The following is a 44,002-nucleotide window of genomic DNA, read 5'->3' on the forward strand; positions in this document are numbered from 1 at the left end:
TTTAATGATAAGGCGGCCACCGCGATCTACACTTATGCGATCGTCGGCAGCGTCAGATGTGTATAAGAGACAGCCGTAACCCGGTGGCGGGCCGTAGCCCGGATAGCCAGGCGGCGGCGCGCTCAACGTGTTCCGCGGTGTTTACGGACGGGCCCGTCGTTCGTCATGGGCTCCATCCTGTCGGTGGTCCGGGCATTTCTCAATCATGGCCAGGCGGTCGGCGCGTAGCGTCTCTGGCATGGCCGAACTCAAATCCCGGCTGCGGGCCGACCTGACCGATGCGATGAAGAGCAAGGACAAGCTGCGCACGGCGACCCTGCGCCTACTGCTCGCCGCGATCCAAACCGAGGAAGTCTCCGGCAAACAGGCCAAAGCCCTCTCCGACGACGAAGTCATCAAGGTGCTGGCGAGGGAGTCGCGCAAGCGTGCCGAGTCGGCGGAGATCTACACCCAGAACGGCCGCGGGGAGCTCGCCGCCAACGAGCACGCCGAGGCGCGGATCATCGACGAATACCTGCCGACGCCGTTCACCGAGGCCGAGGTGGCCGACGTCGCGGACACCGCCATCGCCCAGGTCGCCGAGGAGATCGGCGAGCGGCCGAGCATGAAGCAGATGGGGCTGGTGATGAAGGCGGCCACCGCGATCGCGGCGGGCAAGGCCGACGGCGCCCGGTTGTCGGCGGCGGTCAAGGAGCGGCTGTAGCGACCACCACCCGGGTGCCGTCCGAGGCCCGCCTGGTGACGCGCCGGGCGTCGAGCTGTTCCAACAACGGCACGGCGACCCGGCGGGTGGTGTCGAGCGCGCGGCGCGCGTCGCTGACGGTGAACGGCTGGGGCAGCGTCGCGAGCACGGCCGCCGCCCGGTCCAGCGCGCCGGACCCGAGCACGACGCCGTCGGCGATCCGGGTCAACCGCCCGGCGCGCACCGCGGCGGCCAGCTCCCGGGGCCCGAGCTTGAGCTCGGCCAGTTCGTCGGCCTCCGGTGCCCGAAAGGGCCCGGCGGCCAGCCACTCCTCGATGGTGCGCACCGCCTTGTCGACGCGGGCCGGCAGGGCCGCCCCCGGCGAACGGACCAACCCGTCGACCACCTGAAGTCCGGTGCCCTCCAGCAGCGTGGGCAGTAATTCAGCGGCGGGCAGGCCGGCGCGCTGCCGCAACGTCTCGAGCGGCATTCCCGCCGCGATGTCGTGGTCCTGGGTCCAGCCCCGCACCGCGGCGGTCGCGCACTCGCGCCGCGCGGCCCACCACTGCGGCTCCACCACCCAGTCGCCCACCCGTAGCCCCGAAGGCGGCAGGCCCATCGCGCGCAGCTCGTCGGCCCGGGCGTAATCGGGCGGACGGACGCGGCCGGTTGCCAGCTCCGCGCCACGATCCCTGGCCGCGCCGCGGCGACGCAGCGCCGGCGGCCGGACGTCGAGCACCTCGATTCCCGCCGGGATCCGGTGCTCCCCGGGATCGCGCAGCAGCCCGATGTCCGAAACCCGCAGCGGCAGGGGCTTCGCCAGCCGCAGCCGGGCCGCCGCCTCACCCAGCTGCCGCACCTGCACGGGCACGGCCGCGGACCCGATGTGCAGTACCAGCTGGCGGTGCAGCGCGTCCGCCGAGCGCAGCGCGACGTCGATCTCCGAGGTGTCCAGCCACACGCCCGGCGTCCGAACGGTGTCGCCGCGGCCGATGTCCCGGCGGTCCACGCCGCGCAGGTTCAGCGCCACGCGCGCCACCGCACCGACCGCCGACTCGTCGCGGCTCAGCGATTGCAGCCCGCGGACCGTGACGCGCCGGCCGGCGTGTTCCAGCTCGTCGCCCACCCGAATCGTGCCGGCCGCCAGGGTGCCGGTCACCACCGTTCCCGCGCCCCGGACGGTGAAGCTCCGGTCCACCCATAGCCGCACGTCGGCACCCGCGTCCGGAACCGGCAGCCGGTCGGTCAGCGCCAGCAGTTCCGCGCGCACCCGCTCGAGGTCGGTGCCGATCGCGACGGCAGCCCCGGCCAGCGAGGTTGCGGCGAACCGTTCGCGCGCCTGCTCGATCGCCGGACCGGGATCGGCGAGGTCGGCCTTGCTGATCACCAGCAGCCCTTGGCGGACACCGAGGGCGTTCAGCGCCCCGAGGTGTTCGTCGGACTGCGGCATCCAGCCCTCGGTCGCGGCGACGACGAACATGACGGCGGGGACCGGGCCCACCCCGGCGAGCATGTTGGCCACGAACCGTTCGTGGCCCGGCACGTCGACGAACGCCAGCCGGCGCCCGCCGAGCTCGGTCCACGCGAAGCCGAGGTCGATGGTCAGACCCCGGCGCCGCTCCTCGGCCAGCCGGTCCGGCCACATGCCGGTGAGCCGGTGCAGCAGGGTGGACTTGCCGTGGTCGACGTGCCCGGCGGTGGCTATGACGAACATGCGAGCACCGCCGCCGCCAGCCGCGCGTCGTCCTCGGGAGCGACCGTGCGCAGGTCGAGCAGGCACCGGCCCGCCTCGAGCCGGCCGACGACTGGCGGGCTGGCGGCGCGCAGCGCGGCGGCGTAGGACTCGGGCAGGCTCACCGCGGCGCTGGGCAGCTGGACGTCCGGCGCCCCGCCGCCGCCGACGGCCGCGATGCAATCCACCACCTCGGCGCCCGGCAGCGTGGCGGCCAGCGACTCGGCGCGCGACCGCAGCTCCGCCACGTCGGCGATCAGCGCGTCGGCCACCGGGGTTGGCGGGCCGGTCAGGGTCGCTTCCAGGGCGGCGAGGGTGAGTTTGTCCACCCGCAGCGCGCGCGCCGCCGGGTGCCGGCGCAGCCGCTCGATCAGCTCGGCGTCGCCCAGCAGCAGGCCGGCCTGGGGGCCGCCGAGCAGCTTGTCGCCGCTCGCGGTGACCAGGTCGGCGCCATCGCGCAGGGTCGTCGTGGCGTCGGGCTCGTCGGGCAGCAGGGGGTGCGGGGAGAGCAGGCCGGAGCCGATGTCGACCACCAGGGGCACGCCGAGTTTCGCCAACTCCGCCACGCCGACCGCCGAGGTGAACCCGGTGACGTGGAAGTTGGACGGATGGACCTTCAGGATGAAACCGGTCTGCGGCCCGATCGCCCCGGCGTAGTCGCGCAGGCTGGTGCGGTTGGTGGTGCCGACCTCGCGCAGCCGGGATCCGGTGGAGGCCAGCAGCTCGGGGATGCGGAACCCGTCCCCGATCTCGACGAGCTCGCCGCGGCTGAGCACGATCTCCTTGCCCGCGGCGAGCGTCAGGGCCGTCAGCAGCAGCGCGGCGGCGTTGTTGTTGACCACGTGCACGGCGCCTGCGGTGGGCACCGCCCGGGCCAGCGCGGCCAGCGCCCCCCGGCCCCGGCGGCCGCGGCGGCCCGTCGCCAGGTCCAGCTCCACGTCCGTGGTCCCCGCCGCGGCGACCACGGCGTCGACGGCGGCCCGCGACAGCGGCGCCCGGCCCAGATTGGTGTGCACCACGACGCCGGTGGCGTTGATGACCGGCCGCAGGCTCGACGCGGTGGCCGGAAGTGCGGCGACGGCGTGCTCGGCGACGCGCTCGGGTTCGATCTCCCCCGCGCGCGCCCGCTGCTGCGCATCGGCGATCACGGACTTCACCAGATCGCGGCCCAGCACCCGCTGGGCTTCGGCCAGGCGCGGATCGGCGAGCAGCGTGTCGGTGCGCGGCACCCGGCGGCGCGGGTCGGTCATGTCAGGCTCGAAGAAGTATGGCGGAGGCGGACGGGAATCGAACCCGCCAGCGGCAGCGTCTGCCGTTCGACGGTTTTGAAGACCGCGCCGGTCACCAGACCGGACACGCCTCCTCGAACCATAGGGACAAGTATGGACGCGTGACCTATCGACTGACCCAGTACGCCCACGGCGGCGGCTGCGCCTGCAAGATCCCGCCCGGCGAGCTGGAGGATGTGGTCCGCGGGCTGGGGGCGAGCGCGCCGCGCGACCCGGTCGGTGAGTTGCTGGTCGGCCTGGACCATGGCGACGACGCCGCGGTGGTGCGCATCGAGGGTGGCGCGGCGCTGATCGCGACGACGGACTTCTTCACCCCGGTGGTCGACGACGCCTACGACTGGGGCCGCATCGCCGCCACCAACGCGCTGTCCGACGTATACGCGATGGGCGGGCGTCCGGTGGTGGCGGTCAATCTGCTGGGCTGGCCGCGCGACGTGCTGCCGTTCGAGCTGGCGGCCGAGACGCTGCGGGGCGGGCTCGACGTGTGCGGCCTGGTCGGCTGCCACCTCGCCGGCGGCCACAGCGTCGACGACCCGGAGCCGAAATACGGGCTGGCCGTCACCGGGATCGGCGACCCGAACCGGTTGCTGCGCAACGACTCCGGCAAGCCCGGCATGCCGCTGTCGCTGACCAAGCCGCTGGGGGTCGGCGTGCTGAACAGCAGGCACAAGGCCACCGGCGAGCGCTTCGAGCAGGCGATCGAGGCGATGACCACGTTGAACGCCGACGCGGCCGCGGCGGCGCTGGCCGCCGGTGTCGAATGCGCCACGGACGTAACGGGTTTCGGGCTACTCGGGCACCTGCACAAGCTGGCACGGGCCAGCGGCGTGACGGCGATGATCGACGCCGCGGCGGTGCCCTACCTGGAGGGCGCGCGGGAGGCGCTGGCGGCCGGCTACGTCAGCGGGGGCACGCGGCGCAACCTCGACTGGGTGGCCCCGCACGTCGACCTGTCCGCGGTCGACGCGGAGGAGGCGCTTTTGCTCGCCGACGCGCAGACCTCGGGCGGGCTGCTGATCGCCGGCGAGATCCCGGGCGCGCCCGTGATCGGGGAGCTGGTGCCGCGCGGCGAGCACACCATCGTGGTGCGGTGAGCGGGCGGGGTTTCGGGCGCGCGCACTAGGCTCAGGGGCATGGCCCCAAAAAACACGATGCGCAAGCTTTTCCTGGAGTGGCCCGTCGTGCGTCAGCTGCGTTCACCGGACAAGCTCGGCCGCGGGTCGGCCGTGACCTCGAAGCGCACCCGCGCCGTCACGCCGCGCACGACGACGGCCGACCGCGTGGTGCAGAGCATCTGCCCGTATTGCGCGGTCGGTTGCGGCCAGCGCGTCTACGTCAAGGACGAGCGGGTGGTGCAGATCGAGGGCGACCCCGACTCGCCGATCTCGCGAGGCCGCTTGTGCCCCAAGGGCGCTGCCAGCGAGCAGCTGGTGAACTCGCCGGGCCGGCAGCTGCAGGTGCTCTATCGTCCGCCGCGGGCGACCGAATGGCAGCCCCTCGAGCTGGACACCGCGATCGACATGATCGCTGACCGGTTCGTCGAATCTCGCCGCCACACCTGGCAGGACATCGACAAGAAGGGCAACCTGCTGCGCCGCACCATGGGCATCGCCGCGCTTGGCGGGGCGACGCTGGACAATGAAGAGAACTATCTCATCAAGAAGCTCTTCACCGCCGCGGGCGCCATTCAGATCGAGAACCAAGCCCGCATTTGACACTCCGCAACGGTTCCCGGTCTGGGAGCCTCCTTCGGGCGCGGCGGCGCCACCCAAACACTGCAGGACATGGCCAACGCCGATTGCATCGTCATCCAGGGCTCCAACATGGCCGAGTGCCACCCGGTCGGATTCCAGTGGGTCGAGGAGGCCCGGGCCCGCGGCGCGCGGGTGATCCACGTCGACCCGCGCTTTACCCGCACCTCGGCGGTGTCGGACAAACACATCCCGATCCGGGCCGGTTCGGACGTGGTGTTGCTCGGCGCGCTGATCAACCACGTCTTGACCAATGATCTGTGGTTCTCCGAGTACGTCGTCGCCTACACCAACGCAGCCACCCTGATCAACGAAAAGTTCAGGGACACCGAGGATCTGAACGGTCTGTTCTCCGGCTTCGACCCCGAGACCGGGCAGTACGACACGTCGACGTGGGCCTACGACGAGGAGGGGAACGGCCAGATCGAGTCCCCGGGTGGCGGCCATACACACGGGGCGTCGGCCGCGCAGAGCGCGGCGGGCCACGAGCACGGCAGCGGCGGTCCGCCGCTCGAGCACGCCCGCGTCAAACGCGATGAGACCCTGCAGCACCCGCGCACGGTGTTCCAAATCCTCAAGCGCCACTACGCCCGCTACACGCCGGAAATGGTCACGGACGTCTGCGGCATCAGCCGCGCCGATTTCGACTACCTGGCCCGCTCAATCGTCGAGAACTCCGGGCGCGAGCGCACCACGTGCTTCGCGTACGCCGTCGGGTGGACGCAGCACACCCTGGGCGCCCAATTCATCCGCACCGCAACCATTTTGCAGCTCCTACTGGGCAACGTCGGCCGCCCCGGCAGCGGCATCATGGCGCTGCGCGGCCACGCCACCATCCAGGGCTCCACCGACATCCCGACCCTGTTCAACCTGCTGCCCGGCTACCTGGCGATGCCCAAGGCGGGCACGCACGACACCCTGGCCGACTATCTCGACGCGGTGGGATCGAAGAAGCAGAAGGGCTTTTGGGCCAACTCCGACGCCTACGCGATCAGCCTGCTCAAGGCGTGGTGGGGGGAGGCGGCCACCGAGGACAACGACTGGGCCTACGACTACCTGCCGCGGCTGTCCGGCCCGCACGGCACGTATCAGACCGTCGTGGGCATGCTGTCCGACGAGGTTGAGGGCTACTTCCTGCTGGGCCAGAACCCCGCGGTCGGGTCGGCGCACGGCCGGATGCAACGCATGGGCATGTCCCACCTCAAGTGGCTGGTGGTGCGCGACCTCAACCTCATCGAGTCGGCCACCTGGTGGAAGGACGGGCCCGAAATCGCCTCGGGCGAACTGAAAACGGAGGACATCGAGACCGAGGTGTTCTTCTTGCCCGCTGCCACGCACGTGGAGAAGGCGGGATCGTTCACCCAGACCCAGCGCCTGGTGCAGTGGCGGCACAAGGCCGTCGAGCCGCCGGGCCAGTGCCAGAGCGAGTTGCAGTTCTTCTTCGAACTCGGCAAGCGGATCAGGCAGCGGTTGGCCGGGTCGACCGATGAGCGCGACCGGCCCCTGCTGGACCTGACGTGGGACTACCCGACCGACGAGCGCGGCGAGCCCGACGGCGAAGCCGTATTGGCCGAGATCAACGGGTATTACGCCGCCGACCGCGCTCCGCTGTCGTCGTACACCGAGTTGCGCGCCGACGGGTCGACCGCCGCCGGTTGCTGGATCTACACCGGCGTGTACGCGAACGCCACCAACCAGGCCGCGCGCCGCGTCCCGCACGGCGGTGAGTCGCCGAGCCAGCAGGAGTGGGGCTGGGCGTGGCCGGCCGACCGGAGAATTCTCTACAACCGCGCGTCGGCCGACCCGGACGGCAAGCCGTGGAGCGAACGCAAGCGCTACGTGTGGTGGGACTCGGACCAGCAACGGTGGGTCGGCTACGACGTGCCCGACTTCGTCGCCGACCGGGCGCCGGGCAGTAGGCCCGACCCGGACGTCGGCGGTCCCGACGCGCTCGCCGGCGACGACCCGTTCATCATGCAGGCCGACGGCAAGGGCTGGCTGTTCGCGCCGAAGGGGCTTCTCGACGGGCCGTTACCCACGCACTACGAACCGCAGGAGTCGCCGGTCGCCAACGCGCTGTATCCCCAGCAGCGAAACCCCGGACGAATCACCTTCCCGCGCAAGGACAATCTGAGCGCGCCGAGCGCCGGAGAGCCGGGGGCCGACGTGTACCCGTACGTGTTCACCACCTACCGGCTCACCGAGCATCACACCGCCGGTGGGATGAGCCGCTGGCTGCCCTACCTGTCGGAGCTGCAACCGGAGATGTTCTGCGAGGTGTCCCCGGAGTTGGCCGCCGAACGCGGACTCGAACCGTACGGTTGGGCCACCATCGTCTCGCCGCGCGCGGCGATCGAAGCCCGGGTGCTGGTCACCAAACGTGTTGCCCCGCTGGTGATCAACGGCCACACCGTGCACCAGATCGGCCTGCCGTACCACTGGGGTGTGGGCAGCGACGCCGTGGTCAGCGGGGACGCGGCCAACGACCTGCTCGGCGTGACACTCGACCCCAACGTGCAGATCCAGGAGTCGAAGGCCGGCTCGTGCGACATCCGCCCGGGCCGCCGGCCACAGGGCGAGGACCTGTTGCGCCTGATCGCCGAATATCAGTCCCGCTCGGGGGCCACCACCGAGACCGGCAATGTGCGGATCAGCGACGGCGTCTGGGAAGGGGGAGCCGATGGGTCAGCTGAGCGGACCGACCGACCCGACGAGTGACGCCGGCTGGGTCGAACCCAAGCCGCGCAAGGGATTCTTCACCGACACCTCGATCTGCATCGGCTGCAAGGCCTGCGAGGTCGCGTGCAAGGAGTGGAACCGCAATCCCCGCGATGGTGACCTGGAGCTGCTGGGTTCGTCCTACGACAACACCGGCGCGCTGGGCGCCAGCACCTGGCGGCACGTGGCGTTCATCGAGCAGGGGCGCGACCGGATCGACCAGGCGCGCGAATCGGGTCGCGCCCTAACCGAATTGGGCATGCCGACGCTTCCCGGCAACGCGCCGCGCCCAGACATCACGCCGCCGGACACCCCCGAATTCCGCTGGCTGATGTCGTCGGACGTGTGTAAGCACTGCACCCACGCCGGCTGCCTGGACGTCTGCCCGACGGGCGCGTTGTTCCGCACCGAGTTCGGCACCGTCGTCGTGCAGGACGACGTCTGCAATGGGTGCGGCACCTGCGTGGCCGGGTGCCCGTTCGGCGTGGTGGAGCGTCGTAGCGACGGCACGTACGCGACGCCCACCAAAAGCCCCGAGCGTCCCGATCGTCCCGCCGAGAAGTTCGTCACCGGGGTCGCCCAGAAGTGCACGCTGTGCTACGACCGCCTCGTCGAAGACCAGATCCCGGCGTGTGCGCAAACCTGCCCGACCACGTCGATCAAGTTCGGTGACCACGACGACCTGGTGGTCAACGCCCGGGAACGAGTCGCCGCGCTGCACGCCCAGGGTTTGACGGAGGCCCGCCTCTACGGCGCCAACGAACACGACGGCGTGGGCGGCACCGGCTCGATCTTCCTGCTGCTCGACGAGCCGGAGGTCTACGGCCTGCCGCCCGACCCGCGCGTGTGCACGGCGGACCTGCCCCAGATGTTCAAACGAGCGGGCATGGCCGCGGCGGGGATGTTCGCCGCCGCGGCGGTGGCGTTCTGGAAGGGTAGATGAAAAGCCCATGAGCACTTCGGAATACGACAGCCTGCGGCCGCCGGAGCCCGCGGGCGGCAAGCGCCGCAGGGGCAGGCGGGCGGGCCGCCGGGGCGGCGGCGACGGTGCGCGCGAGATGCCGATGGTCCCGGATGTCGAGTTCAGCTCGTACTACGGGCGCCCGGTCGTCAAGCCGGCGCCCTGGGGACATGAGGTTGCGGCGTACCTGTTCCTGGGTGGCGTCGCGGGCGGGTCCGGCCTGCTCGCGGCCGGGGCCCAGCTCACCGGGCGAGACACATTGCGCCGCAACGCCAGGCTGTCCGCGTTGATCGCGGTGATGCTGGGCGCGGTCGCCCTGGTCAAAGACCTGGGCCGGCCCGAGCGTTTCGTCAACATGCTGCGCACGGTCAAGCTGACCTCGCCGATGAGCATCGGCTCGTGGATCCTCAGCTTCTTCAGCGCCGGCATCGGGGTGGCCGCGGTGTCCGAGGTCGACCGGATGACCGGTGAGCGAATCCCGTTGGGGCCGTTGCGCCCCGTTCTGCGCGCCGTGGAGGGACCCGCCGGGTTGGAAGCCGCGGTCTTCGCGCCGCCACTTGCGGTCTACACGGCGGTGCTGCTCACCGATACCGCGACCCCGACGTGGAATGCCGCGTACCGAGACCTGCCGTTCGTGTTCGTGAGTTCGGCGAGCCTGGCCGCATCGGGATTGGCGATGATCACCACCCCGGTCGCCGAGGCGGGGCCCGCTCGCAGGCTGGCCGTCATCGGCGCGACCGCTGACCTGATCTCCGCCAGGTTCACCGAATATCGGATGGACCCGGTGACCAGGGAACCGCTGCACGAAGGCAGGCCCGGCCGGCTGCTGGCCTGGAGCGAACGGCTGGCCGCCGCGGGCGGTCTGGGCGCACTGCTCGGCGGACGACATCGCGGCGTCGCCGCCCTGTCCGGCCTGGCGCTGCTGACGGCGTCGGCAATGCTGCGGTTCGGCTTCTTCGAGGCGGGGCTGGAGTCGGCCCGCGATCCCCGCTACACGATCGAACCCCAGAAGCGCCGGCTTGAGGCGCGCCGGGCCGCCGGGGCCGCCGGCGACTCGATCACCACCGCGGGCTGAGCACTGGCGCGGTTTGCGCCAGGCGGACCGGGGTAAGCATAGGAACATGACGAATTTTGGCTACACTCTGATGACCGAGCAGAGTGGACCCAATGACCTTGTACGGCAAGCTGTTTCAGCCGAAGAGCGGGGTTTCGACTTCGAGGTGTGCAGTGACCACTTCTCGCCCTGGCTGACCACGCAGGGGCATGCGCCCAATGCCTGGACCGTGCTGGGCGCGGTGGCGCACGCCACCGAACGGGTCGACCTCTACACGTACGTGACGTGCCCCACGATGCGCTACCACCCGGCGATCGTCGCTCAGCAGGCCGCGACCGTGCAGATCCTGTCCGACGGCCGGTTCACCCTGGGCCTGGGCACCGGCGAGAACCTCAACGAGCACGTGATCGGCAAGGGCTGGCCGACCGTGGAACGTCGCCAGGACATGCTGCGCGAAGCCATCAAGATCATCCGCGAGCTGTTCGGTGGCCAGCTGGTGAACTTCACCGGCGACTACTTCCAGGTGGACTCCGCGCGCCTGTGGGACGTGCCCGAGGTCCCGGTCGGCATCGCGGTGGCGATGGGCGGCACCAAGGCCGTCGACAAATTCGCCCGGCTGGCAGACCACTTCGTCGCGGTGGAGCCCGACGGGGAGCTCGTCGACGCCTGGCACGCCGCGCGTCAGGCCGCCAACCTGGCGGGCGGCGGACGCGTGGTCGGCCAGATCCCGGTGTGCTGGGACCCCGACCGCGAGACCGCGATAAAACGCGCCCACGAGCAGTTCCGCTGGTTCGCCGGCGGCTGGAAGGTCAACGCCGACCTGCCGACGCCGGCGGGTTTCGCCGGCGCGACCCAATTCGTCCGGCCCGAAGACGTCGCCGATTCCATCCCCTGCGGCCCCGACCTCGACGCGATCGTGGAGGCCGTCCGGCCCTATTGGGAGGCGGGGTTCACCGACGTGGCGTTGGTCCAGGTCGGCGGCGACTCGCAGGACCTCTTCCTGAAAGAAGCAGCCGAACCTTTGCTTGCCGCGCTGCGTAAAGCGGCAGGTTGATCTAGACGTTTGGGCAGTAGCTGCCCGGGTATCCGGCTTCAATCGTGCGCACCGGTGAGTACGGGCGATGCGGCGCGCGAACACCGGCTGGCAGCGCCGACTACCCGAAGATCCGCAAAGGGGCTGTCTTGCAGCACCTTTGCCCCGATTCGCGTTCGCCGTTAGGCAAGGAGAGTTGACGATGGGCGATCGATCCGCCACCACCTCCGCTCTGGTCAAGGCACTCAGCGGCGCCAGCTTCGGGCTGGGTTTGAGCGAGCTGATCGCCCCGGGAAAAGTTGCTGCCGTTGCGGGAGTCGACGACACCCCCCGGTCACGAAAGGTCATCCGCGCGCTGGGCGCGCGTGAATGCGGCCACGGCGCCGCGCTGCTGGGCGGCCCCGACAAGCTGGTGTGGACCCGGGTGGCCGGCGACGTCCTGGACATGGCGCTGTTGATGGCCGGGGTGGCCGCGCGCGGCCCGGGACGGCGGCGGCAGGGCACGGTGTCGGCCGTGCTGCTCACCGGCATAGCGGGCCTCGACCTCTACACGGCACTGCGCACTGTCAACGGCGGCGGCCGGCACGTGAACGGCGCCCGGCACCGCACGCTGCGCGCGGCGGTCACCGTGCGGCGCTCGCCCGAGGAGGTGTACCGGTTCTGGCGTGATCTGGAAAACCTGCCGAGCTTCATGCACCACCTGCAAGCGGTCACCCCCGGCGCCGACGGACAGTCGCACTGGGTCGCCAACGCCCCGGCCGGACAGTCGGTGCAGTGGGACGCGCAGATCACCGAGGACGACACCAACCGGCGGATCGCATGGCAGTCGCTGCCGGGCTCGGCGATCGAGAACGGCGGCAGCGTCGAATTCACGCCCACCGCCACCGGCGACGGCACCGAAGTTCGCGTCAGGATCGGCTACCACATCCCCGGCGGGCTGTTCGCGAAGGCGGCGGCAAGCCTGTTCGGCGAGTCCCCCGAACAACAAGTCAACGACGACCTCCGGCGCTTCAAGCAGATTCTTGAAACCGGCCAGGTGCTGCGTTCGGACGGGTCTCCCGAAGGGACGGCGGCGGCCCGGCAGCTGCACCAGCAGCCCGCTCAACCGAACGAAGGAGCCAGCGTATGAAAGCCACCGTCTGGGCGGGCCGCAACAGCGTCCAGGTGGAGTCCGTTCCGGACCCCAAGATCCTCAACGACCGCGACGCCATCGTGCGCATCACCTCGACGGCGATCTGCGGTTCCGATCTGCACCTCTACGACGGCTACATCCCCACCGTGAAGCACGGCGACGTGCTCGGGCACGAGTTTATGGGCGAGGTGGTCGAAGTCGGCAAGGCGGTCAACAACCTGGCCATCGGTGATCGGGTGGTGGTGCCGTTTCCGATCGCGTGCGGGGCGTGCTCCGCCTGCCGGCGTGACCTGTATTCGCTGTGCGAGAACTCCAATCCGAACGCCGGGATCGCCGAGAAATTCATGGGTCATTCCCCGGCGGGACTGTTCGGTTACTCGCACATGCTCGGCGGCTTCGCCGGTGGTCAAGCCGAATACGCGCGGGTGCCGTTCGCCGATGTGGGCCCGCTCAAGATCGAAGACGACCTGACCGACGAGCAGGTCCTGTTCCTGTCCGACATCCTCCCGACCGGTTACATGGGTGCGGAGATGTGCAACATCACCCCCGGTGACGTGGTCGCGGTGTGGGGTGCGGGCCCGGTCGGCCTGTTCGCGATCATGAGCGCGTTCCTGCTCGGGGCGTCGAAAGTCATTGCCGTCGACCGTGTTCCGTATCGACTCGAACTGGCGAAGCAGATCGGCGCCACGCCGGTCAACTTCGCCGAAACGTCGGTCCTCGAGGAGCTTCGGGACATCACCGCCGGCCGGGGGCCCGACCATTGCATCGACGCCGTCGGCATGGAAGCGCGCAGTGGGTCCGCCCCGGTGGATGCCTATGACCGCGTCAAGCAGGCGGCGCGCCTGGAAACCGAACGCCCGCATGCCATCCGGGAAGCGGCGATGAGTTGCCGCAACGGCGGCACTCTTTCGATCGTCGGGGTGTACGGCGGCCTGATGGACAAATTCCCGATCGGGGCCGTCATGAACCGATCGCTGACCATCAAGACCGGTCAGTGTCACGTGCATCGCTATATGCGCCCGCTGCTGGACCGGATTCGCAACGGCGACATCGACCCGACCATTGTCGTGAGCCACCACCTGAGCCTCGACCAGGCGCCCCACGGCTACGAGATCTTCAAGAACAAAGAGGACCGCTGCACCAAAGTCATCCTCAATCCGACGTAATCCAAAGGGTGAAGGGGAATAGCCATGGCAAATGAATTGGAAGGCAAGAAAGTCGCGATTCTCGCCGCGGACGGCGTGGAGAAGGTGGAATTCGAGCAACCTCGTGCGGCACTCGAAGAGGCCGGCGCACAGGTCGAGCTGCTTTCGCTGAAGACCGGAGAAATTCAGGCTCGCAATCACGACCTCGAACCGGCCGGAACCTTCAAAGTCGACCGTGCGGTGTCGGACGCGTCGGTAGCCGAATTCGACGGCCTGGTACTTCCGGGTGGCACCGTGAATCCGGACAAGCTGCGGATGGACGCCACCGCAGTCTCCTTCGTGCGCGACTTCGTCGGCTCCGGAAAGCCGGTCGCGGCGATCTGCCACGGCCCCTGGACGCTGCTGGAAGCCGGTGTGGCAGAGGGCCGCACGCTGACGTCTTACCCGTCCATTCGCACCGATCTGCGCAATGCCGGCGCAAACGTGGTGGACGAGGAGGTCGTCGTCGACGGCAATTTGATCACCAGTCGCTCACCGAAGGACCTGCCGGCGTTTTGCGCGACCATTGTCAAGCAATTCGCCCATGCGCCTGCGAGTTAGCCGAAAAATGCCTTTAACCACTCCGTTTGAACCCATCGGTTTGCGGGCATTACACAGGCCAAGCAGTGATCGCCGCGGCGATCTGTCGAAAGGCCAAAGTTGACCACAACATATCCAGGACCCGCTGTCTCGGCTGCTTCGAACGTGTATCAGCCCCAGGACGATTCCCGATTACTGGTGAATGAGATGCGAGAAAGCGCGCTCATTCCGGGCCGGCGCGTTCTCGACTTGTGTACGGGCAGCGGATTCGTGGCGATCGCGGCCGCCGAGATGGGTGGCGCCGACGTGACGGCCTTCGACATCTGCCCGCACGCCGTGGGTTGCTCTCGCGACAACGCGGCCACCGTCGGCGTGAATGTCGATGTGCGCAAGGGCACTTGGAGCGATGCGCTCGACTGCGCGCCGTTCGACGTCGTCGTGTCCAACCCGCCGTACGTGCCGACACCGCCGAACGGTGACACGGAGCACATCGGCCCCGGCGCCGGCCCGTCGTGGGCCTGGAACGCCGGCCCTGATGGCCGGATGGTGTTGGACCCGCTGTGCGAAGCGGCGCCGAAGTTGCTGTGCGACGGGGGATCCCTGCTTCTCGTGCACTCGGCACTCGCCGGTGTCCGGCAATCGCTGGATTCCCTGAAGTGGGCCGGCATGGACGCCAAAGTCATTGCGTCGAAATGGATACCGTTCGGCCCCGTGATGACGGCGCGGGCGAGGTGGCTCGAGAGCGTCGGCCTGATACCCCGCGGACGCCGGGAAGAGGAGCTGATCGTGATCCGGGCGGACAAGCGGTGACTACCACCCGGGTCCAGGTGGTTGCCGGCGGGCCGGTGCTGGTGTCCGGCCCGGTGCGCATCGAGATGCCGAACGGGGAGGTCGTCGAGTCCGACCGGTTCATGGTGGCGATCTGCACCTGCCGGCGCAGCGAGAAGTATCCCTTATGCGACACCAGCCATCGCAGATGCCGGAACCTGGCCCGCCGGACGTCTAGTCCAGCGCCCTCCGCAACGACGACCGACCCTGCTGCCACGACGCCATAACCGCGTCGGCCAAACGGTCTTCGACCGCCGCGTGCGCGCGGATCCCGAACACGATGTCGCGATCGAGGTGCGGCTCCCGCTCGACGAGATCCCCGACCACGTCTATGCGCACCACGTGCTCGTGCACGGCGTCGGCCTCGACGTGCTCGGCGTAGAACTCGACGCACGCCGTTGGTGCCCCCATCCGCTGCAGGGCCTGCACCATTCGCCGGGATCCCGGCGGGGAGGTGATCTCCGTCGAAGCGAAGTGCCCGATCGCCGCGCCACGCAACTCGCGGTGCAGCCCGAACAGCGACATCAGGTTCACCGCCGCCAAAGCTTCGGCGTGAACTGCGTCCACGTAGGCCAGATACGTCGTGTCCAGATTCGCGGCCGCCATCAGATCGGCGAAAAGCTGCTGGTGCAGCCGGGGACCCTGGCCCGCGCCATACTCGTCGAATTCGATTGCCACGAAAGCCGCTTTCGCGACACCCATCAGCCGCGGGATCGCCCACGCGTGCGGATCGCCCTCTTTGAGGTGATACACGGACCGGTGGACGAAGTACTCGCGCATCTGTTGCCACGTTCCGGTGTCGCGCAGGTAATACGATGGACCCGTGCCGTCGACCGGTTCGACCGAGATGGCGTCCATTTCGGCGGCGGCGGTCTGATCCGATGCGATGGGCCCGACGTCGCGGCGCACGCCGGCCAGGAAAACGCGTTCGAGCTCGCCGCGCAGTGCCAGCAGTGCCGGATTCCATTCCCAGCCGGGGTCGACGCCCGCGAAGCCGCGGTAGTGCAGCTCGTAGCACATGCACAGCGCCAGCTGCAGATCCAGGCCGTAGGGATCCGAATCGCGCACGGACGCGCCGATGCGGGTCAGGTGGTCATGTGACGGCGGTCCGGTCAGCGCGCGTCGGACTGCGGTCGACAGCGGCCCGTGTGCCGCCGGCAGGGCGGGTTCGGTGATGATCGATGCGCGGGTCACGCCCACGACTACCCGCAATCCAGGGGCCACAAACGGTGCGGCGCCACCCCTACCCACCCTCGGCCGGCAGCCGGAAGATGATGTCGGCCGTCGTCCCGGCGGGGGTGCAGTCGAGTGCGAGCGCGGTGCTGAGCGCCCGCATCAGCACCAGGCCCCGCCCACCGTTGCCGGGGTTGACCTGCGGTGGCTTCCACGAGCCCTGGTCGCTGATCCGGGCGAGGATTTCGCCGTCGGCGAGTTCGACGTCGAGCAGCATCGTGCCCAGCGGTTGTCCGGAGTATGCGTGCTCGACGCAGTTCGTGCAGGCCTCGTTGACGACCAGCACGATGTCGGCGGCCAGTTCGTCCGGCACGTCCGCGGTGCGCAGCCATTCGGCCAACCGATGCCGGATGCCAACCAACCGCCCTGCGCTGGCTTCACTTTCGATCCGAAGCGGGGACTGCTGGTGCCGGTAGATCACCATCGCCACATCGTCGTCATACCCCGCCGCGGGCGCCAGCTCACTCAGGACCGCATCGGCGACCGAGTCCAACGGCAACGTCGTCGTCTTCGCCAGCACCGCTGCGGCGCGGTCCATCCCGTCATCGATGGACTCGTGTTTGCGCTCGACCAGCCCGTCGGTGAACAGCATCAGGGTGGAGCGGGGCGGCAGCACGCGGCTGGTCTGCGGGCGGGGGTCGGGGCGGCGGACCGCGAGCGGCACCGACGCGGCATCGGTCAACATCAGCGTCGTCCCCGGCTCGGACCCGACGAGCACGGCGGGCATGTGGCCGGCGTTGCTGTATTGCAGGACACCGGATTCGGTGTCGAGGATCGCCAGGAAAACGGTGGTGCAGTATGCGTTCGGGATGAGCGAGGCCGCCGAGTCGAGTTGCTCGAGCAGCAACGCGGGCTCTGCCCCGTTGATCAACAGCGCCCGCGCCGAGCTGCGTAGCTGGCCCATGACCGCCGCGGCCGGCAGCCCGCGACCCACGCAGTCACCGACGACGATGCCGATGCGATGGTCGCCGATCGGCAGCACGTCATACCAGTCGCCGCCGATTTCCAGGGGCGGGACCGCGGGCTCGTAGCGCACGGCGAAGCCCGGGGGCGGCTGCATCGTCGGCAGTAGGGCGCGCTGCAGGGTCAGCGATGTCTCGCGGGCGCTTTCGAATTGGCGGACGTGTTGCATGGCCAGGCTCAGGTGGCCGATGAGGACGGTCACCAGCAGCCGGTCTTCGGCACTGATCCAGCGCGGCGAGCGCAGCTCCAACCACAACGCCAGGTCGCCCGCGCCGGAGAGCACCGCCACCAATCCGTGTGCCTTGCCGGGATTGTCGGGTCGCTCAACCGTTTTGGCGGTCAGCGGCAGCTGGTGACGCGCGACCTCGAAGGTATGACGCAACCACGGATCCAGCTTGCGCCAGGACGTTTTGGACGTCTCGCCCGCCACTTGGACGGTCGGTTCGCCGTCGCCGGTCGGCCAGGAGATCGCGACCACCCGTTGTACGTCGATAGCCGTGCTGCACTCGTCGAGAGTGATGGACAGCAGCTCGTCAACGCTTTTGGCCACCGCCACCGCAGTCGCCAACCGCAGCACCGCGCTTTCCCTCGCGGCGAAGGCCCTTTCGGCGGTGATGTCACGGATCGTCCCCACGAAGACGCCTTGTTCGCTGCCGCTGCCCTGCACCGCGTTGATGCTCACCGTCACCCAAACCAGGTGCCCGTCGCGGTGCCGAATCGGTGTCTCGTAGGTGGTGGTGCCGATGCTCTGGACCAGCGCTTGCTGTTGGCGGGCGCCCTGTTGGTCGACCAACCACGGGTGCGGCCACCGGTAGGGCAGGCCCTCGGCGGGATAGCCGAGTATTTCGATCAGGGCGTTGTTCATGTCGATCACGGAGCCCTCGTGATCGGCGACGAAGAAGCCCTCCTGCAACGAATTGACCAGCGCGGTGCGGAATCTGTCGCGGTCGGCCAGTCCCTCGGCGCGGGCGCGCTCGCGCGCGAAGCGCCTGGTGCCGTCCAGGAAGCCGCGGGTGGCGATGTCGAGCGGGACCAGCAGCTGCAACAGGAATTCCAGCGCGATCGGCGCGTCTATCTGGATGTCCTTGGCCAGAACGAGGATCAGCTGGACGTGCCGCTCGATGATCGCGAGCAGGCTGACTTCCTCCTGCAGGGCTCGGCGGCCGAGCTCATATGCGGCCGCCAGGCTGTCCTCGTCACGCGCCTCCATGTAGGTGCGCAGCGCCGCGGCGTACTGGGCGTGGAACTCGTCGCTATCACTCATGTCGAGACGCCCCGATGACGAGCGGTCAGCACCATGGCATCGTCGGTTTCCTTGGCATCCTTACCGAGTAATTCCTCGGCGATGACGACTGCGGTGGCCGAGAAGTCGATGTGGTCAAGGTAGTTTTCGGCGATCCCGTCGGTGCTTATCACGAGTAGGTCTCCCGGACGGATCGAAATAACCTGCGCCGGTCTGATTTCCGGTATGCGATAGCCGACGATTCCCGCGGTAAGCCGTGCGCTGGATCGGATTTGGACGCCGGTCGGGGACTTGGCCACCACGTCGGCGGTGACGTTGCCGACGCCCGTCCAGGTCAGCGTGTTAGCGGCGAAGTCCACCCGTGCCAACGTCATCGCCACCCCTCTGGTGCCCTCCAGCACACGATGGCAAAGCTGGATCAATACTTCGAGCCGCTCCGAACTGGAGCGTTTGACCGCTTCGATGGCGCGCAGCGCAGCGGCTGCGGCATCCGGACCGTGGCCGAGGCCGTCCACCACGCCGAACAGCGCAGCTTCGCGGCCGATGTCGACTGCGAGGCCTCGATCGCCCGAGACATACTCGCTGGGCAGTGGGCGGCCCGCCCTTGCCCACTCGATCGGACCGAACCGGCCGTTGTCACGCACGGGGAGGGACCCATTTCCACATCTCGACGACCGTCCCCCGGCCGAGCGCGGACTCCACGAACAACTTGTCCATCAGCCGGCGGGAGCCCGGTAGGCCCATCCCCAACCCGCGGCCGGTCGAATACCCGTCTTCCATCGCCCGCTCGATGTCCAAGATGCCCGGTCCCTGATCCTCGGCGCGCACCACCAGAGCCTTGCGGCCCTCCCGGTCGGCCACGAAGACCCGGACGCTGCCGCGGCCGGCGTAGCTGGTGATGTTTCGCGCGATCTCGGAGATCGCCGTCGCGATCATTGTGACGTCTGTGAGGGAGAATCCCAGATCGAGTGCGAGTTGGTGTCCGGCTTTGCGAGCTTCGACGATGTCGTCGGAATTGTCGATGGCGACGACGATATCAGTCGCCACCATCGCGCCCGATCGTCGGCTTCCGCTGCGTCAGTTGACGATTCAGCAGGGCGAGGCCTTCTTCGAGGTCCAGCGCCGTATTCATGTCGTCGAACGCCAAACCCAGCTGGACCATCGCGAAGGCCACTTCCGGCTGCAGGCCGACGATCACCGTGTCAGCGCCGCGCAGCCGCGTCATGTGCGCAATGGTCCGCAGCGACCGGGCCGCGAACGAGTCCATCACGTCGATGGCGGTGACGTCGACGATGATGCCCTGCGCGCGGAACCGGCTGACCCGCTCCATGAGGTCATAGCGGAGCCGCTCGGCGTCGGAGTCGCTGAGCGCGGCCTGGACCGAGGCGATGAGGATCGCACCCTGTTTCAGGATCGGTACGGGCATGGCGCGCTCGTGTTCCTCGTAGCTATCCTGGCTGCTCGCCGGTGCGAGTGACCTCGTAGCCCAGCAGGCGCTCGGCTTCCTCGATGCCGCCCTGCAGGTCGCCGACGGCGTTCATCTTCGACAGGTCCAGCCCGATGGTCACCAGCGTCAGGGCGATTTCGGAGGACAGGCCGGTGATGATGACGCTGGCGCCCATCAGACCCGACGCGTCGACCGTCTGCACCAGGTGGTTGGCCACCGTGGAGTCGATGGTCGGCACACCGGTGATGTCGATGACCACCACTTTCGCGCGGTTCGCGCGGATGGCTCTCAGCAGTTGCTCGGTGACCTGTCGGGCGCGCTGAGAATCGAGCACACCGATGATCGGCAGAATCAGCAGCTGTTCGCGCACCTGCAGCACCGGCGTCGACAGCTCGCGGATGGCTTCCTGCTGCTGGCGGATGATGCGCTCGCGTTCCTGCACGAAGCTGACCGCCACGGTGTTGGCGATGCGGTTGGCCGCGGGTTCGTAGGCATCCAGAACCCGATTTAGCATCTCGAATTCGGTCTGGTACTTCTCGAACAACGAGCGCGCCAGCACGTCACGCAGCAACAACACGATGCCGACGACCTCGTCCGTTTCCACGCCCCGCGGAATGATGCGCTCGGATAGGTCGCGCGCGTAGGCCTGCAGCGCCTCGACGCTACCGGTCTCGAGCACCTCCACGTAGTTGTCGTAGACGGCAGTCGCCTCGGAGAACAGCTCCTCCGGCGTCATCGCGGTGAGCAGTTCGGCCTCGGTGATCCTGCGTGCCCACTCCTCGCGCAGCACGGTGCGGTTCTGCCGCAGGTGCTGGACGAGCTGTGGCAGCAGGCCCTCGCTGGAAATGCTGACCGCCTGCGCGGTGGCGCCCCCGCCGCTGAACTCCGCCGGCGAATCTGACATATTGCCTCCCGAGTGCCGGTCCGCGCCCCGCTGTGTGCAGGCTCGATTTTGCGAGACTAGCCTGGGTTGTCGCGGGGCAGGTGTTGAGGGCATATTCTTCTCGCAGTTCGCAACGCAGGCTAGGCTTGCACCACACCTGACGCCCAGGACAAAGGATCGCCATTGTCAGCTCCTGATTCGATTACCACGTTGGTTGAGGACCACGATGGGGTGTCCGTGGTCAGTGTCAGCGGCGAAATCGATCTGGTCACGGCGCCGGCCCTGGAACAGGCCATCGGCGCGGTTGTCGCGGAGAGCCCCTCGGCACTGGTCATCGATCTCTCCGCGGTGGAATTCCTCGGTTCGGTGGGCCTGAAGATCCTGGCGGCGACGTACGAGAAGCTGGGCCAGGCGACGGGGTTCGGGGTGGTCGCGCGCGGCCCGGCGACCAGGCGGCCGATTCACCTGACCGGGCTGGACAAGACGTTCCCGTTGTACCCGACGCTGGACGACGCGTTGACCGCGGTGCGGGACGACAACATCAGCCGGTAGTCGTCGCTGCGCGCGGTTGCGCAACAACGTTTTTGGTGAATTGCCAACGTCCATTGCGATATATGGCTACCAAATTGGCGGCCGCGGAAATCAATTCACTTTGCGAAAGCGGATAACGAATTCTCGCGACCATCCTGCGTGAAACGGCGCTGGCGCATGCGACAGGTGCGATGATCACGCCTATGGACGTCGACAATCCTCAAGACGACCAGCGATGGGATAGCCACGAGCGTGGCGAAACCGAAATCCAACGGCTGGACCGCAATTGGAACAGCCTGCTGCAGGAGCTGCGCGTCGTGCAGACGGGCGTGCAGCTGCTCACCGGTTTCCTGCTGACCCTGCCGTTCCAGCAACGTTTCGACGTTCTCGCCCCGCTCCTGCGCGACGCCTATCTCGCGACTGTGGGGTGCTCGGTGGGCGCGACAGTGCTGCTGATCGCCCCGGTGGGCATGCACCGGATGCTCTTCCGGCGCCATCGTCTCCAGGTGCTGGTGTCGGCCGCGCACCGCTGCGCGTACGCCGGGCTGGCGCTGCTCGGCCTCGCCCTGACCGGGGTGACGATCATCGTGTTCGCCGCGGTGGCCGGACGCAGCCCGGCACTGATCGCGGGAGCGTGTGCGCTGACGCTGTTTACGTTCTTCTGGTGGCTGCTACCGATTCTGCTCCGCACCCGCGGCATGTAGCGCGAGTTCGGAGATGCGGGTCGAGTCCAGGTGCTCGAGCAGGTCTTGTGGATCGGCGAAGATCGGTGCCGAGCCCGCCGCCTGCAGCTCCTCGCGCGCAATGCCGCCGCTGAGCAGCCCGATGCAGGGCAATCCGGCGCCCGCCGCGGCATGTGCGTCCCACACCGCGTCCCCGACGAACACGGCATGGTCGGCATCCACCCCGGCCCGCTCCAGCGCGACCTGCACGATGCCGGGTTCGGGCTTGGCGGTGTCGACGTCGCGCGAGGACGTCGTTTCGGAGATGACGTCGTCGCAGTCGAGGACCTTGCGCAAGATCTCCAGCTCGTCGTCGGGTGCCGAGGTGGCCAGCACCACCTGCAGCCCCAGCTCGGCGACGCGGCGCAGCAGCGCGCGGGCACCCGGTAGCGGCGTGAGCAGCGGGGTGCTCTCCCGGTAGTAACGGCTGTGCCCGTCGCTCAGCCGCTCCCGGACCTCGTCCGGGGCGTCGTTGGAGAGCGTTCGCACCAGCGTGGAGCCGTCCATGCCGATGCACCGGTGGATCTGCCAGGCGGTGACGGGCAGGCCCTCGTCGTCGAAGGCGCGCAGCCACGCGTGGACGTGAAGATAGTTGGAGTCGACCAGGCTTCCGTCGACATCGAAGAGAACGGCGGGTTTCATCTGCGCGGCATACCCAGGCCGGGGCCGGCTGACACCGGGGTGCCGCGTCGTTTGCGTTCGGGGACGGCGGGTAGCCGCCAAGCGTGATCCGCAAATCGGCCACGGCTCCTTAACCGCCGGGTCGGGCGGCGGCCCAGCCGGCGAACCGCATGCCGCACGAATCACCCTGATACACAGACTTTCTCATGAGCACCGACGGGTGCGCGACGCCGAACTTGCGTGGCACGCCGCGAATTCCGATGAGCCCGCCCCGCCGCCGACCATTTGACCGCTGTGAGCTAACGAACACCGGCCGGCGCGAATCCGCCCGCCGAGACGTTTAATCGCGGCGATGACCGGGTAAAAGCCGATCATGGTCGCGCCCGTTTCGTTACGAGCAGCAAACTACTCGGTCGAGTACGAGCGCGATTTCCCCCTGCTCGGCCTCGCGGCCGTGGCGGTCTGGGCCGTCAGTCTGGCAGTCGGGCTGTTCGAGCTGCTGTTTGGGCACGAAGGGGCGGCGATCGTCGCGCTGACCGTGTCGGTCGTCGCGCCGTGGCTGGGCCTGGCCCTCGCGCATTACCCCACGATTGCCAGGCGGCTGAGGCGGCTCACTGGCCGGCGGCGTGACATTTTCGGGCCGGTCGGTGTAACTCGCGCCTGAATGGGGTACAGCCTGCGCCACGGGTGAGTACAGGAAAGTGCGTCAACCCGGCTCATCAGCAGGAAGGAACTGCCATGGCGACCGCAAGCGACTATGACGCACGCCGGGTCTCCGACTCCGAAACTCAGGACAAGTCCCCGATACGCGAGCTAGCCCCGACGTTGCAGGGATCCGCCACCACGGTGGTCGATGAGGACCCCAACGATGTGCACTTCTTCGAGCTTCCCGGCGCCGACCTGTCCGGCGAGGAACTGTCGGTGACGGTCATTCCCCAGCGGTCCGACGAGTTCATGTGCTCGAGCTGTTTTCTGGTGCAGCACCGCAGCCGGTTGCACAGCTCGAACGGGGGCAGGTCCGTCTGCGCCGACTGCGCCTAGTGCCGCAATGGTCGGGGCTGAATCGTTGGCGCACAACCGGTTCAGGCCTGCGCCCACTCTCGGTGACACACGGCGCAACGCCGGGTGACCATCGCCCAGTCCGGTTCGTTCTTGACGGGCTCGCGGATCAGGTGCGTGGATAAGTCGCCACAGCCGGGGCAGGCACAGATGGCGCGGTAGGGCTCGACGGGCTGGTCTTGCATCAGCCGCAGGTTTTCCGCCCGAGAGAACGGCACGATCGCCAACGACTCGGGGCGGGGAGCGGGGTGCGGATTGTCGAACCACAACAGGCCGCAGGTCACGGTCGCCACCGCCGTGAAGACGGCCAGGATCATCGTCGGGATGTCCCACGGCCAGTTCGGAGGGATGGGCGTCAGCACGAGAACCACCAGCACGGCGGAGATCACGCCGCCGATGATGGTGCCGGGTTTGGCGAATCGGTAGCCCCCGACGTTCAGCGCTTCCCACGCCTGGATCTCCTGCTGTCGCCGGGTGATCTCCGCCAGGGTGGGGTGGCCGGGGCTGTGGACCGGCGCCGGGGAATCAGCAAATCCGGTGACCTGTGGGCCGACCCCGCGTGGCTCGCCCTGCTCGGGCGGCGGGCTTACCAGCGCCATGCGGGCAGAGCTTAACGGCAAAGCCGCAACGCCGCAGTGTCAAACTCGGCGTTCGGCTGTCACGCCAGCTAATACAACTGAGTCGGGGTGGCGGGATTCGAACCCACGGCCTCTTCGTCCCGAACGAAGCGCGCTACCAAGCTGCGCCACACCCCGCTTGAAGCTCCGACAGCCTATCGCACCGGCCCATCGGCTGGCCAAACCGCGGCGTGGCGGCTCATTGCCAGAGGCAGGAGCGCTCGAACTGCGCCAGTACCTCGGCGGGACCGCTCGGATCAAGTCCCTGCGCGCTGACCCACTCGTCGCTGAAGTAGGTGTCGTGGTAGCGGTCGCCGCTGTCGGCGAGCAGCGTGACCACCGAACCGCTGCGCCGCTGGGCGACCAGCTCGGCGAGCAAGCCGAAGGCGCCCCAGAGGTTGGTACCTGTCGACGGCCCCACGCGGCGCCCCAGAACGGCGCTGACGTGCCGGGCGGCGGCGACCGACGCCGCGTCGGGCACCGACACCATGCGGTCGACCACGCCGGGCAAAAACGACGGCTCGACCCGCGGCCGGCCGATGCCCTCGATCCGAGACGAGGTGGGCATCACGACGTCGTAGCGGTCGTCGGCGTAGGCGGGAAAGAACGCGGAGTTTTCCGGGTCGACGACGCACAGCCGGGTCGCGTGCCGGCGGTAGCGGATGTAGCGGCCGATCGTCGCGCTGGTGCCGCCAGTGCCCGCGCCCACCACGATCCACTCCGGGATGGGATGCGTCTCGTCGCCCATCTGCTCGAAGATCGACTCGGCGATGTTGTTGTTGCCCCGCCAGTCGGTGGCGCGTTCGGCGTTGGTGAACTGGTCCAGGTAATGCCCGCCGGTGTCGCGGGCGACGCGCTCGGCCTCGGCGTACACCTCAGCAGAGTTCTGCACGAAATGGCAACGGCCGCCCTGGGCTTCGATCAGTGCCACCTTGGCCGAGCTGGTGGACGCCGGCATCACGGCGACGAACGGCAGGCCCAGCAGGGCCGCGAAATACGCCTCCGACACCGCCGTCGAACCCGACGACGCCTCGACCACGGTGGTGCCCTCGTCGATCCAGCCGTTGCAGAGCGCGTACAGGAACAAGGAGCGGGCCAGCCGGTGCTTGAGGCTGCCCGTGATGTGCGTGGTCTCGTCTTTGAGGTACAGCGCCACCTGAGCGCCGGGACCGTCCCCGGCCCACGCCGACGGCAGCGGGTAGCGCAACAGGTGCGTGTCGGCGCTGCGGCGCGCGTCGGCCTGGATCAGCCGGACCGCGTTGTCCGTCCAGCACCGCGAGCGGCTGCGGACCGCGATCCGGGTCCGCTCGGTCAACGCACCGAAACTGTTGGCTGCGAACGGCTTAGGTCGCTGGCCGAATCGCGGCCGCCCATCGGGGTGGCGATCAACGTCAGCAGGGTGGCCTCGGGCCGGCAGCAGAAACGCACCGGCGCGAACGGTGAGGTGCCGATGCCGGCGGAGACGTGCAACTGCATGTTCGCGCCCCACCGGGACGGTCCCTTCGCCCGGGTCCGGTCCAGGCCACAGTTGGTCACCAGGGCGCCGTAGAGCGGCAGGCAGACCTGGCCGCCGTGGGTGTGTCCGGCCATCACCAGTTGGTAGCCGTCGGCGGCGAAGCGGTCCAGCACCCGCGGCTCCGGGGAATGGGTCAGCCCGAGTCGCAGGTTCGCGGCCGGGCTGGCCGGGCCCGCGATCGTCTCGTAGCGGTCGCGGTCGATGTGCGGGTCGTCGACTCCGGCGGCGGCGACGTGCAGGCCGGCCACCTCGAACTCGCGCCGCGTATGGGTGAGGTCGAGCCAGCCGCGCTCGGTGAAGGCCGCCCGCAGGTCCTGCCAGGGCAGCGGCTCACCGCGAACCCGGTGCGACGGGTTGGTCAGATAGTTCAGAGGGTTCTTCAGGCGCGGGCCGAAGTAGTCGTTGCTGCCGAACACGAAGACACCCGGCCGCGACAGCAGATCCCCGAGGGCCTGCACCACCGCGGGCACCGCCTTGGGGTGGGCCAGGTTGTCGCCGGTGTTGACCACCAGGTCGGGTTCCCAGTTGCTCAGCTCGCGCAGCCAAGCCTGTTTGCGGCGCTGGTTGGGCAGCATGTGCAGATCGCTGATATGCAGCACCCGCAGGGGCGTGGAACCGGGCGCCAGGACGGGCATGGTTATCTCGCGCAGGACGAAGGCGTTGCGCTCGACGACGGCGGCGTAACCGATGCCGGCGACAGCCGAACCGAGTGCGGCGGCACCGGTGCGAATCAGCGTGGGCAAAACATCAGCCATGCTGGCAGCCTACTGCCGGTTGCGCTTTGGCAACGCATACCTTGCGCCGCGGCACCAAAGATGGCGGCCTACGGAGGCGGCTGCCCCGGCGCGGGGGGCGGCGGCGCCAGCAGCGGAATGGTGATCGGGGGCAGACCCGGGATCTCCACCACTTGTGACCCGACGGGCGGCGGCCCGCCTTCGGGCGGCGGCGGAGGAGCCGGCGGGATGCCGTTGCTGACCTGGACGGTGATGATCGACCCCGGGATCGTTGCGCCGCTCGGCGTGGTTCCGACCACCTCGCCCTGCTTCGCGGTGCTGTTGACGAAGTTGTTCTGGTCGGCGACCTGGAAGCCCGCCTCCTTGAGTCGCGACCGGGCCGCGTCGATGTCCAGGCCGGCGACGCTCGGCACCCGCGACCCGGGCGACCCGTCGACGTACCGGGGATCGGTGGGCGGCAACTGCACCGGCCCGAAATTGGTGGCGATCGGCTTCATGGCCGTGAACCAGGTGCGGGCCGGCTCGTTACCGCCGTACAGGTCGCCCTCGCCGCAATGGCGCAGCGGCGACGAACATAGGTCCGTCGGCGTCGTGGAGTCGTCGTAGATGTAGTTGGCCGCCGCGTAGTGGTTGGTGAATCCCACGAAGCCGGAGGAGCGGTGCGCCTCGGTGGTGCCCGTCTTACCGGACACCGGCAGCGTCCAGCCCGCCGCACCGGCGGAGCCGGAGGCCGTGCCGCCGCCCACCGCGTCCTTGCTCATCGCATTGGCCATGGTGTTCGCCAGGCCTTCGGGAACCACCTGGTCGCAGGTCTCGGTGGTCACCGCGACCTCGTTGCCGTGCCGGTCGATCAGCTTGTCGATGGGGTTCGGCGGGCACCACGTGCCGCCGGAGGCCAGCGTGGCGGCGACGTTGGACAGCTCCAGCGCGTTCACCTCGATGGGGCCCAGGGTGAACGAGCCGATGTTCTGCCGTTTGACGAAGTCCGCCAGGCTCTCGTTGCTGTCGGGGTTGTAGTCGCGGGCGGTGCCGGGATCGGCGTAGGAGCGCAGGCCCAGCTTGATCGCCATGTCCACCGTGCGGGTCACCCCGACCTGCTGAATCAGCTTGGCGAACGCGGTGTTCGGCGAGGTGGCCAGCGCCTCGGTCACGTTCATCGACCCGCGGTAGTTGCCGGCGTTGACCACGCACCAGGTGTCCTTGGGACAGCCCTTGGCCCCGCCGCTACCCATGCCCTTGGCCTGGAATCGGCTCGGCACGTCGAGCGTGGCGTTTGTGCCCATGCCCATGTCCAGGGCGGCGGCCGTCGTGAAGATCTTGAAAACGGACCCCGCGCCGTCGCCAACCAGCGAGAACGGCTGCGGTCGCATGGTTTCGCCGGCGTCGAGGTTCAGGCCGTAGGTGCGGTTGCTGGCCATCGCCATCACCTTGTGCGACGTCTTGCCGGGCTGAATCACGCTCATCACGCTGGAAATGCCGGGCAGGGTCGGGCTGGCGAACTGGTCGATGGCTGCCTTGACCGGGGTCTGCACGTCCGGGTCGAGCGTGGTACGGATCAGGTAGCCGCCGCGGGCCACCTGTTCTTTGCTGATGCCGGCGCGGGACAGGTACTCCTGGACGTAGTCGCAGAAGAAGGCGCGATCGCCGGCCGCGATACAGCCCCGCGGTAACTCGTTGGGCTGCGGCAGCACACCCAGCGGGGTGGCCTTGGCGGCGCGCAGTGCGTCGGCTTCCTGAGGGATGTTCTCGATCATGGTGTCCAGCACCAGGTTTCGCCGCGCCAGCGCGCCGTCGGGGTTGGTGTAAGGGTTCAGCGCGCTGGTCGACTGCACCATGCCCGCCAGCAGCGCCGCCTGTTGCCAGTTCAGGTCCGAGGCGTTGATGCCGAAGTAGGTTTGGGCCGCGTCCTGCACGCCGAACGAACCGTTGCCGAACGACACCAGGTTCAGGTAGCGGGTCAGGATCTCGGGCTTGGTGAAGGTCTTGTCCAGCGTGAGCGCCATCCGGATCTCGCGCAGCTTGCGGGCCGGGGTGGTTTCCACGGCGGCGCGCTTTTCCGCGTCGGTCTTCGCCGTCACCAGCAACTGGTAGTTCTTGATGTACTGCTGCTCGATGGTCGAACCGCCACGGGTGTCGACGTCTCCGCGCGCGTAGCCCGCCAGCCCGGTCAGCGTGCCCTTCCAGTCCACCCCGTTATGGTCGGCGAACCGCTTATCCTCGATCGACACGATCGCCAACTTCATCGTGTTGGCGATCTTGTCGCTGGGCACTTCGAAGCGGCGCTGGGAGTACAGCCAGGCGATGGTGTTGCCCTTCGCGTCGACCATCGTCGAGACCGCGGGCACCTCACCCTCGAGGAGTTGGGCCGAGCCGTTGGCGACGACTTCGGAGGCCCGGTTGGACACCAGTCCCAATCCGCCCGCGAACGGAAACATCAGCGCCGTGGCGACGACGCCGGCCAGCAAGCAATACCCGGCGAGCTTCAAAATCGTGAGAAGGGCCGGGGGGCGGTCTGACATGGCTACTACAGTAGCGGCCCCCAGTCACGCCGCCACGCTGCGAGTTCACCCACTTTTTGCCCCTGTCATTGACCAGCGCTTTACCGCCGCGAGTGCGATAAAATTTGCGCGTGCGTCAGTGAGGCGGGCCCCCGCGCACGTGTGCAAGATCACTTCGATCGCCTACCCTTTTGAGACGAGACGGGACGCCCGTCCCAAAAAAGGCGTTATCGGACTGTTGCGCAATTGGTGGCTGACCACCTAACTTAGACACACGGTGAGATTCAGGTAACACCGATGTACACAGTGTGGCGTAGATCGCAGGTGTGGATCTGCACCCCAGGAGGGCGGTCGTGAGAGCGGCCGGTAGGGAAGGGAACAGTTCGTGTCAGGAACACGGCCTGCGGCGCGTAGGACAAACATTGCGGCCGCACAAGGGGTACTCCGCAGCGTTGATGCCGAAGAACGGATCGCCTGGGTTTCCAAAGCACTGTGCCGGACCACGGACCCGGACGAACTCTTCGTTCGAGGGGCCGCCCAACGCAAGGCCGCCGTCATCTGCCGGCACTGCCCGGTCATGCAGGAGTGCGGGGCGGACGCGCTGGACAACAAAGTCGAGTTCGGCGTCTGGGGCGGCATGACCGAGCGTCAGCGCCGGGCCCTGCTCAAGCAGCACCCGGAAGTGGTGTCCTGGTCGGACTTCTTCGACAAGAGGAGAACCCGCAACGTCGGCTGACCCAGCGGTGGCTCTTAGCGAAGGGGCCCCTGGGCCGTGGCGCGGGTCGCGTCGTCGCCCGCCGACGTGATCTGATCGGCGAGCGCGCGCAACGCTTCCAGATCCGAGACGTCGAACGGCAGCGAGGGAACGCCGATCACCGGCACGTGCGGGTTGGCACCGGTGAACCGCGACAGCAACCTGATCTCCCGCTTGGCGGTCTGTGCGCGGTCGGCGTGAATCCTCAGCACGGCCGCGGCCAGCGAGGCCGCCTCGGAATCCGGCTCGGCCGCCAACGTTTCGATTCCGTCGATCGCCCGCTCGGCGGGCAACGAGCACAACGTCGGGTGGGTGCGGTTCAAGACCAGCCCGGCGAGCGGCATGTCTTCCTGAGACAACCGATCGACGAAGAAGGAGGCCTCGCGCAGTGCGTCGGGCTCTGCCGCCGACACCACCACGAACTGCGTGCCGCGCCTCTTGAGCAGCGCGTACGTCCGATCCGCCTTCTCCCGGAAACCGCCGAAGGTGGCGTCCAGCGATTGTACGAAAGCCGCCGCATCGCTCAACATCTGTGAGCCGAGCACGGTGGACATCGCCTTCATCGCCAAACCCATTGCGCCGGTGACTAATCGGCCTATGCCCCGGCCCGGCGCGAGCAGCAGCCGCCACAACCGGCTGTCCATGAAGCTGCCCAGCCGTTTGGGCGCGTCCAGGAAGTCCAGCGCGTTGCGCGACGGCGGGGTGTCAACCACCACCAGGTCCCAACGATCCTCGGCCAGTAGCTGACCCAGCTTCTCCATCGCCATGTATTCCTGCGTGCCGGCGAGCGAGCTGGCGACGGTTTGATAGAACTGGTTGTCCAGGATCGACTGCGCCCGGCCGTTTCCGGAGTATTGGAGCACCATTTCATCGAACGTGCGGCGCATGTCGAGCATCATCGCGTGCAACTCGCCGGGGACCTCGGGCGCCAAGGGCACTCGTTGCGGGGTGTTGCCGAGGTCGTTGACCCCCAGGGCTTGTGCCAACCGCTTGGCCGGGTCGATCGTCAAAACGCAGACGTTGCGGCCGTATTCGGCCGCGCGCAACGCCATCGCGGCCGCGGTGGTGGTCTTGCCCACCCCGCCGGCGCCGCAGCACACCACCACGCGGTTTGACGTGTCGGCCAAGATCGAGGCCATATCAAGCCTATTCGGCGTGGTACTCATCGAACCCCCTGCTGCGCAAGCGCTTCCGAAAGCTCATAGAGGCTCCCGAGGTCGACGCCGTCGGAGATCGCCGGCAGCTCGAGCCGGGGCACCTGCAGCGCGTCCAGTTGTTGCGCGACCTCGGCGCGCGCGGCGATCACCGTGGCGTGCTCGATGGTTTCGGTCAGCAGCCCGGCGAACTCGGTGTCGTTCAGCTTGATCCCCGCCATTTCCAGCCCGGCCCGCACGGAGTCCGCGTCGACGTCTCCCTCGGCGGCCTTCGCCAGGTCGGCGGGCTGCAGATGGGACGCGATGTTGCGATTCACGATCACGCTGCCGATCGGCAGCTCCATCTCGGCGAGCTCCTCGATGGCTTCCAGGGTTTCCTGCACCGGTAACGCCTCCAGCAGAGTGACCACGTGGATGGCGGTCTGCTCGGAATGCAGCAGCTTCACCACGCCCTCGCTCTGCGAGTGCACCGGTCCGCCCTTGGCCAGATCCGACACGGCCTTCGTGACGTCCAGGAAGCGGGCGATCCGCCCCGTCGGTGGTGCGTCGACGACAACCGCGTCGTAGACGGGGTTCTTGGCCCCCTTGTTCAGCCGCACCACCGACTCCTTGATCTTGCCGGTGAGCAGGACGTCACGCAGGCCGGGCGCGATCGTCGTCGCGAACTCGATGGCGCCGATGCGCCGCATCGCCCGCCCGGCGATGCCGAGGTTGTAGAACATATCCAGGTATTCCAGGAATGCGGCCTCGATGTCGATGGCCAGGGCGTTGACCTGACCGCCCCGTTCGGCCGTCGCGATCTTGACTTCCTGGTAGGGCAGCGGCGGGACGTCGAAGAGTTGCGCAATGCCTTGCCGCCCTTCGACTTCCACGAGAAGGACTTTGCGGCCTCCGGCTGCCAGGGTCAGTGCCAGTGCGGCCGCTATCGTCGACTTGCCCGTACCGCCTTTGCCGGTGACGAAATGCAGGCGGGCCTTCGAAAGCCGCGCCGGCCAGCCGACGGCGCTACCGCCGCTCGATGTGTTTGCCACCTTCGCATGCTAGCCCGACCGGCGTCCGGCCCCCGGGCAGGCCAGAGCCGTTCACATCCGACCGATAAGCTCGCGCCATGAGCCAACCCACCGCATGGGAATACGTCACCGTCCCGCTGCTCACACACGCCACCAAACAGATTCTCGACCAGTGGGGTGCCGACGGCTGGGAGTTGGTGTCCGTACTGCCCGGGCCAACCGGTGAGCAACACGTCGCGTATTTGAAGCGTCCCAAGTAGATGACTGCTTCCGCCCGGCTCGCGGAACTCGGGGTCGCGCTTCCGGAGGTGGTGGCGCCGCTGGCCGCCTATGTGCCCGCGGTGCGGACCGGCAACCTGGTGTACACCGCCGGTCAGCTGCCGCTGCAGGCGGGACAGCTGGCCGGGGCCGGCAAGGTCGGGGCGCAGGTCAGCTTGGAAGAAGGCAAGGCGATGGCGCGGATCTGCGCGCTCAACGCCCTGGCGGCCGTCGATTCGCTGGTGGGCATCGACGCGGTGACCCGAGTGGTCAAGGTCGTCGGCTTCGTCGCCTCCGCTGCGGGTTTCAACGGCCAGCCGAGCGTCGTCAACGGCGCTTCGGAGCTGCTCGCCGAGGTGTTCGGCGAGGACGGCGCGCACGCGCGGTCGGCCGTCGGCGTTTCCGAGCTGCCGCTGGATGCGCCGGTCGAAGTGGAGCTGATCGTGGAGGTCGGCTCGCGACCGTGACCGACGTGCCGGAGTCGCCGCGTCATCCCGCATACGGCACGCTGCGGGCGGTCACCGACACTGCCTCGGTTCTGTTGGCCGACAACCCCGGGTTGATGACGCTTGAGGGCACCAACACCTGGGTGCTGCGCGGCAAGGGCAGCGACGAGTTGGTCGTGGTGGACCCCGGGCCCGACGACGACGAACACATCGCCCGGGTCGCCGAGTTGGGCCGTATCACGCTGGTACTCATCAGCCACCGGCATGGCGATCACACCGACGGCATCGACAAGCTGGTCGAGCGGACCGGCGCGACGGTGCGGTCGGCGGGTAGCGGGTTTCTGCGCGGCCTTGGCGGTCACCTCACCGATGGTGAGGTGATTGACGCGGCCGGCCTCAAGATCCGGGTGATGGCCACCCCCGGCCACACCGCCGACTCGTTCTCCTTCGTGCTCGACGACGCCGTCCTCACCGCCGACAGCGTGCTAGGCCGCGGCACCGCCGTCATTGATTCCGAAGACGGCAGCCTGGCCGACTATCTGGAATCGTTGCGGCGCTTGCGTGGTCTGGGACGGCGTACGGTCCTGCCCGGCCACGGGCCGGACCTGCCGGACCTGGAGGCCGTCGCGTCCGGGTACCTGGTGCACCGGCAGGAACGGCTGGAACAGGTGCGCGCGGCGTTGCGGGACATCGGCGACGACGCCACCGCGCGCCAAGTCGTCGAACACGTCTATGTAGACGTCGACGAGAAACTCTGGGACGCGGCCGAATGGTCCGTTCAGGCGCAGCTGGACTATTTGCAGCGCTGAACTCGCGCCGAAATCGACGCTATCGCGGAAAAGATCGAGTGAACGTGTCGATAACGTCGATCTCGACGCAATTCGCGCGCTTACCTCGCTCGGGGGTTTGTTTTCTCGCTCGGTTGCGCCCGCGCTCCGCGCGCGCTTACCTCGCTCGGGGGTTTGTTTTCTCGCTCGGTTGCGCCCGCGCTCCGCGCGCGCTTACCTCGCTCGGCGGGCGAGCCTTTCGGAGTCCGAAATGAGCACACTCTTGCCTTCCAGGCGGATCCACCCGCGGTGGGCGAAATCGGCCAGTGCCTTGTTCACCGTCTCGCGGGACGCCCCCACCAGCTGGGCGATCTCCTCCTGCGTCAGGTCGTGGGTGACCCGCATCGCGCCACCCTCCTGGGTGCCGAACCGCTGGGCGAGCTGCAGCAGCTGCTTGGCCACCCGGCCGGGCACGTCGGTGAAGATGAGGTCGGCCAGATTGTTGTTGGTGCGGCGCAGCCGGCGGGCCAGCACCCGCAGCAGCTGCTCGGCGATCTCGGGACGGTCGGCGATCCACGCCCGCAGCGCGTCGCGGTCCATCGATACGGCGCGCACCTCGGTGATGGTGGTGGCGCTCGAAGTCCGTGGGCCGGGGTCGAAAATAGACAGCTCGCCGAACATGTCCGACGGGCCCATGATCGTCAGCAGGTTCTCCCGGCCATCGGGTGAGCGACGACCGATCTTTACCTTCCCCGAGACGATGATGTACAGCCGATCACCCGGCTCGCCTTCGGCGAAGACCGTGTGCCCACGGGGAAAGTCGACGGGTTGCAGTTGCTTGGTCAGCGCGGCGACCGCGCCGGGCTCAACCCCTTGGAAGATTCCTGCCCTTGCCAGGATCTCGTCCACGTTGCCTCTTCAGCTTTCCAATGATTTGTGTACGGGCAGGTTAATCCCTTGCTCGCGTGATGAGTCTAGCGGTAGGACATTTTGTCCAACGTGCAACGCTACACACGATTGACGTGTCGAGTGGCCTTAAACTGCGGATTGATGGGCGAATGCGCTTGTATTCGCGTCGGCAATGTCAGCTCGGCATGGTCAATGAAGCTGGCGGCAAAGGACGGCGCCGCATGCCGCGGTCCGGACGTCAGCCCGGCCAGCGCGGCGTCGGAAAGTTCCCGGGCCTCGCGCCGGTGCAGAAACTCCAGCGCCTCCGGCATGCCCTCCCGGGCCAGGGTGCGCACGTCGACAAGTTCGGCGTACTCGAAAAGCTCGGTGACCGCGACAACGGTGACGTCCTCGCGGGCGAGCCCCCGTTCGAGCCGCCCCAAGCCGAGCGCCGCCAGCATCAGCAACGCCGGAACGCAGGCCACCAGCAACCACGACACAAGGAGAGTAAACATGGACTTCAATCAACACGAGGTCTCGGCGAGATCACGAAATCAGTACTCTGTCGTAGGTGACAGCGGCAAAGTCGTCCGGGCGCTCGAAGTCCACGTCGGTCCCACCGGGTGGTAACGGCGCACGGCGCTGGTCTGAGGAGACGCGGGCCGGCTTGGTGCGGCGGGCCCGCCGGATGAATCGGGCGCTGGCGCAGGCGTTTCCGGACGCACACTGCGAGCTGGACTTCACCACGCCGCTGGAACTGACCGTCGCCACGATCCTTTCCGCGCAGAGCACGGACAAACGGGTGAACCTGACGACGCCGGCGTTGTTCAAGCGGTACCCCTCGGCGCTGGACTACGCGCAGGCGGACCGCGACGAACTGGAAACCCTGATCCGTCCGACGGGGTTCTTCCGCAACAAGGCGACCTCCCTCATCGGCCTCGGGCAGGCGTTGGTCGAACGGTTCGACGGCGAGGTGCCTTCCACCATGGAGGAACTGGTCACGCTGCCCGGGGTGGGCCGCAAGACCGCGAACGTCATCCTGGGCAACGCCTTTGGCGTCCCCGGCATCACGGTCGACACCCACTTCGCGCGGCTGCTGCACAGGTGGCGCTGGACCAGCGACAAGGACCCGGTGAAGATCGAGCGCGCGGCCGGCGAACTGATCGAACGCAGCGAGTGGACCATGTTGAGCCACCGCGTGATCTTCCACGGCCGCCGGGTGTGCCACGCGCGCAAGCCGGCCTGCGGTGTGTGCGTGGTGGCTAAGGATTGCCCCTCCTTCGGCCTCGGCCCCACCGAACCGCTACTGGCCGCGCCCCTGGTGCGGGGCCCGGAAACCGAGCACTTGCTGGCCCTGGCCGGCCTGTAGGCGCATACCACCTTGACGCGGACCACGCGCTGGACCATCGCGATCCTCGCGGTGGTGGCGGCGCTGGCGGCGGCCCTGGTCGCCCAGCTGCGCGACGAGTCCGCGCCGGCCCCGAAGCCCGGCACGGCCGCGAGCCCGCCCGACCGCGAACACCGCGACGCCGACACGGCCGCCGCGCTGGCGGGTCCGCGGCAACGGGCCGACCTGGCGCCCTGTCCCGCCGCCGGTGACGGCCCGGGCCCCCCTGCGCTGCGCGGTGTCACGGCCGAGTGCGCCGCCGACGGTTCGGCTGTCGACGTCGCCCGCGCGCTGGCCGGGCGGCGGGTGGTCCTCAACCTATGGGCGTATTGGTGCGCGCCGTGTGCGGCCGAACTGCCCGCGATGGCCGAGTATCAACGGCGAGCCGGGTCTGACGTGATGGTGGTGACGGTGCATCAGGACGAGAACGAGACGGCCGCGTTGCTGCGGCTGGCCGAACTCGGCGTTCGGCTGCCGACCCTGCAGGACGGTCGCCGACGGGTCGCGGCTGCCCTGGGCGTGGTAAACGTGATGCCCGCGACTGTGGTTCTGCGGCCGGACGGTAGCGTTGCCCAGATGCTGCCGCGGGCCTTCGACAGCGCCGACGAGATCGCCGCTGCGGTCGGAAATGACAAGGGATAAGCCGAAAATTGGACCGACTGGAGCGCCCCGTGAGTGTTGGGGGTACGCCCCTACCCGCGGGAGGTGGGAACCCCACCCGCGAGCGCGGGACGGTGGCGCTTAGTCCCGACGCCTCCCCGCCGTGGCTGCGCCCCCTGGTCGACAACGTCGAGCGGATGCCGGACGCGTACCGGCGCCGGCTGCCGGCCGACGTGCTGGCGATGATCACCGGCAAGGCCGCGTCGTCTTTGTCGGCGATGCGCGGCAGCGGTCGCGAAGCCGCGGTCTTGGTGCTGTTCTCGGGCCCGGAGTCCGCGCCGGCCGACGGCGGCATCCCCGACGGCGCCGACCTCCTGGTCACCGTGCGGGCCTCGACCTTGCGCCACCACGCCGGCCAGGCGGCGTTTCCCGGCGGCGCCTCCGATCCCACCGATGACGGCCCGGTGGCAACCGCCTTGCGCGAAGCCCAGGAGGAAACCGGAATCGACGTGTCGCGGTTGCGTCCCTTGGTCACGATGGAGCGCACGTTCATTGCGCCGTCGCGGTTTCACGTCGTCCCGGTGCTGGCCTACTCGCAAGATCCCGGTCCGGTGGCGGTCGTCAACGAGGCCGAAACCGCGATCGTGGCGCGAGTTCCGTTGCGCGCCTTCATCAACCCGGCCAACCGGCTGATGGTCTACCGGGGTGACCTCGGCCGCCGGTGGGCCGGACCGGCGTTTCTGCTGAACGAGATGCTGGTCTGGGGATTCACTGGCCAGGTGATCTGTGCGATGCTCGACGTCGCCGGCTGGGCCCAGCCCTGGGACACCACCGACGTCCGCGAGCTGGACGCGGCGATGGCGCTGGTCGGCGAGCAGGGCGGTCCCCCCCGATGAACATGAACTCGATGACCCCGTCACAGTGGCTTGACGTGGCCGTGCTGTCGGTCGCCTTCATCGCGGCCGTATCGGGCTGGCGTTCCGGCGCGGTGGGGTCGCTGTTCTCGTTCGTGGGTGTGTTGCTGGGCGCGATCGCGGGCGTGCTGCTGGCGCCCCACCTCGTCAGCCACATCGCCGCGCCCCGGGCCAAATTGTTCGCCGCCCTCTTCCTGATCCTGGCGCTGGTCGTCGTCGGCGAAGTCGCGGGAGTAGTGCTCGGGCGGGCGGTTCGCGGCGCGATCCGCAGCCGCGCCATCCGCACGGTGGACTCGTTCATCGGGGTAGGCGTCCAGCTCGTGGTGGTGTTGACCGCGGCGTGGTTGTTGGCGACGCCGCTGACCCAGTCCAAGGACCAGCCCGAGCTGGCCGCCGCGGTCCGCGGTTCGCGGGTGCTGGCCCAGGTCAACGAGGTCGCCCCGCCGTGGCTGAAGACGGTGCCCAAGCGGTTGTCGGCGCTGCTGAACACCTCCGGCCTGCCCGCGGTGCTGGAGCCGTTCAGCCGAACTCCGGTGATTCCGGTCGCCTCGCCCGACCCCGCCCTGGCCAACAATCCGGTCGTGCAGGCCACCGCGCCGAGCGTCGTCAAGGTGCGCAGCCTGGCGCCGAGCTGCCAGAAAGTGTTGGAGGGCAGCGGATTTGTGATCGCCCCCGACCGGGTGATGACCAACGCGCACGTGGTGGCCGGTTCCAACAGCGTGCAGATCTACGCCAGCGGCAGTCCGCTTGATGCCACCGTCGTGTCCTACGACCCGTCGGTCGACATCGCCATCCTCGCCGTCCCCAACCTGCCGCCACAGCCCTTGACGTTCGCCCAGGCGGAGGCGAAAACGGGCACCAGCGTTGTGGTGCTGGGGTATCCGGGCGGCGGCAACTTCACCGCGACCCCGGCCCGCATCCGCGAGGTCATCAAACTCAGCGGCCCCGACATCTACCGCGACCCCGCGCCGGTCACCCGTGACGTCTACACCATCAGAGCCAATGTGGAGCAAGGCAATTCGGGCGGACCGTTGATCGATCTGGACGGTCACGTGCTCGGCGTGGTGTTCGGCGCGGCCGTCGACGACCCCGACACCGGTTTCGTGTTGACGGCCGACGAGGTGGCCAGTCAGCTCGCCAAAATCGGTGACTCCCAGCAGGTGACCACGGGGGCCTGCGTCAGCTGACTACGGAGTCGAGGAACTTCATCAGGTGCCGGTTGACTTCCTCGGGCATCTCTTCATGGCTGAAATGCCCTGCGCCGGTGATGGATACGTACCGGCCCTGTGTGGCATAACGCTGCGTCCGGTCGACCGGGTCGGCCAGCACGTAGGGATCGGCGTCGCCGCGCAGGTGTAGCAGCGGCACGCTGAGCCGCTGGCACATCGACTTCATGAATCGTCGGCCCTCGTCGCGCAATTGGCTGCGCACCGCCCAGCGCTGGTATTCCAGCGCGCAGTGCGCGGCCGACGGAATCTGGATGGCCGTCCGCAGGTAACCGATTGATTCGGAAAAGTCTTCGGAAGCAAGCCATTTGGCGGAGCTACGGCTACGGACCAGGCGTTCGATCTCGGCCCCGTTGTCACGGGTAAGCAGGCGCTCCGGCCAGATCGGCACCTGGTAGCGCAGCAACGTCGGCAACAGTGCGTATCCCTGGTCGCGCCGGGTCAGCGTGGACCGGCGCATCGCCGCCGGGTGCGGCGAGCTGATCAGCGCGATAGCCGACACCAATCGGGCGTGCAGCAGCGCGGTGGCCCAGCAGGTCAGCCCGCCGTCGGCGTGACCGACCAGCGTCGCCGACGAGTGCCCCAGCGCGCGAATGAGGCCGGCCGTGTCGCCGGCCAGCGTCCAGCCGTCGTAGCCGCGGGGCGGCTTATCGCTGCCGCCATAGCCGCGCAGGTCGACCGCTACCACCCGCGCCCCGGTCAGTCCCCGCAATTGATGACGCCACGACCACCAGAACGAACCGAAACCGTGCAACAGCACCACCAGCGGCCGGGCCGTGGGCGGTGCGGTCGTGTCCGCGCCGGTGGGTAGTGCCTCGACGACGTGGAACCGGATGCCGTTGGCGTGAACGTCCAAATGGCGCCACGGCCCGTCGATGCGGGTTACCGACGGATCCGGCGGGGCCATTTACCAACCCGATGGATCGGTTTCGGGCATTTCGTGTCTGCCACGCTCGGCGAGCTGCTTGGGGGCGCCCTGTGCCTTGTCGTGGCCCGGGGTGAGCGCCGTGCGCGTCTCCTTGACCGATTCGATTGTCTCCCGCGGTCCCCGGATCCGGCGCACCTTGAGGAAGCCGAGCAGGGCCAGCAGCGCCCCGACCACCACCTGGACCGCGAACACGATCAGGAACGCCACCCAGCGCCACAGCCAGGTGTCGAGCAGTTCGGCGACGAAGAAGAAGAAAAAGAAGGTGGAGTAGAACAACACCACCAGCGCGGCGATGAAGAAGACGCTACCGGTCAAGCCCTTTTTGACGTCCCGGGTGATCTCCGCCCGCGCCAGTTCGACCTCGGCGCGCACCAGCGTGGAGACCTGGGTGGTGGCGTCCTTGATCAGGTCGCCGATCGAGGGCTCGGCGGGCCGGGCGTGCGGGTCGGTCAGGGGGATCGTGGTCAGGGTGCTGGGCACACCGTTCTTGCCATCGGGTTTGCTCACAGACGGTCCCCTCTTTCGTCACTGCCCGGCGCTGTCGTCGCGGTTCATGTTGCCATGCGGCGCCATGCCAGACGAGGCCAGCCGAAGGCGGCGGGCGGCCCGGCGCCTGTCGGAGGTCGACCGGCGGCGACGCGAGGGCGTTCAATCAGATGCCCATGCGGACGATTTCCAAACTTCTAAAGTGTCAGTGAGCCGCCGGGCCGTGGGTTTCATTCCGCTCAGATGCGCAACGGGCACAACGGGAGCGGTCGATGCGAACCGGTGGCGGCGCTGGGCACGGCGAACGGGATGCCCGGCCGACTAGACTGGTCAAGCCGGTCCGGGTCCGGCCTGTCGATGGGAGTGGTGCTGTGCAGACGGCGCACCGGTGCTTCGTGGCGGCAATGGCGGCGGTGCTCCTGGTCCTGGTGGGCTGCCCCGCTCGCGCCGCGGCCGCCGATGTCCGGATCCCGATGGGCGGCGGCGCCGGCATCGTCATCAACGGGGACACGATGTGCACCCTGACGACCATCGGGGGCGATGCCGCCGGTGAGCTGATCGGTTTCACCTCCGCGCACTGTGGCGGTCCGGGCGCGCAGGTCGCCGCCGAGGGTGCCGAGAACGCGGGCGTCCTGGGCACCATGGTGGCCGGCAACGACAACCTCGACTACGCCGTCATCAAGTTTGATCCCGCCAAGGTGACGCCGACGGCCAACTACAACGGCTTCGCGATCAATGGCCTCGGCCCGGATCCGGCCTTCGGTGAGATCGCCTGCAAGCAGGGCCGGACCACCGGAAACTCGTGCGGCGTCACTTGGGGGCCGGGCCAGGACCCGGGGACCATCGTCATGCAGGTCTGTGGCCAGCCGGGGGACTCCGGGGCGCCGGTGACGGTGAACAACCTGCTGGTCGGCATGATCCACGGGGCGTTCAGCGACAACCTGCCGACCTGCGTCATCAAGTACATTCCGCTGCACACGCCTGCGGTGGTCCAGTCGTTCAACGCGGTCCTGACCGACATCAACGCCAAGCACCGGCCCGGTGCCGGGTTCACGCCCCTACCGGCCTGAGGCCGCTACTTCGAGGCTTGGATCGCGTCGAAGACGCCGGGGTCGAGCAGCGTCGACGTGTCACCCAGTTCGCGGTTCTCGGCGATGTCGCGCAGTAGCCTGCGCATGATCTTCCCGCTGCGAGTCTTGGGCAACTCTGGCACCACGTGGATCTCACGCGGCTTGGCGATAGGCGAGATTTCCCGGGCCACCTCGGCGCGCAGCTCGTTGACGACCCCGTCGTGCACCTCGTACTCGGCGCACAGGACGACGAACGCGCAGATGGCTTGGCCCGTGGTCTCGTCGGTCTTTGCGACCACCGCGGCCTCGGCCACCCCGTGGTGGCCGACCAGCGCAGACTCCAATTCGGCACTCGAGAGCCGATGCCCCGACACGTTCATCACGTCGTCGATGCGGCCCACCACCCAGATGGCGCCGTCGCGGTCGTAGTAGGCGCTGTCACCAGCGAAATACCAGCCCTGCTCGGCGAACCTGGACCAGTAGGTCTCGGCGTATCGCTCGGGATCACCCCAGATGCCGCGCAGCATGGACGGCCACGGTTGGTCCAACACCAGGTAGCCGGTGACGTGCTCGCCCTTGTGGACGCCCGGCACCAGTTCGTCGCCGTGGTCGTCGACGATCTTCGCCGAGATGCCCGGCAGCGCCCGCATCGCCGAGCCCGGTTTGGTCGCGGCGACGCCGGGCAGCGGGGAGATCATCGCGGCGCCCGTTTCGGTCTGCCACCAGGTGTCCACGATCGGAAGGCGCTCGGCGCCGATCACCTTGCGGTACCAGCGCCACGCCTCGGGGTTGATCGGCTCGCCCACCGTGCCCAGCAGCCGCAGGCTGGACAGGTCGTGCGCGTCAGGGATCTCCCGACCCCACTTCATGAAGGTGCGAATGAGCGTGGGCGCGGTGTAATAGATTGTCACGCCGTACTTTTCGATGATCTCGAAATGCCGGTGCTGGGTTGGCGAGTCGGGTGTGCCCTCGTAGAGAACCTCGGTGGCGCCATTGGACAGCGGTCCGTAGACCCCGTAGGTGTGCCCGGTGACCCAGCCGATGTCGGCGGTGCACCAGAACACGTCCGTCTCGGGCTTGAGATCGAAGACGTAGTAGTGCGTGTAGGAGCTCTGGGTCAGGTATCCGCCGCTGGTGTGCACGATGCCTTTGGGACTTCCGGTGGTGCCGGAGGTGTACAGCAGGAACAGCGGCTGCTCGGCGTCGAAGGGCTCCGGGGCGTGTTCGGCTGACGCGGCGTCGACGACGTCGTGCCACCACAGGTCGCGATCGTCGTTCCACGACACGTCAATCCCGGTGCGCTGCACCACCAGAACGCGCTCGACGGGACTGTCACCGTCCGCACCCGACGCGACCGCCTCGTCGGCCGCGTCCTTCAGCGGTGCCGGCTTGCCGCGGCGGAACTGCCCGTCGCTGGTGATCAGCAATTTGGCCTGCGCGTCGGCGATCCGGGCCCGCAGCGCCTTCGCGGTGAAACCGGCGAACACGACGCTGTGCATGACGCCGAGCCGGGCGCAGGCCAGCATCGCGATCACCGCCTCGGGAATCAGCGGCATGTAGATCGCGACTCGATCACCGGCGACCAGGCCCAGGTCGGTCAGCGCGTTGGCCGCCTTGCACACCTGCGCCTGCAGGTCGGCGTAAGTCAGGCTGCGGCTGTCGCCGGGCTCGCCTTCCCAGTGGATGGCGACGCGGTCGCCGTGGCCGGCCTGAACGTGGCGGTCCACGCAGTTGTAGGCGACGTTGAGCTTGCCGTCGGCGAACCACTTGGCGAAGGGGCGCTGCGACCAGTCGAGCACCTCGGTGAACGGCGTCGACCAGGAGAGCCGATTGGCCTGCTTGGCCCAGAAGGCCAGCCCGTCCTCGTCGGCCTCGCGGTACAGCTCCTCACCTGCGTTGGCCTGTTCGGCGAACGCCGGCGGCGGGGGATACGACGACGGGCCTACGGCGTCTGTGGCGGTCACTGGCTTCCTCCTGGTGTCGAGGCTCGTCAATCGTCAGAGAGCCTAGCCCCACAAGGTGAAAAGCGAAGCTGCAAATCAAAGGTCAAAGCCGGCCCTCGTAGCGGATAATCACCCGTGTGCCCGGTCACGGGCGGCGCAACCGCCGACTAGCTCCCAGCTTCGCCGCGGCCGCAACGGGTTACGCGGCCACCGCCATGCTGGGTTCACCGGCGTGGGCCATGCCGACCGACACCGCCGACGCGCCGACCCCATGCTGGTCGGACCAGATCGCCGTCGCCGCCTCGCCGACGCAGGCCGCGGTCGGCCACCGCGCGGCGACCCTGGTGTTCAGCCTCGCCGGGGGCGCGGAGCCCTGCACGCTGACCGGGTACCCCGGGGTCGACTCGGGCGCGGGCGGGCCGCTCATACACGCCCAGCCCACGCTGCGCGGCTACATGGGAGGCCTGCCGGACGGCGCCGAGGTGCCGCCCACCGTCATCCTGTCCCTCTCCACCCAGGCACAGGCCATCGTTGAGGGCATCGCCATCGACGCCAACGGCGAGCCCTGCCCCACCTATACCGAGCTGCTGGTCAACCCGCCGGACACGACCGTGGTGCTGACCGTGCCGGCCGCCATCGACGCCTGCGCGTTGCAGGTGCACCCCGTCACGCCCGTCTGAGTCACGTCACGACTCGACTTGCACCAAGCAGTAGACCCGCGGGGGCGTGGGGTAAGCGTTGGCCTTCGTCCCCGGCGGACATTGCGTTTCGTCGGCGCTGCCGTCAATGCGCTTGTCGACCTTGAATCTTGCGAAGCGTGCTTCAGCGCAATCGACCGGTGTCCACGTCGTCGTCTTACGCTGGTCGGTCCTCAGGTAGCAGAGCCCTTGTTTGAGGTTGGCGGCAAAACACAGTGTGTGGGATTCGTTGGTGAGGCGCGCGTAGAGAGAGTCGCCGCGCTTGTTGTCGGGGCACGTCGCCGTCGGCCCGCCTTTGGCGGCGAGCTCATAGGTCGCCACAGGATCACCACAGTCGGTCGGTTGGTTGAGCGAACCCATACCGACCTCGAATTCGGTGAAGCACTGACCGATTTCGGGCCACGCGGCTCTGGCCGACGGGGTTGGCTGGGCGGTCGTGTGCGCGCCACGATCGTCGTTCGACGCAACGCGCGCAGCGTGGAAGAAGAGGTTCAGCCCGCCC

Annotated in this window: 45 protein-coding genes, 2 tRNA genes and 1 pseudogene; 25 read left to right on the forward strand and 23 right to left on the reverse strand. The window is 68.4% G+C overall.

The genetic code is table 11. The features are described from left to right. The first annotated feature begins 238 nt into the window (after positions 1 to 238). The gene (locus A5781_RS12915; protein ID WP_067206135.1) at positions 239 to 703 is read left to right on the forward strand and encodes a GatB/YqeY domain-containing protein; all 465 of its coding nucleotides are present in this window, start codon (positions 239 to 241) and stop codon (positions 701 to 703) included. Here the strand turns inward: A5781_RS12915 and A5781_RS12920 are convergent. From A5781_RS12920 to A5781_RS12930, 3 genes are all read right to left on the reverse strand, one after another. Beyond that, complete coding sequence (locus A5781_RS12920) at positions 687 to 2,396, reverse strand: selenocysteine-specific translation elongation factor (RefSeq protein ID WP_067206138.1); 1,710 nt, start codon at positions 2,394 to 2,396, stop codon at positions 687 to 689. The two genes, A5781_RS12915 and A5781_RS12920, sit on opposite strands and share 17 nt — an antisense overlap. After that, complete coding sequence (gene selA, locus A5781_RS12925; RefSeq protein WP_067206143.1) at positions 2,384 to 3,664, reverse strand: L-seryl-tRNA(Sec) selenium transferase; 1,281 nt, start codon at positions 3,662 to 3,664, stop codon at positions 2,384 to 2,386. The genes A5781_RS12920 and selA overlap by 13 nt, the downstream gene beginning before the upstream one ends. Before the next feature lie 18 nt (positions 3,665 to 3,682). Beyond that, positions 3,683 to 3,777, reverse strand: a tRNA-Sec gene (locus A5781_RS12930). A 27-nt stretch (positions 3,778 to 3,804) separates the two neighbouring features. Here A5781_RS12930 and selD point away from each other — a divergent pair. From selD to A5781_RS25015, 10 genes are all read left to right on the forward strand, one after another. Beyond that, positions 3,805 to 4,797, forward strand: coding sequence for a selenide, water dikinase SelD (selD, locus tag A5781_RS12935; RefSeq protein ID WP_067206146.1), 993 nt, complete (start codon positions 3,805 to 3,807; stop codon positions 4,795 to 4,797). Between the two features lie 57 nt (positions 4,798 to 4,854). Next, positions 4,855 to 8,172, forward strand: a complete 3,318-nt coding sequence (gene fdh, locus A5781_RS12945; RefSeq protein WP_231990699.1) for a formate dehydrogenase — start codon at positions 4,855 to 4,857, stop codon at positions 8,170 to 8,172. Beyond that, positions 8,135 to 9,115: a 4Fe-4S dicluster domain-containing protein gene (locus tag A5781_RS12950; RefSeq protein ID WP_067206257.1), complete on the forward strand. Its 981-nt coding sequence runs from the start codon at positions 8,135 to 8,137 to the stop codon at positions 9,113 to 9,115. The genes fdh and A5781_RS12950 overlap by 38 nt, the downstream gene beginning before the upstream one ends. Positions 9,116 to 9,122: 7 nt before the next feature. Then, on the forward strand, positions 9,123 to 10,208 hold the full coding sequence (gene nrfD, locus A5781_RS12955) for an NrfD/PsrC family molybdoenzyme membrane anchor subunit (protein ID WP_067206156.1): 1,086 nt from the start codon (positions 9,123 to 9,125) through the stop codon (positions 10,206 to 10,208). A gap of 46 nt (positions 10,209 to 10,254) precedes the next feature. Then, the gene (locus tag A5781_RS12960) at positions 10,255 to 11,241 is read left to right on the forward strand and encodes an LLM class F420-dependent oxidoreductase (RefSeq protein ID WP_067206158.1); all 987 of its coding nucleotides are present in this window, start codon (positions 10,255 to 10,257) and stop codon (positions 11,239 to 11,241) included. Between the two features lie 181 nt (positions 11,242 to 11,422). Continuing rightward, positions 11,423 to 12,349 (forward strand): SRPBCC family protein, encoded by a 927-nt coding sequence (locus A5781_RS12965; RefSeq protein ID WP_067206161.1) that lies wholly within the window; start codon positions 11,423 to 11,425, stop codon positions 12,347 to 12,349. Continuing rightward, the gene (locus tag A5781_RS12970) at positions 12,346 to 13,518 is read left to right on the forward strand and encodes a zinc-dependent alcohol dehydrogenase (RefSeq protein WP_067206165.1); all 1,173 of its coding nucleotides are present in this window, start codon (positions 12,346 to 12,348) and stop codon (positions 13,516 to 13,518) included. The genes A5781_RS12965 and A5781_RS12970 overlap by 4 nt, the downstream gene beginning before the upstream one ends. A 24-nt stretch (positions 13,519 to 13,542) precedes the next feature. Continuing rightward, positions 13,543 to 14,097 (forward strand): type 1 glutamine amidotransferase domain-containing protein, encoded by a 555-nt coding sequence (locus A5781_RS12975; RefSeq protein WP_067206168.1) that lies wholly within the window; start codon positions 13,543 to 13,545, stop codon positions 14,095 to 14,097. Between the two features lie 99 nt (positions 14,098 to 14,196). After that, positions 14,197 to 14,886: a HemK2/MTQ2 family protein methyltransferase gene (locus tag A5781_RS12980; protein WP_067206171.1), complete on the forward strand. Its 690-nt coding sequence runs from the start codon at positions 14,197 to 14,199 to the stop codon at positions 14,884 to 14,886. Then, positions 14,883 to 15,131 (forward strand): CDGSH iron-sulfur domain-containing protein, encoded by a 249-nt coding sequence (locus tag A5781_RS25015; protein ID WP_082939325.1) that lies wholly within the window; start codon positions 14,883 to 14,885, stop codon positions 15,129 to 15,131. The genes A5781_RS12980 and A5781_RS25015 overlap by 4 nt, the downstream gene beginning before the upstream one ends. On the opposite strand, the gene A5781_RS12985 is transcribed toward A5781_RS25015, so the two are convergent. The 6 genes from A5781_RS12985 to A5781_RS13010 are packed head-to-tail and all read right to left on the reverse strand — an operon-like array spanning position 15,079 to position 20,694. Beyond that, a complete protein-coding gene (locus tag A5781_RS12985) occupies positions 15,079 to 16,098 on the reverse strand; it encodes an iron-containing redox enzyme family protein (protein ID WP_067206263.1) in 1,020 nt (339 codons plus the stop codon). The two genes, A5781_RS25015 and A5781_RS12985, sit on opposite strands and share 53 nt — an antisense overlap. A gap of 49 nt (positions 16,099 to 16,147) precedes the next feature. Continuing rightward, the gene (locus A5781_RS12990) at positions 16,148 to 18,364 is read right to left on the reverse strand and encodes a SpoIIE family protein phosphatase (RefSeq protein WP_067206173.1); all 2,217 of its coding nucleotides are present in this window, start codon (positions 18,362 to 18,364) and stop codon (positions 16,148 to 16,150) included. After that, positions 18,361 to 18,933: a SpoIIE family protein phosphatase gene (locus A5781_RS12995; protein ID WP_369816463.1), complete on the reverse strand. Its 573-nt coding sequence runs from the start codon at positions 18,931 to 18,933 to the stop codon at positions 18,361 to 18,363. Before A5781_RS12995 ends, A5781_RS12990 begins: the two co-directional genes overlap by 4 nt. Positions 18,934 to 18,979: 46 nt before the next feature. Next, positions 18,980 to 19,390 (reverse strand): anti-sigma regulatory factor, encoded by a 411-nt coding sequence (locus A5781_RS13000; protein WP_067206260.1) that lies wholly within the window; start codon positions 19,388 to 19,390, stop codon positions 18,980 to 18,982. Then, on the reverse strand, positions 19,380 to 19,769 hold the full coding sequence (locus A5781_RS13005) for an STAS domain-containing protein (protein WP_067206181.1): 390 nt from the start codon (positions 19,767 to 19,769) through the stop codon (positions 19,380 to 19,382). Before A5781_RS13005 ends, A5781_RS13000 begins: the two co-directional genes overlap by 11 nt. Positions 19,770 to 19,791: 22 nt before the next feature. After that, positions 19,792 to 20,694, reverse strand: a complete 903-nt coding sequence (locus A5781_RS13010) for an STAS domain-containing protein (protein ID WP_067206184.1) — start codon at positions 20,692 to 20,694, stop codon at positions 19,792 to 19,794. 162 nt (positions 20,695 to 20,856) lie between these two features. Here A5781_RS13010 and A5781_RS13015 point away from each other — a divergent pair, with 162 nt between their 5' ends. Together A5781_RS13015 and A5781_RS13020 are read left to right on the forward strand one after the other, a co-directional pair. Continuing rightward, positions 20,857 to 21,225 (forward strand): STAS domain-containing protein, encoded by a 369-nt coding sequence (locus tag A5781_RS13015; protein ID WP_156622699.1) that lies wholly within the window; start codon positions 20,857 to 20,859, stop codon positions 21,223 to 21,225. Positions 21,226 to 21,407: 182 nt separating this feature from the next. Beyond that, on the forward strand, positions 21,408 to 21,908 hold the full coding sequence (locus A5781_RS13020; protein ID WP_067206190.1) for a DUF6328 family protein: 501 nt from the start codon (positions 21,408 to 21,410) through the stop codon (positions 21,906 to 21,908). Here A5781_RS13020 and A5781_RS13025 read toward each other — a convergent pair. Continuing rightward, a complete protein-coding gene (locus A5781_RS13025; protein ID WP_067206193.1) occupies positions 21,876 to 22,568 on the reverse strand; it encodes an HAD family hydrolase in 693 nt (230 codons plus the stop codon). The genes A5781_RS13020 and A5781_RS13025 overlap by 33 nt on opposite strands. A 352-nt stretch (positions 22,569 to 22,920) precedes the next feature. Between A5781_RS13025 and A5781_RS13030 the strand changes: the two genes are divergently transcribed. Together A5781_RS13030 and A5781_RS13035 are read left to right on the forward strand one after the other, a co-directional pair. Further along, a complete protein-coding gene (locus A5781_RS13030) occupies positions 22,921 to 23,211 on the forward strand; it encodes a hypothetical protein (protein ID WP_067206195.1) in 291 nt (96 codons plus the stop codon). Positions 23,212 to 23,285: 74 nt separating this feature from the next. Then, on the forward strand, positions 23,286 to 23,588 hold the full coding sequence (locus A5781_RS13035) for a DUF4193 domain-containing protein (protein WP_067206198.1): 303 nt from the start codon (positions 23,286 to 23,288) through the stop codon (positions 23,586 to 23,588). A 41-nt stretch (positions 23,589 to 23,629) separates the two neighbouring features. On the opposite strand, the gene A5781_RS13040 is transcribed toward A5781_RS13035, so the two are convergent. The 5 genes from A5781_RS13040 to ponA2 form a co-directional block, all read right to left on the reverse strand. Continuing rightward, on the reverse strand, positions 23,630 to 24,205 hold the full coding sequence (locus A5781_RS13040) for a hypothetical protein (protein ID WP_067206201.1): 576 nt from the start codon (positions 24,203 to 24,205) through the stop codon (positions 23,630 to 23,632). Positions 24,206 to 24,287: 82 nt separating this feature from the next. Beyond that, a tRNA-Pro gene (locus A5781_RS13045) sits at positions 24,288 to 24,361 on the reverse strand. A 61-nt stretch (positions 24,362 to 24,422) separates the two neighbouring features. Further along, the gene (locus A5781_RS13050; RefSeq protein ID WP_067206204.1) at positions 24,423 to 25,538 is read right to left on the reverse strand and encodes a PLP-dependent cysteine synthase family protein; all 1,116 of its coding nucleotides are present in this window, start codon (positions 25,536 to 25,538) and stop codon (positions 24,423 to 24,425) included. Continuing rightward, positions 25,535 to 26,494 (reverse strand): metallophosphoesterase, encoded by a 960-nt coding sequence (locus tag A5781_RS13055; RefSeq protein WP_066955708.1) that lies wholly within the window; start codon positions 26,492 to 26,494, stop codon positions 25,535 to 25,537. Before A5781_RS13055 ends, A5781_RS13050 begins: the two co-directional genes overlap by 4 nt. Before the next feature lie 68 nt (positions 26,495 to 26,562). After that, the gene (ponA2, locus tag A5781_RS13060) at positions 26,563 to 28,992 is read right to left on the reverse strand and encodes a transglycosylase/D,D-transpeptidase PonA2 (RefSeq protein ID WP_067206207.1); all 2,430 of its coding nucleotides are present in this window, start codon (positions 28,990 to 28,992) and stop codon (positions 26,563 to 26,565) included. Between the two features lie 364 nt (positions 28,993 to 29,356). Here ponA2 and A5781_RS13065 point away from each other — a divergent pair, with 364 nt between their 5' ends. Beyond that, complete coding sequence (locus A5781_RS13065) at positions 29,357 to 29,707, forward strand: WhiB family transcriptional regulator (RefSeq protein ID WP_067206210.1); 351 nt, start codon at positions 29,357 to 29,359, stop codon at positions 29,705 to 29,707. A gap of 14 nt (positions 29,708 to 29,721) precedes the next feature. Here the strand turns inward: A5781_RS13065 and A5781_RS13070 are convergent, their stop codons facing one another. Then, on the reverse strand, positions 29,722 to 30,891 hold the full coding sequence (locus A5781_RS13070) for an ArsA family ATPase (protein WP_067206213.1): 1,170 nt from the start codon (positions 30,889 to 30,891) through the stop codon (positions 29,722 to 29,724). Next, on the reverse strand, positions 30,888 to 31,910 hold the full coding sequence (locus A5781_RS13075) for an ArsA family ATPase (protein ID WP_067206217.1): 1,023 nt from the start codon (positions 31,908 to 31,910) through the stop codon (positions 30,888 to 30,890). The genes A5781_RS13070 and A5781_RS13075 overlap by 4 nt, the downstream gene beginning before the upstream one ends. Positions 31,911 to 31,987: 77 nt before the next feature. Here A5781_RS13075 and A5781_RS25585 point away from each other — a divergent pair, with 77 nt between their 5' ends. From A5781_RS25585 to A5781_RS13085, 3 genes are read left to right on the forward strand one after another with little or no spacing between them, the layout of a single operon-like run. Next, complete coding sequence (locus A5781_RS25585) at positions 31,988 to 32,149, forward strand: DUF4177 domain-containing protein (protein WP_007166633.1); 162 nt, start codon at positions 31,988 to 31,990, stop codon at positions 32,147 to 32,149. After that, positions 32,150 to 32,614, forward strand: coding sequence for a RidA family protein (locus A5781_RS13080; protein WP_067206222.1), 465 nt, complete (start codon positions 32,150 to 32,152; stop codon positions 32,612 to 32,614). Beyond that, positions 32,611 to 33,402 (forward strand): MBL fold metallo-hydrolase, encoded by a 792-nt coding sequence (locus A5781_RS13085; RefSeq protein ID WP_067206225.1) that lies wholly within the window; start codon positions 32,611 to 32,613, stop codon positions 33,400 to 33,402. Before A5781_RS13080 ends, A5781_RS13085 begins: the two co-directional genes overlap by 4 nt. Before the next feature lie 192 nt (positions 33,403 to 33,594). Here the strand turns inward: A5781_RS13085 and crp are convergent, their stop codons facing one another. Continuing rightward, positions 33,595 to 34,269 (reverse strand): cAMP-activated global transcriptional regulator CRP, encoded by a 675-nt coding sequence (crp, locus tag A5781_RS13090; RefSeq protein WP_044508824.1) that lies wholly within the window; start codon positions 34,267 to 34,269, stop codon positions 33,595 to 33,597. Positions 34,270 to 34,367: 98 nt separating this feature from the next. After that, a complete protein-coding gene (locus A5781_RS13095) occupies positions 34,368 to 34,763 on the reverse strand; it encodes a hypothetical protein (protein WP_231990698.1) in 396 nt (131 codons plus the stop codon). A gap of 173 nt (positions 34,764 to 34,936) precedes the next feature. Here A5781_RS13095 and nth point away from each other — a divergent pair, with 173 nt between their 5' ends. Genes nth through marP form a run of 4 tightly spaced genes read left to right on the forward strand, consistent with a single transcriptional unit; the run spans position 34,937 to position 38,336 of the window. After that, a complete protein-coding gene (gene nth / locus A5781_RS13100) occupies positions 34,937 to 35,617 on the forward strand; it encodes an endonuclease III (protein WP_067206232.1) in 681 nt (226 codons plus the stop codon). Between the two features lie 12 nt (positions 35,618 to 35,629). Continuing rightward, complete coding sequence (locus A5781_RS13105; protein WP_067206235.1) at positions 35,630 to 36,277, forward strand: TlpA disulfide reductase family protein; 648 nt, start codon at positions 35,630 to 35,632, stop codon at positions 36,275 to 36,277. A gap of 29 nt (positions 36,278 to 36,306) precedes the next feature. After that, positions 36,307 to 37,131 carry a CoA pyrophosphatase gene (locus A5781_RS13110; protein WP_067206238.1) on the forward strand — a complete coding sequence of 275 codons (825 nt, stop codon included), beginning with the start codon at positions 36,307 to 36,309 and terminating at the stop codon, positions 37,129 to 37,131. 11 nt (positions 37,132 to 37,142) lie between these two features. Further along, positions 37,143 to 38,336 carry an acid resistance serine protease MarP gene (marP, locus tag A5781_RS13115; protein ID WP_156624603.1) on the forward strand — a complete coding sequence of 398 codons (1,194 nt, stop codon included), beginning with the start codon at positions 37,143 to 37,145 and terminating at the stop codon, positions 38,334 to 38,336. Here the strand turns inward: marP and A5781_RS13120 are convergent. Then, positions 38,329 to 39,282, reverse strand: a complete 954-nt coding sequence (locus tag A5781_RS13120; RefSeq protein ID WP_067206244.1) for an alpha/beta fold hydrolase — start codon at positions 39,280 to 39,282, stop codon at positions 38,329 to 38,331. The two genes, marP and A5781_RS13120, sit on opposite strands and share 8 nt — an antisense overlap. Further along, on the reverse strand, positions 39,283 to 39,810 hold the full coding sequence (locus A5781_RS13125) for a phage holin family protein (RefSeq protein ID WP_067206247.1): 528 nt from the start codon (positions 39,808 to 39,810) through the stop codon (positions 39,283 to 39,285). Between the two features lie 350 nt (positions 39,811 to 40,160). Here A5781_RS13125 and A5781_RS13130 point away from each other — a divergent pair, with 350 nt between their 5' ends. Further along, a complete protein-coding gene (locus tag A5781_RS13130) occupies positions 40,161 to 40,859 on the forward strand; it encodes a serine protease (RefSeq protein WP_156622702.1) in 699 nt (232 codons plus the stop codon). A gap of 5 nt (positions 40,860 to 40,864) precedes the next feature. On the opposite strand, the gene acs is transcribed toward A5781_RS13130, so the two are convergent. Next, the gene (gene acs, locus A5781_RS13135) at positions 40,865 to 42,823 is read right to left on the reverse strand and encodes an acetate--CoA ligase (protein WP_067206250.1); all 1,959 of its coding nucleotides are present in this window, start codon (positions 42,821 to 42,823) and stop codon (positions 40,865 to 40,867) included. 116 nt (positions 42,824 to 42,939) lie between these two features. Between acs and A5781_RS13140 the strand changes: the two genes are divergently transcribed. Beyond that, the gene (locus A5781_RS13140) at positions 42,940 to 43,482 is read left to right on the forward strand and encodes a DUF4232 domain-containing protein (protein ID WP_197503822.1); all 543 of its coding nucleotides are present in this window, start codon (positions 42,940 to 42,942) and stop codon (positions 43,480 to 43,482) included. A 6-nt stretch (positions 43,483 to 43,488) separates the two neighbouring features. Here A5781_RS13140 and A5781_RS25880 read toward each other — a convergent pair. Then, positions 43,489 to 44,002, reverse strand: a pseudogene (locus A5781_RS25880) (hypothetical protein); the annotation flags it as partial.

Source organism: Mycobacterium sp. 852002-30065_SCH5024008 (genome assembly GCF_001665645.1).
Classification (GTDB): Bacteria; Actinomycetota; Actinomycetes; order Mycobacteriales; family Mycobacteriaceae; genus Mycobacterium; species Mycobacterium paraffinicum.

What these genes read in the sequence shown, in the direction of transcription:
- ponA2 (WP_067206207.1), bottom strand. Translation starts at nt 28,992, where the DNA reads ATGTCAGACCGCCCCCCGGCCCTTCTCACGATTTTGAAGCTCGCCGGG.
- A5781_RS12950 (WP_067206257.1), top strand. Translation starts at nt 8,135, where the DNA reads ATGGGTCAGCTGAGCGGACCGACCGACCCGACGAGTGACGCCGGCTGG.
- A5781_RS12915 (WP_067206135.1), top strand. Translation starts at nt 239, where the DNA reads ATGGCCGAACTCAAATCCCGGCTGCGGGCCGACCTGACCGATGCGATG.
- A5781_RS13010 (WP_067206184.1), bottom strand. Translation starts at nt 20,694, where the DNA reads ATGTCAGATTCGCCGGCGGAGTTCAGCGGCGGGGGCGCCACCGCGCAG.
- A5781_RS13095 (WP_231990698.1), bottom strand. Translation starts at nt 34,763, where the DNA reads ATGTTTACTCTCCTTGTGTCGTGGTTGCTGGTGGCCTGCGTTCCGGCG.
- A5781_RS12965 (WP_067206161.1), top strand. Translation starts at nt 11,423, where the DNA reads ATGGGCGATCGATCCGCCACCACCTCCGCTCTGGTCAAGGCACTCAGC.
- A5781_RS12920 (WP_067206138.1), bottom strand. Translation starts at nt 2,396, where the DNA reads ATGTTCGTCATAGCCACCGCCGGGCACGTCGACCACGGCAAGTCCACC.
- A5781_RS13005 (WP_067206181.1), bottom strand. Translation starts at nt 19,769, where the DNA reads ATGCCCGTACCGATCCTGAAACAGGGTGCGATCCTCATCGCCTCGGTC.
- A5781_RS13055 (WP_066955708.1), bottom strand. Translation starts at nt 26,494, where the DNA reads ATGGCTGATGTTTTGCCCACGCTGATTCGCACCGGTGCCGCCGCACTC.
- A5781_RS13080 (WP_067206222.1), top strand. Translation starts at nt 32,150, where the DNA reads ATGACTGCTTCCGCCCGGCTCGCGGAACTCGGGGTCGCGCTTCCGGAG.
- A5781_RS12990 (WP_067206173.1), bottom strand. Translation starts at nt 18,364, where the DNA reads ATGAGTGATAGCGACGAGTTCCACGCCCAGTACGCCGCGGCGCTGCGC.
- A5781_RS13020 (WP_067206190.1), top strand. Translation starts at nt 21,408, where the DNA reads ATGGACGTCGACAATCCTCAAGACGACCAGCGATGGGATAGCCACGAG.
- A5781_RS13040 (WP_067206201.1), bottom strand. Translation starts at nt 24,205, where the DNA reads ATGGCGCTGGTAAGCCCGCCGCCCGAGCAGGGCGAGCCACGCGGGGTC.
- marP (WP_156624603.1), top strand. Translation starts at nt 37,143, where the DNA reads ATGACCCCGTCACAGTGGCTTGACGTGGCCGTGCTGTCGGTCGCCTTC.
- nth (WP_067206232.1), top strand. Translation starts at nt 34,937, where the DNA reads ATGAATCGGGCGCTGGCGCAGGCGTTTCCGGACGCACACTGCGAGCTG.
- A5781_RS12960 (WP_067206158.1), top strand. Translation starts at nt 10,255, where the DNA reads ATGACGAATTTTGGCTACACTCTGATGACCGAGCAGAGTGGACCCAAT.
- A5781_RS13025 (WP_067206193.1), bottom strand. Translation starts at nt 22,568, where the DNA reads ATGAAACCCGCCGTTCTCTTCGATGTCGACGGAAGCCTGGTCGACTCC.
- nrfD (WP_067206156.1), top strand. Translation starts at nt 9,123, where the DNA reads ATGAGCACTTCGGAATACGACAGCCTGCGGCCGCCGGAGCCCGCGGGC.
- A5781_RS12975 (WP_067206168.1), top strand. Translation starts at nt 13,543, where the DNA reads ATGGCAAATGAATTGGAAGGCAAGAAAGTCGCGATTCTCGCCGCGGAC.
- A5781_RS12970 (WP_067206165.1), top strand. Translation starts at nt 12,346, where the DNA reads ATGAAAGCCACCGTCTGGGCGGGCCGCAACAGCGTCCAGGTGGAGTCC.
- A5781_RS25585 (WP_007166633.1), top strand. Translation starts at nt 31,988, where the DNA reads ATGAGCCAACCCACCGCATGGGAATACGTCACCGTCCCGCTGCTCACA.
- A5781_RS13030 (WP_067206195.1), top strand. Translation starts at nt 22,921, where the DNA reads ATGGTCGCGCCCGTTTCGTTACGAGCAGCAAACTACTCGGTCGAGTAC.
- A5781_RS13120 (WP_067206244.1), bottom strand. Translation starts at nt 39,282, where the DNA reads ATGGCCCCGCCGGATCCGTCGGTAACCCGCATCGACGGGCCGTGGCGC.
- A5781_RS13070 (WP_067206213.1), bottom strand. Translation starts at nt 30,891, where the DNA reads ATGAGTACCACGCCGAATAGGCTTGATATGGCCTCGATCTTGGCCGAC.
- A5781_RS13035 (WP_067206198.1), top strand. Translation starts at nt 23,286, where the DNA reads ATGGCGACCGCAAGCGACTATGACGCACGCCGGGTCTCCGACTCCGAA.
- selA (WP_067206143.1), bottom strand. Translation starts at nt 3,664, where the DNA reads ATGACCGACCCGCGCCGCCGGGTGCCGCGCACCGACACGCTGCTCGCC.